Here is a 56,796-nt window from a genome sequence, read left to right on the forward strand (position 1 = left end):
CATCGTCGCGAACCCCGTCCCCGAGGAGGAGCAGCTCGATCCCGCGCTCCACGCGCGCGTGCTGGCCGAAGCGCTGCGCGCGTGCGAGGAGGAGGGTGTGACCGGACAGGCGGTGACACCGTTCCTGCTCGGCTATCTGGTCCGGCACACGGACGGTGCCTCACTCGGCGCCAATCTGGCGGCGGTACGCGGCAACGTGCGCCTCGCGGGGCGGATCGCGGCGGCCTGGGCGGGGGCGTGAGCGACACGGACCGGGTCAGCCTGGGCGACAGCAACGAAACGGCTGATGGAGGCGACCCGGCCGAAGGTGCTCTGCTCGTCGTCGGGGACGTGGTCACGGATGTCGTCGCCCGGCATCGCGGACCGCTGGCGGCCGGTACCGACACGGTCGCCGCCGTCCGCACCGTACCGGGCGGCGCGGGTGCCAACGTCGCGTGCTGGGCGGTGCACGACGGCTGCGCCGACGTGCGGCTCCTCGGCCGGGTGGGCGGCGACTCCGCGGCGTGGCACGAACGCGAACTCGCGGCGAGCGGCGTACGGCCCCTCCTGGTGACCGATCCGCAGACGCCGACCGGCACGGTGATCTGCCTGGTGGACACCGGCGCGTCGGCGGAACGGACGTTCCTCACGGACAGCGGGGCGTCACTGCGGCTCGCACCGGACGACTGGTCGCCCGCATTGCTCGACGGGGTCGCGCGGCTGCATCTGTCGGGCTACCTGTTCTTCTCCGAGCCGAGCCGGGCGCTGGTGTCGGTCGTACTGGAGTCGACACGCACGCGTGGTGTGCCGGTCAGCCTCGACCCGGCGTCGGCGGGGTTCCTCACCGAGCTGGGCGTGAACCGCTTCCTCGACCTCTGCGCGGGCGTGGACGTCCTGCTGCCCAGCCGAGACGAGGCGTGCCTGCTGACCGGGCTGCCCGATCCGGCCGACGCGGCGGCCAAGCTCAGCCGCCATTTCCCTTTGGTCGTCGCCAAGCTGGGGAGGGACGGGGCCCTGGTCGCCCGTTCCGGATCCGTCCGGGCGCATGTCCCGGCGCTGCCCGCGACACCGCGTGACACGACGGGCGCCGGTGACGCCTTCACCGGCGCGTTCCTCGCCGCACTGCTCGTCGGCGCCGGGCCCGAGGAGGCGGCGACGGCGGGGTGCGCGGCGGGGGCGAAGGCCGTGGAACGGGTCGGCGGACGACCGCCCACGGGAAGTCGACGGCGACGCGAAGGAGCGACGCGGGTCCACTGAACGTCTCGACCCCAGGGGGACGTACCCGTGGCACCCGATTCCCGGCTCCCGCCCTGGCTCAGTTCTTGCGCCCCCAGGCCGAGATCATCGGCGCCGTCGCCAGGTCCATGGACCCCGCGGCGACGTTCGCCAGGTGCCGGTCGATCTCCTCCTGGGTGGCCAGGCCCGCGCTGACGAGCTGGTCGCGGATCTGCCGGACCGTCGCGGATTCCAGCGTGTCGCAGGCGGGTGAGGCGACGGGGAAGTACGCGTCGGCCTCCACACCCCGCAGCCCCGCGTCCCGGAGCAGTCGCGGGAGCTTGCGGCCGTAGGCGAGGTCGGCGCCGCGTTCGGCGAGCAGTTTGCGGAAGCCCTGACGCAGCCGGTTCGCCAGCTGCTGCTCGGGGCCGTACTCGTCGGGGCAGAGCAGCGGCTGCAGGGCGGGGTCGGCATCCTCGACGAGGAGCCGGCCGCCGGGCCGCAGGGACTTGATCATCGACCGCAACGCCCTGTCCCGGTCCGGCACATGGACCAGTACGAGCCGGGCGTGCACGAGGTCGAAGCCCTCCCCCGGCGGTTCCTCGGCACCCACGTCGTGGACGCGGACCTCGACCGGCGCGCGGGCTACGGAGGCCGCCCATGACGTGTCGATGTCGGTCGCGACGACCTTCCCCGTCGGACCCACCTTCTTGGCGAGCCAGGACACGACGGACGTGCCGCCCGCCCCGACCTCCCAGCAGCGCCAGCCGGACCCGACGCCGAAGCGTTCCATGTGCCGGAACGTCGTGGGGTCGAAGAGTGTGGCGAGGGCGTCGAAACGCTGTCCCGCCTCCGTCTGCTGGTTGTCGAGGAGATACCCGTCAGCTCGCGTCATGGGGAGATCATCCCAGTTGACCCGCTTGTCGCGAATCGTTGACGCTCCCGTTGTCGGCACCCGCGTCGCCTGAGGGGATTCGCCCGGCGGCACCAGGCGTCGCCGAGGGATGCCGCGTGACGCCAAGCCGTCCGAGGGTTCCGCACCGCGGAACGGAATCTTCCGTTCCCACAGCCTTTTCCGGTGTCCGACCAGGCCTGGCAGACTGGCGCGCCAGGCGCAAAGTGCGGCCCGAGGAGATCCACGCGAGGAGATCCAGATGTCCATGGCAGGGAATTTGCGGAGGGTGACGGCTCTCGGTGCGGTCGACGGCCTCCGCAGAGTGGCACGGATGACACGGCGGCGGCGCCGTGTCGACCTGAGTCACCCCGCCCGTTCGCCGCTGGGCTCCGCGGTGGTGAACTGTGTCGCGTACCAGGACGGCGTCCGGATCCCCGAGGGCCGCGACCTTGTCGACACCGTGCAGCGCATCCGCAAGCGCGACGACGGATTCGTCTGGCTCGGACTGCACGAACCGACCGACCTGGAGTTCGCGGGCATCGCCGAGCTCTTCGACCTGCATCCGCTGGCCGTCGAGGACTCGGTGGAGGCGCATCAGCGTCCGAAGGTGGAGCGGTACGGCGACACCCTCTTCGCGGTGTTCAAAACAGTCTGCTACGTGGAGCACACGGAGTTGACCGCGACCAGTGAAGTGGTGAACACCGGCGAGATCATGGTCTTCGTCGGACCGGACTTCGTCATCACCGTGCGGCACGGACGGCACGGATCCCTGGGCCCGCTGCGCGAGGAGCTGGAGTCCGACGCGAACCAGTTGTCCAAGGGGCCGGCCGCGGTCCTGCACGCGATCGCGGACCATGTGGTCGACGACTATGTGAGCGTCACCGACTCGGTCCAGGGGGACATCGACCAGGTCGAGGCCGATGTGTTCGCCGAGAACGGCGCACGCACGGACGCCGGCCGCATCTACCAGCTCAAGCGTGAACTCCTCGAACTGAAGCGGGCCGTGGTCCCGCTCGCCCGGCCCGTCCAGGAGCTGGCGACCCGGCCGACCCGCGTGGTCGACCCGGAGATACAGGCGTACTTCCGGGACGTCTCCGACCATCTGCTGCGGGCCACCGAGCAGATAGCCGCCTTCGACGAACTCCTCAACTCCATCCTGCAGGCGCATCTCGCGCAGGTGACGGTGGCGCAGAACGAGGACATGCGGAAGATCACGGCATGGGCGGCGGTCATCGCCGTCCCGACCATGGTCTGCGGCGTGTACGGCATGAACTTCGACAACATGCCCGAACTGCACTGGAGGTTCGGCTACCCCATCGTCATCGGCGCCATATCCATCGGCTGTCTCGTCCTCTACCGAGGGTTCAGGCGCAACGGCTGGCTCTGACCCGTCTCTCGCCCGGCGCGGCCGGCCGGACGAGAGAGTACGCCGCGTATCCGGACGAGCGCGCGCCGCGTATTCGACATGGACCGGCGTCGGGTCGCTCGGGACCCGGTCGCTTCGGGTCGGGTCGCTTCGGGACCCGGTCGCTTCGCGCCGCTGTCCAGTCGGGTCGGATCGAGGAGGTCGGCAAGGTCGGGAGATCGACTGGGTCAGCCCGTCGCGCTGCTCGCGCCTCGGGCGTAGACGCTCTCGACCCAGGCGGCGAGCTGTTCGTCGCTGACGTGCCGGGCGAGGTCGGCCTCGCTGATCATGCCGACGAGTCGCTTGTCCTCGATCACCGGAAGTCGGCGGATCTGGTGCCCCTTCATCTCCTGGAGCACTTCGCCGACATCGGCGCCGGCCTCGATCCAACGCGGTGTGCCTTGGGCCATCTCGCCCGCGGTGACCTGTGCCGGGTCGTGGCCCATGGCCACACAGCCGACGACGATATCGCGGTCCGTGAGGATGCCGCAGAGGCGTTCGTTCTGGTCGCTGATGGGCAGGGCGCCCACGTTGAGCTCGCGCATCAGCTGGGCGGCGCGGTCCAGGGTCTCGTGGGCGGGGATCCACTGGGCACCACGGTGCATGATGTCTCCGGCGGTGGTCATGTAGTACCTCCCGGTGCCGGACGGCCGGCGCGGCGCGGAAGACACCGCTAGTCCCGGCGCCCTTTATTCTCGCCGTGCCCCAGGGGCTGCGCACCTGGAAGTACGTGTATCCGGGCGGCCGGCGGACCGAGTCGAGGGCCGTCGGACCGAGGGGACGGGCGAAGGGCCGAGGGGACGAGACGGCCGAGGGCACCGGAGCGGCCGAGGGCACGGGGACGGCCGAGGGGACGGGAGCGGCCGAGGGCACGGGGACGACCGAAGGGACGGGAGCGGCCGAAGGGACGGGAGCGGCCGAAGGGACGGGAGCGGCCGAAGGGACGGGGGCGGACGTCGTGGTCGGCCGTTCCACGCCGGTCAGCCGTTCCACGCCGGGTGGCGGGGGTCGTCGGCTCGCACCAGGACGTCGGCCGTGGTGGCTGGGCCCACCTCGCTCTCGTAGCGGGCGAACGCGGGCAGGGTCCAGTGCTCCGCCTCGGGGGTACGGCGGCGGAGGGCCCCTGGGGAGAGGAGTACGTGGACGCTCAGGTCGAACGGGAACCAGTGGCGCAGAAGGAGGGGGCCATGGAGCAACAGGATTCCGCCGGGCGGGAGTTGGACGTAGGGGCTGCGGGTGGCCCGGTCGGTGGCGGGGTCCCAGAGGTCGGGCAGGACCCTGCCGTCGCCGCCGGGTTCGAGGGGCCCGAAGACCTCGCGCCAGAGCGCGCCGGTGTCGAACCAGCCGTCGTAATAGGCCTCGACGTCCTGGTGACCGTATTCCAGCCGGAGCGAGGCGGGGCGCAGGAAGCCCTCCGCGCCGACGACCAGCGAGGAACGGCCCCGTATGCGCAGCGCCTCGAAGACGCGGTGCGCGAGTTCGCCGGGGCGGGCGGCCGGGGCTCCGTCGAAGGCGATGCGCGGCCAGGGGCTGCCGTCCTCCGGTTTCAGGTCGAGCAGACGGTCGGCGAGGAGGTCGCCGAGCCGTTCCCAGGTGATCGCTTCGAGTCGCACAGGGCCATGATGCCGCGAGCGGGATGGGACCCGGTCGGCGCGGCGGGCCGCGAGCGGGCACGGGAGGCAGGTCGGCCGGGGCGCGGGCTGTGCGGGGTATTGCCCGACGACGTAGATGTGGCGCCGGTCCGGGGAAGGAACCGCCTATGGCACCGATCGCTGATCCCCCGCACCGGAGCGGACTTCTCGTCGTCCAGCCGCTCAAGAAGCGGCGCTGTGTCGAGTGCCGGAGCGGGCCGCTCGCACTGCTGGTGCTGGAGGAGGGGGCGCCCCGGTGTCTGGACTGTGCGGATCTCGGACACCTGGTGTTCCTGCCGCGCGGTGACACCGCGCTGACGCGCAGATCGCGGGAGGGCAGCACATTGTCGGCCGTGGTGGTGCGGTTCAACCGGCGGCGGGGTCGGTACGAGCGACAGGGCGTCATGGTCGAGGAGGCGGCGCTCGCCCTGGCCGAGGAGCGGTGTCTGGCGGACGCGGAGGCACGGCGGCGACGCCGGGCCCGGGACGCCCGGCGCCGGGAGGCGGAGGATGTCCGCTTCATGGACGCGTTCGCGCGGGAGATACGCCGGCTGTTTCCGCACTGTCCGGCCGACCGGGCGCGAGCGATCGCCGCACACGCCTCGGTGCGCGGCAGCGGGCGGGTCGGGCGGAGCTCGGCGGGCCGCGCGCTGTCCGAGGCGGCCGTGACCGCTGCGGTCCGCGCGTCCGTACGGCACACGGAGACCCCGTACGACCAACTGCTGATGAGCGGCGTTTCGCGGTACGAGGCGCGCCGCAGGATCGCGGCCACGGTGGAGACAAGGCTCTGCGAATGGCGTGACGACATCACCGCGCGGGCGTGATGGAGCGCTCACGCAGGTGTGAGCGGACCCTCGGCGGGCGGGAGCGGACGCTCGGCACGTATGAGTGGACGCTCACGCACGGGTACGTGTTGCTCGCCCATCGCAACTGTCGTCGTAGCGGATTTCACTTGTGGTGACGGTCGGCGCTGTGCAGGATCTTGGGTGCGGCCGGTTCGACGCGGGAGTGGACATGATCGATGGACCGTATTTCGTGCTGACGCTGCTGGGGGTGCTCGGCTGCGGGCTGGTGGCCGGTGTGTTCTGCGGGTTCTCGACGTTCGTGATGAGGGCGCTCGCCCAGCTGCCGCCGGCGCAGGGAATCGCGGCGATGAACGCGATCAACGTCGCCGCGGTCCGTCCCCCGTTCATGCTGGTGTTCGCCGGGTCGGCGGTGCTGTGCTCGGTGCTCGCGGTGGTGACCTTCGTGCTGCTGCCGGACAAGGGGACCGTGGAGTTGCTGCTCGGCAGCGCGCTGTATCTGTTCGGGGCGTTCGGGGTGACGATCGCGGCGAACGTCCCACGCAATGACGCGCTGTTGAAACTGGACCCCGGAACACCGCAGGCCGCCGCCTACTGGCCCACGTTTGTGCGCCAGTGGACGATGTGGAACCACGTCCGCACCGCCGCCGCGGCCGCCGCGGCGGTGTCGTACGCCCTCGCCCTCACCTGAGCCGTCCGCGCCTCCCCTCGCCTGAGCCACCCGTCCGTCCGTCCCCACGACTGTGTGCGTCCGCGCCCCCAGCCGTGTGCACGTCCGCCCCTCCCCCAGCCGCCTGCACGTCCGCCCGCGTCGAGCCCTGGACCGAGCCCTGGTCCGAGCCCCCGGTCCGCTGTCGTCCGGGACGGCGGCGTATGCGCAGGCGACGTATCGTGGCGGGAAAGGAGTGTCGCCCGGATTCCGTGGCCGTTGACGGCCGACGGCCGTGCGGTCGCGCATCGGTACGCGTATATGAGGGAGACGGCCATGGCCGATCCCAAGGGTTTCATGACCACACCGCGCCAGGAGTATCCGCGCCGGCCCATCCAGGAGCGGGTGCGGGACTGGAACGAGGTGTACGTTCCCGGAGCCCTGTTGCCGATCATCGAGAAACAGGCCGACCGGTGCATGGACTGCGGCATCCCCTTCTGTCATGACGCGTGCCCACTGGGCAACCTGATCCCCGAGTGGAACGACCTCGTCTCACGGGACGACTGGCGGGCGGCCAGCGACCGGCTGCACGCGACGAACAACTTCCCCGAGTTCACCGGGCGGTTGTGCCCCGCGCCGTGCGAGGCCGGCTGTGTGCTGGCGATCAACCAGCCCGCGGTCACCATAAAGAACGTCGAGGTCGCCATCGCCGACCGTGCCTGGGAGGACGGGTTCACACCGCCGCGTCCGCCGGACCGGCTCTCGGGGCGGACGGTCGCGATCGTCGGATCGGGGCCCAGCGGGCTCGCCGCGGCACAGCAGCTGACGCGGGCCGGGCACACGGTGGCCGTGTACGAACGGGCCGACCGGATCGGCGGCCTGCTGCGGTACGGAATCCCCGCCTTCAAGATGGAGAAGCGGCAGCTGAACCGGCGGCTGGCCCAAATGCGCGCCGAGGGAACCAAGTTCCGCACGTCGACGACGATCGGCACCGACATCGGGGCGACCGAGCTCAAGGCCCGCTACGACGCCGTGATTCTCGCGCTAGGGGCCACGACCTGGCGCGAACTGGACGTACCCGGACGGCAGTTGTCCGGCATCCATCAGGCCATGGAGTATCTTCCGCTGGCCGACCGGGTGTGCGAGGGGGATCTGGAGGTCTCTCCGTTGTCCGCCGCGGGCAGGCATGTGGTGATCGTCGGCGGCGGTGACACCGGAGCCGACTGCCTGGGGACGGCCGTGCGCGAGGGTGCCGCGTCCGTGACCCAGCTCGACATCTATCCGCAGGCGGAGGCCGAGCGCGACGAGGATGCCGAGCCGTGGCCGACGTATCCGAAGATCTACCGGCTCTCCGCCGCGCACGAGGAGGCCGGCGCGCTGGGCACGGCACCCGCCGCGGACGCGGACGCGCGGCTCTTCGCCGCGTCCACGCTCCAGTTCGGCGGAGGTGCGGACGGGCGGGTGCGCTCGCTGCATATCGTCGAGGTCGACGAGCGGCGTAGCCCGATCCCCGGTTCCGGGCGGACCCTGCCCGCCGACCTCGTACTGCTCGCCCTCGGCTTCTTGGGCCCGGACCGGCACGACGGCCTGATCGACCAGCTCGGACTGACACTTGAGCCGCGTGGCACGATCGCGCGCGGCGCCGACTTCGGCACGAACGTTCCCGGGGTGTACGCCGCCGGGGACGCGGCACGCGGCGCGTCGCTCGTCGTGTGGGCGATCGCCGAGGGCCGGGCCGTCGCCGCGGCCGTGGACAGGGCCCTGATCGGTGCGGGCCGCCCGCGCCTGCCGGCCCCGATCGGACCGTACGACCGGCCGATGACGGCGTAGCGCCGCCACATCGCGCCCCGAAAGTCCGCACCCAGCCGCGGGGTCCCCGTGCTCAGGAATACACAGCGGCGGGGTGCGGAACTCCCGTGCAAGACCTACGGTTTGCGTCCCACCGCCCCGTAGCCGGGGATGACCCCGTCGTCCTGTCCCGGCACCGGTGCGCCCAGTTCCGGGTGCCACTCGTGGACCACCGCGACGCCCGGCTCGACCAGGTCGAGGCCGTCGAAGAAGCGGCCGAACTCCTCGCGGGAGCGCAGTGCCAGGGTGACGCCGGCCGCCTTGAGCTTCGCGATCGCCGCCGCCGACTCCTCGGGGGTGAAGTCGGCGGTGGCGTGGGTGACCATCAGGTAGCTGCCGGAGGGCAGTTCGGAGAGCAGGCGGCCGACCAGGGCGTGCGCGCCGTCCGCGTCGGCGACGAAGTGGAGCAGCGCCACGAGGGAGAGCGCCACGGGCCGGCCGAAGTCCAGGACCTTCCTTGCCCCGTCGAGAATGGCGTCCGGGTCCCGCACATCGGCCTGCAGATATTCGGTCATTCCCGCGTCCGAGCTGCGCAGCAGGGCTGCCGCGTGGGCCAGCACGATCGGGTCGTTGTCGCAGTACACGACCCGCGCGTCGGATGCGACGGCCTGGGCGATCTGGTGAAGGTTCGGCTCGGTCGGGATGCCGGTGCCGATGTCGAGGAACTGCCGGACACCGTTCTGGGCCAGCCATCGTGTGGCCCGGTGCATGAAGGCGCGGTTGACCCGGGCCATCACCGGCACCCTCGGATCGAGGGTGAGCATCTGACGGCCCATTTCCTCGTCGACGGGGTAGTTGTCCTTGCCGCCGAGATACCAGTCGTACATCCGCGCGGGATGCGGCTTGCTCGTGTCGATTCCGATGGGGGGCTGCCCGGTCATGACGGTCTCCGTAAGTCCGCGCCGTGGTAGGTGATCAACTCAGAACCAAATTCAGGGAAGTCGGGAAAAGAGAAAGCAAGTCGTTCAGGAAAGAAGGAAGTCCGCCTCTCCCGCTTTCGCACCCTGGATGAAAGCGGTCATCTCGCCGGGCGTATAGATGAGGGCGGGACCGTCCGGGTCGGCCGACTGACGCACGGCGATACGGCCGTCGGCGAGTTTCATCGCCTCCAGGCAGTTGCCGCCGTTTCCGCCGCTCCACGGCTTGTGCCAGCCCTCGCTGCCCAGTTCACGGGCGGGCATTCCGTTGTAGATGCGCACGTTGCCTATTCGCGGGTTGATGCGTTCCGGCGTGATGCGTTCCATTCACAGCTCCTTGCGGAGATCCCGGAGGATCTCCTTCGTGCGATGTGCCGTGGCGGCTTGAGCCGCCATGCGGTCCATGACCTCCAGGTGGGTCGCCACCTCGGAACGCGCGTCCAGGTAGACAGCGCCGGTCAGGTACTCGCTGTAGACCATGTCCGGGAGTTCCGGCATGGCAAATCGGAACAGCACAAAGGGCCCGTACGTGCCGGGGTGCGGACCCGAGGAGAACGGGATCACCTGCAACGTCACATGGGGCAGCTTCGTGGCCTGAAGCAACTTGTCGATCTGGGCACGCATCACCTCGGGGCCGCCGATGGTGCGGCGCAGCACCGTCTCGTCCATCACGGCCCATATCCGGGGTGCGTCCTGACGCGTGAGCAGATCCTGGCGTTGCATGCGCAGCGCCACATGGCGCTCGATGTCCTCGGGCCTGGTCTGCCCGATGGCCCCCGCCTTCAGGACGCCGCGGGCGTAGTCCTCGGTCTGCAACAGGCCGGGAACGAAGTGCGGTTCGTAGGAGCGCAGAAGGGCGGCGGCGCCTTCCAGACTGACGTGCATGGAGAACCAGTCGGGCAGGATGTCGTGGAACCGCTGCCACCAGCCGGGCTTGTTGGCGTCCTCTGCCAGTTGGACAAAGGCCTCGGCCTCCTCGTCGCTGACGCCGTACGACTTCAGCAGGAGCTGGAGGTACGGGATCTTGAGGGAGACCTCGGCCATCTCCATGCGGCGGACCGTCGCGGGGGCGACGCGCAGGATCCGCGCGGCCTCCTCACGCTTGAGACCCGCGCGTTCCCGCAGGTCCAGCAGTCGCCGGCCGAGGACGACCTGGCCGACCGTCGGCGCGGACCGCGGTTCGCTCACGTCCCACCTCCACTGAGTCCGGACAGCCCGGCCGGCGCCGTCCGGGTTCTTCCTCGTCTTCCTCGACGATCCCAACTGGCGCCGCTCGGCTTGCTGTTGCGAGCAGTGTGCCACGCGCCCCCACGGCGTCACACGGCACTCTGCATTTTTCAGAGTGAGTCTTGCCAAGTGTTCGCGGCGAGGCGATAGTGGCAAGCGTGATTCCGTCCGCGCCGTTAGGAACAGACGCCGCCGAAGACCGGTTCGGTCTCCGTGCCGCCATGGGACAGCACCCCGGCGCGGCCGCAGAGCGCCGGTTCCGCTTCGAGCTGGCCGCACACCCGGGCTCCGTGGCTCAGGCGAGACGCCTGACCCGGTCCCGCCTGTCCGGTTGGGCGGTGTGCGAGGACACCTGCGACACGGCGGCCCTCGTGGTCTCGGAGCTGGTCACCAACGCGATCGTGCATGCCGCCGGGCAACGCGTCGTCTGCGAACTGCACGACGCCGAAGACCTGGTGCGCATAGCCGTGTGTGACGAGGGATGCGCTCCGGGCGAGCCGCACCCCTCCCCGCAACGGCCCGATGAGGAGCACGGGAGGGGATTGCTTCTCGTCGCGGCAGTGTCCAGGGCCTGGGGGGCCCAGGACACCGGGCCCGGCCTGCTGGTGTGGGCGGAGATCGCACGCGCGGCAGGCCGGGCCGAAGACACCACGGACACCACCCGGGAGACCTGGCCGAACCCGGGTGACCCGGACGACCGGCATGACCTGGACGAACTGGACCGGCTCGACACCGAATTCGAGGCCGAGTCGGCCGCGGGGCCGACCGGACGGCCCCGCGAAGCCCGGTCCGACCAGGGCCCGCCCGACGCCGACACCGGCCCGCGGGCGGACCTGGGCTGGAGCGCGAAGAAGCCCCCGAACGACCCTCGAGGCACCGGGGCGGAGGGATCCTGGGCGGCGGGAACCGTGGGGAACCCCCAATCGCCCTCCGCCCTGAGCGGAAGTCAGGGTCGGGATCTGCGTCAGGATCGGGATCTGCATCGGGAACGAGATCTACATCTGGATCTCCATCGGGAACGGAATCGGGATCGGGAGAGCCTGTGAGCCGTACGTCGGCGGCGGGGCCTGCGGCGCGGGTCCTGAGCCTGGACACGCTCGTCCGCATGAAGCGCGGACGGCGACAGTCCGGGCCGCCGAGGCGTCTCCCCGTCCCCGAGGGCATGAAGGTGCCGCTGGGCTGCGACGCGGTGTCGGTACCCGCCCACTTCGGGCCTCTGCTGCTGTCGAGGCTGCCGCGCGTGGGCTGCGTCTACGCGGACCCGGCGCACTGGTGGTTGATCGTTCCTTCAGACTCCGATGTCGCGTTGGCGTGGCCGGCGCCCGCCCACTACGTCACGGGTGCGGTCGTGCCGGACTCACCTCGGATTCCCGGGCTCATCCACAAACCGGATAGTACGGTTCCGTATACCCCGCCGATACCTCTGTATCTGGCCCTGTGCCGGGTCACGGGGACGACACCCGCCTGGTCGCGCCCGATCAGCGCGTGAGCGCCGCGGCTCGGGGGCTCACCGGGATCGCCTGACGCTCTCACGGTCGCGTCCGGAGTGCGCCCCGGCCAGCCGGTCACCGGTCGCCAGTCGCCAGTCGCCGCGAAACACCGTCGGCCTGGCCCCGACACGCGGACGGATTCCCTGAGTTGACTCTCTGGGAGATGGTGGCACTGTCCCCATACGTGCGACCTGCCCCAGCCCCGGCCCCTGCCCCTGCTTCTGCCCCTTCTCCTGCTCGCGTTACGGGCGGATCGGTTCACGGTGAAGGTGCTCGCGCCCATGGGCTGCTGGTTCCGCGGCCCTCACTCGACGCCGTCTGCACCGCCCACGACGACCAGGAACGCGTCGGAGGCGAGATCCATGACGACCTCCGCGGCCTGGCCCTCCTGGCGGCGCGCCTGTGCGAACTCCTCCGCGGGCCACGACCCGCGCGGTCCGCCGGCGGGAAAGCGCTCCAGCACCATTCGCCCGTTCACCCTTTACCTCCATGTCGCGCTGCTCTCCAGAGTTAAACGCCTGCCATGGGGTGAACGGCTCGGGAAGTGACGGTACTGAGACGAAGTCGACACCAGGTATCAGGCCCGTCCCGCGACGGGTGCCGCTGGTCCCCGGCGTTCGTCCCCGGAAGTCGTCGGACCTCGTCCCGAACCGCGCCGGACCTCGTCCCGAATCGCGTCAGAACTCGTACTCGTCGTGGTACCGCACCTGCTCGCTGCCCGCAGGTGCCCCCAATGCGGATGCGCGGCCCTTGGGCTCCTCCCACTCCTCCTGCCGTCCCAGCGCGGTGAGATCCAGGAGAGAGGTCGTGGAGCCGAGGCCGTCAAGACCGCGTTCGTATGTGGAGTACGTATGGAAGACGCGGTCGCGGTCACGCAGGAAGCAGCTCATCCCGGGCCGCTCGTAGGGTTCGTGTCCACCGATCGACACCTGGAAGTCGTAGTTGAAGTCACTGTCGTACGACGAGTACCAGGGGACCGTCCAGCCCATCCGAGCCTTGAACGGCAGGATCTTCGTGTACGGCGCCCGGGACACCGCGGCGAACTCGGTTCCGCGGGCCCGCACATGGGCGAGGTGCCCGATCTGGTCGAGGAACGCCGAGCAGCTGCGGCAGCCCGCGTCCCACTCGGGAGCGAACATGAAGTGGTAGAGGACGAGTTGGTCCCGTTTCCGGAAGAGGTCGGGCAACGTCGCCTTCCCGTCCCCGCTCTCGAAGACGTACTCCTTGTCGATCTCGACCATCGGCAGTCCGCGCCGCTCGGCGTTGAGAGCGTCACGCGCACGGGTGGCTGCCTTCTCCTTGACCAGCAGTTCCTCGCGCGCGGCCTGCCACTCCTCACGCGAGACGATCTGCGGAAGCGTCATCTGCTCCTCCTGTGAACGGTGCCTACTCTGTGGTGGACGCCCGGGAGAAGCGGAACTCATCGGCATGGCGCCAAGATTTTCGGGGATCGGGAGCATCCGGCGCGGGCCGAGCAGGCCCGTGCGCGTCGCGCGCCGAAAGACCGTACGAGTGAGCCCCCGTGAGCGTCACACCGCGAGCGGACGCGCGGGCGCTGCCCGGAGTCCCGCCCGCTCGCGTCGCTCGGCCAGTTCGCCGAGCAGTTCGTTGATCCGGTCGGTGTGCCGGGGTGTGAGCCGACCGGTGTCGTCGAGCTGCACGGCACACGCCGTGGTCGTGTCGACGAGCCGTTCAAGGGTCGCCGCGACCTCGTCCGTTCCCTCGGAGTGCCGTGCCAGGGCGGGGAGTTCGGCGGCGGCGAGGTCGATCGCGGCGCGGGCCTCGGCGAGCGCGCGGTAGGCCTCCCGGCGCAGGACCCAGCGGCCCGTACGGTCGCGGGCCGTGCCGTCGCTCAGCACATGGGCAAGATAGACGTCGGCCGCCTCGGTGGCCCGGGTCAGCCTCGCCCGCACGGTCCCGCCGCGCTGTCCGAGCGTCGGCAGATGGCCGACGAGCAGCACGATGGCGCAGGCCAGCAGTGTCTCCACGATCCGGTTCCAGGAGGCCTGCGGCTCGCCTCCGACCATCACGAGGGCGAGGACGAGGACGGTGACGACGGCGGTCTGCGCGGCGAAGTGGCGGGTGGCGACGGGGATGAGGGCGCCGCTGACCGCGACCAGGGCGACGAATCCCTCCGGCCGCGGCAGCAGGAGGGCGAGCCCCGCGAAGGCGACCGCTCCGAGGACGGTTCCCGCCGCCCGGCACAGCACGCGTGAGGCGAGCGGTCCGAGATCGGGCTTGACGAGGAAGACGGCGGTCGCCGGGAGCCAGTACCAGTGCGGGTGGTTGCCGTACCAGCGCGCGTGGTGCAGGGCCTGTGCCACGGCGACGCTCGCGCCGAAGCAGAGGGCGACCCGGATGCCGTACTCGCGCCCCGCGGAACCGAGCACGGTGCGTACGAGCGACACAGCGGTACGCCGCCGGGTGTGCAGGGCGTTCCCGGTGCCCCGGTCGAAGGCCTCGGCGGCTTGCAGCAGGGCGTCGTGGAGGGCGCGCAGCGCGGGTACCACGGATGTTCTCCCGAGCGCGCCGGACCTGGTACCGGGGACGGCGGGCGCCGGCAGCGGACCGGTGGGGGCGCCGGTGCGGACGGCGACGGCGAGCCGCCGGGGGCCCTCCGCAGCCCGTGCGGGCACGGCCTCGCCCGCCCAGACGAGCGCCGTCGCGGCCTCGGCGAGCGGCAGGGCGGCGGCGTACTGCGCGTGCAGTCGACGCTCGGCCGCGGAACTTGCGTATCGCCGCAGCCGGGGCCCGTCGAGCGCGTCCTGCGCGTGGTCGAGGGCCGCGGTCAGCGCGACGCGCCGCCGGGTCGCGTCGGGGCCGCCCGCGGCGAGCAGCAGGTGGGCGATGGCGTCGTAGACACCGCCGACGGCGTCCCGCTCCCCGTCGAAGCGGTAGTCCCCGGTGTTCACCGCGGTCGTCGGCAGTGCGAGCCGCAGGGCGAGCAGCCAGCCGGCCCCGCCGAGAAAGAGGAGCGCGCGCACCCACCCCGCTTCGGGCAACGGCATCCCGGCCCCGATCGCCGAGGCGACCAACAGCTGGGTCCCGGACCCGGAAGCCACGGGTCCGACCGCGCTGACGGCTCCGGCGAACAGGCCGAGCCCGGTGAGGACAAGGGTGAGCGTCACGGCGCCGGTGTGCTGTCCGGTGTACGACCCGATGAGCAGACCGGCGGCCCCGGCGAGAGCCGGCACTCCGAGCCGCTCGACGGCGACCCGCCTGCTGCCCGGCCGGTCGTTGATCCCCGTCAGCATGGCGCCGAGGGCCGCGATCACTCCGAGTGAGGTACGACCACTCAGTACGGCCGCGAGCAACAGCGGACCGGCGGCGAGCGCGCCCCGCAGGACCGCGTTCCAGGGGACCGGTCCGCGCTGCGCGCGCAGGGCATGGGCGAGCCAGGGTGGTACGGCGAGGCGGGTGAGGCGCACGGGGCTCCTGTCGGGCGAGGGCGGGGTGCCTTCGGGCGACGTCGGCCGGGCTCGTGTCGTTACCAGGGTAGTGCGCGTTGCCTGCGGAAAACGAACGCGGGGATTTCCGCGACGTGACACTTCGCGGGAGACGGACGTGACTCTTCGGGAGAGACGGGTGTCGATAGGTTCGTGGGAGACCCATCAGTGGACGTTCGCGGGAGACCCGTGAGGAGACGTTCGTGAGGACGGGTCAGGTGAGGGACGTGGGGACGTGACACCTCGGGGCGGAGGACGAGGAGGAGCGGGTCCGAGGGCGTAGCCGGCCCCCGGACCCTGAGATGCCGCCATGTCGCACGCCGGCACGCTTGAGAACCCAGGTCAGTCGTTATGTCGCCGCGTCCTGCCTTTGGACCACCACGCATCGAGCTGCGCGGGCTGGACTTGAACCAGCATTTCGACGTACTGGGGCCTGGGCCCGGTCGATCCGGCGATCGGCGGCGAATACTGAGTCTGGAGCAATAGTCTGAGATTGATCACGGTCTGCCTCTGCCGAGTTGGGCTACCGCGGCGCGTGGACACTCCATCAGGCCGGAGTGCCGTTTGGTGCCGCGGGGAGGACTCGAACCTCCACTGGAACCGTGCATTCACGACAAGCTTCAGGTTCAGCTTGCGCTCCTCGCGCACCCCGGCCGTGGTGCGTTGTGGCCGGGGAGTTCAGAGGCTACCCCTGTGCGAACAGGTAGCCGAAAACAGCGTCCCCGACGCGCTGGTCGACGACGTCCACGCCGTTCGCCTCCTCGCGGGCGAACTTGACCGCCTGCTGCAACTTCTCGACGCGGTCGAGGAGTTCGTTGACGCGCCGCGCGGGCAGGGCGCCGGAGAACTTGACGGTCGTCCAGTAGCCGACGGGGATGTCCTCGTAGTACACCTCGACCTGGGCCGGGTGCTTCTCGGTGGCCTCGGCCTTGACGTGGTTCCGGGGGACCTTCTTCGTACGAAGCGTCCGCACCGGCTCGGTCTTCCAGGCATCGGTGGACGGATCCCGCACCCAGGACTCGGAGGCGTCGAGGACGGGCAACTTCCTTACGAAGGTGTTGAGATCGGTCAGCTGCTTCTCAAGAAAGAGCAGATAGGACACCGGCACCTCGGCGACAAGCACGCGCCCGTCCACCAACACATCGGCCCTCGCCGTGCAGTTGGCCCAGTCCTTGGTGGCGGTCACATCGAACAGCCGCGTCAGGGTCGCCGCGGTGTCCCGCAGCACGTCCTCGGCCTGCACCTGGACCCGGGTCGACTCGGGCGGCAGTTGCTCGCCCTCCTCGTCCTTCGGCTGATACGTCCGCGAGATACCGGCGAGCAACGCCGGCTTCTGCAGGCCATGATGAGCAGCCGTCAGGTCCTGATGGGACTTGGACTTGATGCCCTTCTCCACTGCGATGATCTGATTGAGTTTCGCCACATCGGTGACCGTAGCAGCGGCGGCCGGGATAGCTCGAAGCAATATTCGCGCCGGACGGTTCCCGCCGGATTCCGAACCGTCCCCAGGGGACAGCGCCCTCAGCTCTGTTGAGGCAACGCGCTCACCCCTGCGGAGGCGACGTCCTCACCCCTGCGGAGGCAGCGCCCTGACCCCCGCGGAGAGAACGCTCTCACTCCCGCGGAGAGAACTGCTCGGACTCCACCGCGGCGGCGAAGAACGCCTCCGCGTCGGAGACGGCGCGGACGAGAGATCGGGAATCCGTGCGCAGACCCACGACGAGGTCGTCCACCCCTCGCAGTCCCGCGCGTTCCAGCAGCCTCTTCTCGTTCGTCACCCACTCCCCGCGCGCCGCCAGTACGGCGTGACCCGTCTGCATGGCGGCTGTCGCCAGGGCTCCCGCCACCTCAGTGAGCCGGCCGGCCGGTGCGTGCTGGGACTTCGCATAGGCGAGGGTGGCCCGCGCGGTGCCGTACCAGCGTGCGGATGCTGAGGCGCGGAGCTCCGGCGGGTAGACGGCTGGGCGCGGTAGGCCGTCGCCGCGCAGGACACGGTTGACGGCGAGTTCGGCGACGATCAAGTAGGTGGGGATTCCCGCGAGATGGAAGAGGAGGGGCTCGACACGAAAGCGGCCGGACTTCGCCTCCGCCATCTCGTGCTCGACGACGTCGAGATCCCGGTAGTGCACGTCGACCCGGCGCTCGTCGATGGTCAGCCAGGCACCGCCGTTGAACACACCGCCGCCCCAGCCGCCGATCTCGGAGACTTCTCCCTGCCAGCCGACCGCTCTGAGGTCCTCGGGGTCGAAGTCGCCCCGGTAGTAGACCGCCAGGTCCCAGTCACTGTCCGGACGATGGGTACCCTGAGCCCGGGAACCGCCGAGGGCCACGGCCCGGACGGCCGGGAGGGCGGCGAGGCGGTCGGCGACGTGCGCGAGGAGCTTCTCGTCGTCCGCGTTCAACGACACAGGCCTCCGTTTCTCCGGGTGCATGCGACGAGGATGCTGCCGGGGTGGCGGCGGCGTCGAGCCGATATCGACGGTAATTCGGATGCGGGCGCAGGCGTCGGAGCCACATCATCGGCAAGTTGTCCGTCACCCCGTCGAGAGCCCCACCCACAGCCCCAGCCACAGGGAGCCCCCCATGGTCCAGCGCGTCACCGTTCCCAGCCTCTTCGCGCCGCCCGTCTACGCTCACGCGTCCCTCGTCGAGGCAGGGACGAAGCTGGCCTTCCTCGCCGGGTCCGTGCCGCTCGACGCCGACGGAACGCTGGTCGGCGCGGGTGATCCCGTACGGCAGGCCGAGCAGGTGCTGGCCAACCTCGACGAGCAACTGCGCGCCGTCGGCAGCGACATGGCCCATGTCGTGTCGACCGATGTGTACGTCGTCAGCAGTGAGACTGCGGTGCTGTCCGCGGTCTGGGACGTCGTCGAGGCATCCGGGCTGAGCATCGGCCCGCACTCCTCGACCCTGCTCGGCGTGGCCTGCCTCGGGTACACCGGGCAGCTCGTGGAGATCACGGCGACCGCCGTCGTCCCCGAGACCGAACCTGCGGCCGAGACCGAGCCCGACTGCGCCTGACCCCCGCGTCCGGGCAGGACCGCATCCGGCTCGACTACCGGTCGACCGTGGGATCGCCGGCCGGCCCTGGACGATCGTCCCGGGGATGCCCTTGAGCAGGAGTGCGTCGCGGATCACGACGCGGGCTCATCGCGCGAGGCCAACCCGGCGGTGGGCTCGTGATCAGCCCCGCCGACTCCGCTGCCGCGCTCAGGACTTGGCGGAGCATCGCGGGCGTGAGCCGCCCGGTGAAGGTGTTCCGCTGGCTGACGTGGAAGCACCCGAAAAGCTCGACCGAAGCGGAAGTAGAAGCGACGGCGGAAGCGGAAGCGGAGGCAGAAGCGGGCTCGGGCGAGGACGCAGACACGGGATCGGAATCAGTGTCGGTGTCGGAATCGGTGTCGGTTTCCGGGTCCGGGGCCGTGTCCGTGGTGCCCGGCTCCGGTCGCCGTTCGAGCGTCACCCGTGCCCCGTGCGCGAACGTCGGCCGTGGCCGGGGCACCGTCCACCCCGCCTGCGCGAAGGAGGGCAGCGCGGCCTGCCAGCCGAAGGCCCCGAGGACGATCACCGCCCGTAGCGTGGGCCGCAACAGCTCCAGCTCCCTGACGAGCCAGGGTCGGCAGGTGTCCCGCTCCTCGGGCGTCGGCTTGTTGGCGGGCGGCGCGCAGTGCACGGGAGAGGTGACGCGTACGCCGTACAGTTCCAGTCCGTCGTCCGCGCTCACCGAGGTCCCCTGCGAGGCGAGACCCACATCGTGCAGCGCCGCGTACAGCACGTCGCCGGACCGGTCACCCGTGAACATCCGACCGGTCCGGTTCCCGCCGTGCGCGGCGGGCGCGAGCCCGACGACGAGGAGCGAGGCGTCGGCAGGCCCGAACCCGGGCACCGGACGCCCCCAGTACGTCTGATCGGCGAAGGCGGCGCGCTTGGTGGCGGCCACCTCTTCGCGCCACGCGACAAGACGCGGACAGGCCCGGCATCCGGCGATCCTCGCGTCCAGCCCCGCGAGATCGGAGGGACTGGCCAGACCTTCCACGGAACCGGGGGAGGCTGCCGGACCCGCAGAGACGTCCGTACCGGCGGAGGCTGCCGAGCGCCCAGAGACTTCCGGACCGACGGAAGCTGCCGAGCGCCCAGAGACTTCCGGACCGACGGAGGCTGCCGGACCGGTTTCATTCGGGTCGCTGTCCACGCCACCAACGTACGACCGGTCCGCCCGCTCCGTTTCCCGCTGCCCCTCCCCACCGGCCTCTAAGTCATCTCCGCCCCGGCCGCCAGGAACCCGCAGATCAGCAGGAAGAGGATGGCGAGGAGGGGCCAGATGAAGCGGAGGTACTTGTCGTAGCCGACCTTGGCGAGGGCGACGCCGCCGATGGTGACGGCGGTGGTGGGGACCCAGAGGTTCATCCAGCCGCTGGCGGACTGCCAGGCGGTGACGACGACGGCACGGGAGACGCCCGCGAAGTCGGCGAGCGGGGCGAGGATCGGCATCGCGAGGGTCGCGTGGCCCGAGGTGGAGGGGATGAGGAAGGCCAGCGGCAGGTTCACGATGAAGACGATGATCGCGAAGAGACTGGAGGAGGTGCCCTCCACGATGCCCTCGATGGAGTGCAGAACCGTGTCGGTGATCTTCGAGTTGTTCATGATCACGGTGACTCCGCGGGCCAGCACGATCACCAGCGCAGGTGACATGAAATCCGCGGCGCCCTGGATGATCGTCGCGCTCAGCTTCTGCTCGCCCATCCGCGCCACCACCCCGACCAGCACCGACGCGCACAGGAACAGCGCCGCCAGCTCGGGGAACGACCAGCCGAGTTCGAACCCGTACGGTCGTGCGTCCGCCTTGCCGGTGAGCGCGCTGGACCACGGTACGACCGAGAAGATCATGAAGGCGAAGACCAGGGTCGTGGTGACGAGGACCGCCTTGTGCAGACCGGTCAGCTCGGGAACCTCGCCGGCCGCTTCCTGGGCGTGCTCGCGGTCCCCCGGCAGGAAGCCGGTGATCGAGCGTTCCGGGTTCTTCTGCACCCGGCGCGCGTACCGGACGACGTACGCGATCGTGACCGCCGTCAAAACGACCCACATCACGAACCGCAGCACGATGCCGTCGCCGAGCGAGATGCCGGCGGCCGATGAGGCCACGCCCGTCGCGAACGGGTTCACCGTCGAGCACAGCACTCCAATGCCGGCGCCGAGAATGATCGTGCCGACCGCGACCATCCGGTCGTAGCCGAGCGCCAGCATCAACGGCACGATCAGCCCGTAGAACCCCAGCGTCTCCTCGGCGAAGCCCTCCACGGTGCCGAGCACCGAGAACACCAGCATGATGCCCGCGATGAGCAGCGCACCGCGCGCCCGCAGCCGGTGCGCGAGGAGGCCGATGCCCCGGTCGAGCGCGCCCGTCGCGAACACCACCGTGATGAACGCTCCGATGGCGAGCACGAAGAGGAAAACGCCCGCGCTGCCGTACAGCTCACCGGCGAACTCCGGGCCGACCTGCGCGGTCTTCTCGTCCAGGATTCCGTAGAGGCCGTTGACGGGCGAGAGGAAGAGGTCGTTGAGGCGGTCCACGAAGCTCTGACCGGAGTCGACGCGGTGGTAGGTGCCCTGGATCGGCCTGCCCTCGGGCGTGCGGTCGTACTGCCCTGCAGGGACAAGGAACGCCAGCGCCCACACGGCGATCGTCACGATCGCGAGGACGGTCAGGGCACTCGGGAACGTGAACTTGCGCTGGTGCGGCGGCTCTTCGGTGTCGGGCGCCTCGGTATCGGTCGGAGTGGTCACCGGGCCCCGGCCTCCCGAGTGCCGCCGCCGACAAGGACGGCATGGGGCGCAGGGCCGCCCGTGAGGCAACCGGCGGCCCCGATGATCATGAGACCGCCCCGGAAGAGGACGGTGACATCGGCTGTCACCATGCCGCCCGCACGAGGAAGCCTGTGATCCCTGCGCTCATGAGGCCGCGCACGCTCCCGCTCCCGCTCCCGTGCGGAAGTCGGCCGCATACTCCCGCGCGAAGGCGCAGATCGCCACCACCGTGTTGCGCAGCTCCGAGAAGAGGACGCGCGCGGAGGCCGTCCGTCAACGCGCCGACCTTCGCTGCTGTCTCCACCCTCGGTCCCCTCTGCCGTCCCGGACAGCGTCGCCCCTGCTCCCCGGGCGCCTTCACTGCTGTTCCCCGGGCGGCTTCACTGCCCTTTCCCGGGCGGCTTCACTGCCGCTTCCCGGACTGCCTCACTCGACAGCCTCGGCGCACTGGGGGGACGACGCATCCGGTGTGGTCCGTGCGACGGAAAAGGCATGCGGTATGCCGGACTGCGGGCATTAGAGTCGAGCTATGGCTTCTCAGGGTGCTGACGGGGAGATGAAGGGCGCGGCTGCCGACGGTGCGCGCGGCGCGGGCGGCGCGAATGCCGTCACGGCCGACTCCGGGGCCGACTCCACGACGACTTCCACGACCGCTGCCGCCGTCAAGGCCGCCGCCGCTGCCGGGCCTGCCGGCGGCGAGAGCGTGCGGGTCGACGCCTGGATCTGGTCCGTCCGTCTCGTCAAGACACGCTCGATGGGTGCCGCTGCCTGCAAGGGTGGCCATGTTCGGGTCAATGGTGAGCGCGTCAAGCCCGCGTACTCGGTTCGCGTGGGCGACGAGGTACGCCTGCGGCAAGAAGGCCGGGAGCGGATCGTCGTCGTGAAGCGCGTGATCCGCAAGCGGGTCGGCGCGCCCGTCGCCGTCGAGTGCTACGTCGACAACAGCCCGCCGCCTCCGCCGCGTGAGGCCGTGGCTCCGGCGGGCATCCGGGACAGGGGCACGGGACGCCCGACCAAGCGGGACCGCCGCGAGACGGAACGCCTGCGGGGGATGCAGACGGGCTCGTCCGGCCCCGTCAGAACCTCCGTCCCGTCCACCGGCTCGACCGGGTCCGCTGGCTCTTCCCGCCGCTCGGCCGGTCCCCGCTGGACCGGTCCCCCGTGGGCCGGCCCCCGCTCGTCGGGTTCGTCGGATTCTCCCGGCCCCTCGCCCTCCTGAACGCCCGGAAAAGCGACCTGAACGCCCTGAAAGGCGACGTGCCGTCGTACGACGTCGAGGGCTCCCCCGGGACCGGGGAGCCCTCCGTCCTTGCTCCGTCGTCAGACTCGGCGTCCCACCCGTCGGCGTACCAGGCGGAGCAGCTCGGTTGTGTGGCCGCGCCTGGCCCAGGCGATCAGGGCGAGCGGCAGCAGCAGGATGAGCGGCGTCGCCACGTACGGGCCGTGGATGACCGTGACGTTGACGATGAACGCGCCGACCATCAGCGCGCCGAGCGCCGTCGCAGCCAGCGAGTCCAACAGCGGGATCAACAGGGCCAGGCCTCCGGCGAGTTCGAGCGCGCCGATGATGTACATGCCCGTGTGCCCCCAGCCCAGCTTGTCGAACGACTCTGTAGCCGAGGGGTGGGCGATCAGCTTGGGAAGAGCACTCGCGAACGCGTAGAAGAGGCCGAGGACGACCTGCAGGGCGGTCAGGGAGATGCGGGCGACGCGGGAACGGGGAGTCGCGGCGGCCTGGGCGGTGGTGGCGAGGGGAAGGGTGGTCTCCGACACGGTGGTCTCCTGTGGGAAGCGGGGCTGCTGCTTTCACGGAGATAGACCTGAGGACTGTCGGGAACTCATCGGCGCGGAACGGGGTTTGTTCCACCCATCGACCCACCCATCGACCCGCAGCCCCCCTTCCCACCCTCTCCCCCTCCCCCGCCCCGCCCCGCCCCCAAGCATGCCTAGACATGGCCCCGGGGACGGGCATCCCCCCGGACGTGCCCAGGCTGTGCCCAGGCCTGCCCCGGCCGCGCCCCCCTACAGTCCCGCTCCCCCTCCCCCGGCGCTGATTCGCTCGTTCACCCCTTCACGGCCCTCACCCACACCCTGTCGTCCGTCAGGTACCGGTCCACCTTCAGGCCCGCCTCCGCCAGGGCCTCCTCGAATTCGTCCTTCGTCAAAGGGCGGGACAGAAACGTCTGGGTCCAGGTGGCGTCCGGAAACGTGTATTCCGCGCGCACCGAGTTGACCCCGTCCCCGACGGGCTCGGCGGACACGATGCGTGCGACGAATCCGGACGGGTCGGTGCGCTCGCGGGGCACGTCGGTGTGCCAGTCCTCGCCCTCGCGCTGGATCAACACGCAGCCGTCGTCAGCCACATGGCGGACGCAGGTGTCCAGGAGGGCCCGCCGCACCCGGACATCCCCGGCGTGTATGAGGAACGACGCCAGCAGAACGACGTCGAACGTCTCTCCGAGGTCGAGGTCCTCGATGCTGCTGCGTATCCTGCGCGCCCCACGGACGTGCTCCAGCATTTCGGCGGACTCGTCCACCGCCGTGACCGCGAACCCCAGCTCCAGGAGCGGGTGGGTCATCCGTCCGACCCCGCTGCCCAGTTCCAGAATGTGCGCGGCGGCGGGCACAGCGGCGGTGATGATGTCCGGTTCTGTTCCGACGGGCAGGCGGGTGTAGAGCTCGACCGCGCAGCCGTCCGGTGTGATGGCACCGCGCCCAGTGCCCTCGTATCCCTGACGCTTCTCGATCCTCATACCCGTCCAACGGACGGGTTCCGCGGGGCCGTTCCCTCCCTCCATCACTCATTCGGGTGACATGTTCGAGGGACACCTGTCCGAGCCGGACCCCAGACCGGGTCTGGCGGACCCCAGACCGGGTCTGCCGGACCCCAGACCGGGTCTGCCGGACCCCGGACCGAGTCTGCCGAACCGCAGACCAGGGCTACGGCGGACGGACTACAACGCGAACCAGCCCCGCCCCCCGTACCAATGCCCACCACCGCGCAGGTGGTCCACCACCGCGCGCTCGACGCTGTTGCGCCGCGGCAGTTCGTCGAGCGGAAGCTCCGGGTCGCCGAAGACGAAGCCGATCGGCACCGTGTCGTCCGGCGTCGGCTCCTCGCACTCGAGGTGGAAGCGGTCCTGGAAGCGAATGATGTTGGAGTCGGCCGGCAGATACCGCTTGAGCTGCGGGTCGAGCAGCCAGGAGTTGCAGACGGCGACCTCGTGGCGCTCGTCGGGGTAGTGGCGGGCGAAGAACTCCCGGGCCAGGGCGAGTGAACGATCGCACGCGGCCGGGGAGAGAGGGCCGCGGAAGTCGGTGATGTGCAGGCTCACGCACGGGTCGCCGGGGCTCAGGTCCAGACCCGCCGCCGCGACGGCAGCGGCCGTACGCCGCCCCAGCAGCACCCGCTGGAACTGGAGCCGGCCCAGCTGGAACAGCTCGCCGTGGAAGTGCAGGGCTATCCACCAGGGGAACAGCAGTCCTGGGCCGCCGGCCCTTCTGTGGTGCACGGACACATGACGGCCAAGGTCGGCGAGCGTGCGCCGGGAGACGTCCTCGGGGACACCGCGCTCGCGGTGATGGGCGCGGACGTACGGAAGTGCCGCTATGAAGACGTACAGATGGAAACAGCGTCCGAGAGGTCCCGTCGTCACGGGGAACGCGGGCGGCTCCCAGCCCTTTCCTATCTCTCCCATGTCCCGTACGAAGCGGGTGACGCAGCGCGTGAGGAGGGCCATGGCTTCCGGGTCGGCGGCCAACCGGGCGCGCAGCGCGACGAGTTCGTTGATGTGCTCATGGGGAACGGACAGGTCGAGCAGGATGTCGGGCAACGCGTCGGCGTCCGGGAGTGACACTTCCCCCAGGGCAGAACTTTCGCTCTCCAGGTCTCTCAGCCACTCGGCGAGCCTCGCGTCCGCCCGCAGCGCCTTCAGCAGCACCGTTGCCTCCCCCGGCGGCCGTCGTCCGGACCGCTCTCCCTTGGTGAACGTGCACCACGAAGAGTACGTTTCCTCGTAGGAGTAGTGATCCTCATGCGTACGGGCAGTGAACCGATGACAGCGCGCAGTGCTCTGCGGATGCGCTTCTGGCTGAGCGTCTGGGGCCTGATCTGGGCCATCTTCGGGACGGTCGCGTTCGCCCTGGTGGGGCGGCCGGGATGGGCGGCCGCCTGCGGTCTGCTCTGGGTGATCGTCACCGTCGACATGACCATGATCCTGCGGCACATCAGGCAGGGCCCGCACTATCAACCGGGCCGTGACGTCCCGCCGTACGAACCCGTGGACGACCGGTCCCGGTACCGGCCTCCGGAGCGGCGCCGTCCGTCGAGGCCGTCGCACCCCTGAAGCGGCCGGGCGTCGGTCGCCCCTGTCTTACGGCGTGGTGCGCAGGGAGCCGTGCAGGCCCCTGCCGGATGCCGCCGGCGCGAGGTGCCGGGGGCAGAGAGCGCGGGATGCCGGCAGGCCGTGTACGCCCTTGCCGCTGCCTCGCGCGGTACCGCTACGAGTCGAATCGTGCAGCTTTCAGGTACTGCGGCTTCGGGTCGAGTGCCGCCGCCAGTCTGAAATGCCGCTTCGCCTGCTCGGGGCGTCGCTGGCGCTCGTAGGTCCGGGCGAGTGCGAAGTGCGCGAACGCGTTGTCCGGCTCGCGCTCCAGGACGATCGTGAACTCGAGCTCGGCGGGGCGCAGTTGCGCGGCGGCGAAGAAGGCACGCGCGCGCAGCAGCCGGGCCGCGGTGTTCTCCGGATGAGCGGCGATGACAGGGTCGAGCAGCTTCACCGCACCCCGCGGGTCGCGCGCGGCGAGCAGTTGCTCGGCGGCGCGGAAGTCGATGACGTGCGTCTCCGGAGTACGTCCGGTCGATCCGCTGGTCTCGGGCACGGCAGAGTCCTTCCCTCGCTGCAGGGGTTCAACGCCCCTCCCGAGGGGCGCTATTCCTGGGGCTGCCGGGCTCTGCGCACCAGATCGGCCCATACGTCCCGCACCCGCCGCTCCAGTTCCTCCAGCGGTACGTCGTTGTCGATGACGATGTCCGCGATCGCCAGGCGCTTGTCGCGCGAGGCCTGGGCGGCCATGCGGGCGCGGGCGTCCTCCTCGGTCATGCCACGCAGGCGGACGAGGCGGTCGAGCTGGGTCTCGGGGCGGGCGTCGACGACGATCACGAGGTCGTACAGCGCGGCCAGACCGTTCTCCGCGAGCAGCGGCACGTCGTGGACGACGACGGCGTCCTCGGGAGCGGCGTCCTCCAGTGCGCGCGAGCGGGCGCCGACCAGCGGGTGCACGATCGAGTTCAGGACGGCGAGCCTCTGCGGGTCGGCGAAGACGATCGAGCCGAGCTTCGGCCGGTCCAGGCTGCCGTCCGGGGCGAGCACGTCCCCGCCGAAGGCGTCGACCACCGCCGCCAGCCCGGGAGTCCCGGGCGCGACGACCTCTCGCGCGATCCTGTCCGCGTCGATCAGCACCGCGCCGTGCTCGACGAGCAGCCGCGACACTTCGCTCTTGCCGGCGCCGATACCACCGGTCAAACCCACCTTCAGCATGCCTCGCAGCTTAGGGCCTGCCACTGACAGACCCTCCGCCCGGGAGCCGGGAGGAGGGGTCAGGCGTCGCCTTCGCGCTCCGCCAGGAATCGCTCGAACTCCTGGCCGATCTCGTCCGCCGAGGGGATGTCCACCGGTTCCGCGAGCATGTTGCCGCGGGTTTCGGCACCCGCGGCGGCGTCGTACTGGTGCTCGAGGCCCTGGACCAGCGCGACGAGTTCCTCGTCGCCCTCCTGGATCTGCCGGTCGATCTCGGTCTGGGTGCGGTGCGCCTCGGTCCGCAGGGCGTGCGCTATCCCGGGAAGCACCAGTCCGGTCCCGGCCGTGATGGACTCAAGGACGGTCAGTGCCGCGTCCGGGTACGGGGAGCGCGCGATGTAGTGGGGCACGTGGGCGGCGACACCGAGCACGTCGTGGCCGGCCTCCATGAGGCGGTACTCCACGAGGGACTCGGCGCTTCCGGGGACCTGCGCCTCGTCGAAGGGGCTGCGGTGGCCGGGCACCAGGTCGGTGCGGTTGCCGTGCGGGGTGAGGCCCACGGGGCGCGTGTGCGGGACGCCCATGGGGATGCCGTGGAAGTTCACGCAGAGGCGGACGCCGAGCCGTTCCACGATCTGCTGGACGGCGGCGGCGAAGCGCTCCCACTCGGTGTCCGGTTCGGGTCCCGAGAGCAGCAGGAAGGGCGCGCCGGTGGCGTCCTGCACGAGCCGTACCTCAAGGGTCGGCTCCTCGTACTCGGTCCAGCGGTCACGCTTGAACGTCAGCAGCGGACGTCGGGCACGGTAGTCCACGAGCCGGTCGTGGTCGAAGCGGGCCACGACCTGGTGGGGCAGCGAGTCGAGCACCCGGTCGACGATCTGGTCACCGGTCTCGCCCGCGTCGATGTATCCGTCGAAGTGGTAGAGCATGACAAGACCGGCCGACTCCTGGGCGAGTGCCATGTCGACCACGGCCAGGCCCTTCGGCTCCCATGCGTACAAACCCTGCGGATCAAGCACTGTGACCGCTCCTCCTCGTGTTCGTACTGCACAACGTGGCACGGAGCACGGACATTCCCGTCCCGTGCTCCGCACCACTGTCCCGTGCCTTGTCAGCCTGCACGAGGGGCCGGCAGGAGTTCCGCGGCTGGTGACGGCACCGTCGGCGGGCCGCCACTAGCACAGCACACGTGTGTTACGAGGACAGCACGCGCGCGTGGAGCGCGGTGACGGCGTTGCGGGCGGACGTGAAGGCGCCGTGCTGCCAAGCGTCGGCGTAGCTCAGCCAGTCGCCCGCGAAGTAGACCCGCCCGGTGGGCCGGTTCAGCGGCTTGTAGCGGGGGTCGTCGGGTCCGCCGGGGGTGTTGTGCCAGGCGGCTTCCAGATGTGGCGTCTGACGCCAGTGCTGGGAGAAGGACGAGTCGAGTTCGGTGCGGTACTTCTCGCCGTAGATCTTCACGCCGACGGCCACCGCGCGCCGCTCGCGCTCCTCGGGAGTGAGTTTCGCGTACGCGTCGGCGTCGGAGCCGTAGTTGTAGTAGCCGATCATGACCCCCCGCCGGCCGTGGAAGCCGTACGAGGGATGCCAGATGTGGGTGACGTCCTGGTCGGTCTCGGTGATGCCGCCGTAGATCCGGTGATCGAGCTCCCACCAGCGCGACCGGTATTCGAGGCCGATCTTGCCGGCGGACTGCGGGGTGATCGCCTCCAGGGCGCTCTGGACGCCGGAGCCGAGGTTGTGCGGGATCCTGGCGAGGATGTTGGGCGGCAGGGCTCCGATGCAGAAGTCGGCGTCCAGGGTCCTGGTGCGCCCGCCCTGGGTGTACAAGACGGTGACGCCGCTCCCCTTGTCGGTGATCCGGGTGACCGCCGCTCCGGTACGGATGCGGTGGGCCCCGATCGCCCTGGTGAGCGCCTTGGGTATCTGGTCCATGCCGCCCACCGGCTGGAACATCAGCATCGCCTGGTCGAACTCGAACTCGAAGGAGAAGTAGCGGCCGACGCCGGAGGCGAAGACCTCGGAGGCGCTCGGAACGTCGCCGAGAAGCACGCCCGGGGTTCCGGCGGCGGCGGGGACGGTGGTGTAGCCGCGGCGCGGACCGCCCTCATAGGTGAGCTTGTCGCCGAGTTCGCCGAAGTCCTTGAGGAACTCGATGAGCCTCTCCTGGTCGACGGCGGTCAGTTCCTTGTCCAGGGCGCCCTTGTCAGTGGCCTTGGCCAGCAACTCGGAGACGTATCCGTAGACATCGGCCTTCGCGGTCCGATGGCGCATCGGCTTGGTCATGCCGGCCGACTCGTTGTACATGTATGCGTCCGCGTTCGTGTTCGTGAACACTTCGACGGGGACGCCGAGTTCCCTGCAGTAGTCGAGGGTGACCATCCACTGCGGGAGGCGGGCCGGACCGGCGTTCATGTACTGGCCCTCGCTGAACCGGGCCGTCTGCGTGTTGCCGTACAGGTCGGTGGTCGAATCACCGCCGCGTACCGTGAAGTTGCGGCCGCCGGTCCGGTCTCTGGCCTCCAGGACCGTACAGTCGTAGCCCGCCTTGCCGAGCTCGTACGCGGAGGCGAGACCCGCGATGCCGCCGCCTACGATCACGACCTTCGCGGCACCCCTCCCGGTGAGCGTGAAATCGCCCGACTTCGGTGCGCGGAAGGACTGTTCACGCTGGGCGGCCTGCGCGGTGGGCGCGAGGCCGAGGGCCCCCATGGTGGCGAACATCGCGCCCGCGCCGCCGGTCAGACCGACCGTCCGCAAGAACGCCCGCCGGCTCGCCGCTGTCGATCGCTCGTGTGCTGCCATGCCTTCGACTCCCCTCACGATCTTGATTGACCCGGGGATCCTGGCAACGGCCCGTTACAGCCTCACAGCTACTCGTGTATCCACCACGTTTCCCTCCCCGCACACCGGCCCGGCCCGGACCCCGACGCGGAACCGCGACCTCCAACGTTCACATGGGAACCCGAAGTTCATGTACAAGAACATTTTCTTGCGAACCGGCGGCACGGCACTCACCAACATCGCGGTGCCTCCCTGACCTGCCCCACGAAGCGGCGGCTCCCTGACCCTCCCCAGGAAAGGACCCCACACGAAAGTGGGCCCGCACCGAATCGGTGCGGGCCCACTTCTTTCAGCTACTTGCTAGCGGTGAGCTTTCAGCTCTGGCCGCCGGCGAGCTTCTCGCGGAGGGCGGCGAGCGCCTCGTCCGACGCCAGGGCGCCGGAGTTGTCGTCCGACTCCGAGGAGTAGGAACCGCCACCGGAGGCGGCCGGAGCCGCGCTCGTGGAGGTGGCACCCTCGGCCTCGGCCTGCGCGTCGGCCTCGCGGGACTTGATGACCTGAGCCTGGTGCTGCTCGAAGCGCTGCTGCGCCTCGGCGTACTGGTGCTCCCACGCCTCGCGCTGGGTCTCGTAGCCCTCGAGCCAGTCGTTGGTCTCGGGGTCGAAGCCCTCGGGGTAGATGTAGTTCCCCTGGTCGTCGTACGACGCGGCCATGCCGTACAGCGTCGGGTCGAACTCGACCGAGGCCGGGTCGGCACCGAAGGACTCGTTGGCCTGCTTCAGCGAGAGGCTGATGCGGCGGCGCTCGAGGTCGATGTCGATGACCTTGACGAAGATCTCGTCGTTGACCTGGACAACCTGCTCCGGGATCTCCACGTGGCGCTCGGCCAGCTCGGAGATGTGGACCAGACCCTCGATGCCCTCGTCCACACGGACGAACGCACCGAACGGAACGAGCTTCGTGACCTTACCCGGGACGACCTGACCGATCTGGTGCGTACGGGCGAACTGCTGCCACGGGTCTTCCTGCGTCGCCTTGAGCGACAGGGAGACGCGCTCGCGGTCCATGTCGACGTCGAGGACCTCGACGGTGACTTCCTGGCCGACCTCGACAACCTCGGAGGGGTGGTCGATGTGCTTCCAGGAGAGCTCGGAGACGTGCACCAGACCGTCGACGCCACCCAGGTCCACGAAGGCACCGAAGTTGACGATCGAGGAGACGACGCCGGAGCGGACCTGACCCTTCTGGAGGGTGGTGAGGAACGTCTGGCGAACCTCGGACTGGGTCTGCTCCAGCCAGGCGCGGCGGGACAGGACCACGTTGTTGCGGTTCTTGTCCAGCTCGATGATCTTGGCCTCGAGCTCCTTGCCCACGTAGGGCTGGAGGTCGCGGACACGGCGCATCTCGACGAGAGAAGCCGGCAGGAAGCCACGGAGGCCGATGTCGAGGATGAGACCACCCTTGACGACCTCGATGACGGTGCCGGTGACGATGCCGTCCTCTTCCTTGATCTTCTCGATGGTGCCCCAGGCGCGCTCGTACTGGGCACGCTTCTTCGAGAGGATCAGGCGGCCTTCCTTGTCCTCCTTCTGGAGAACAAGGGCTTCGATCTCGTCGCCGACCTTGACGACCTCGTTCGGGTCGACGTCGTGCTTGATCGAGAGCTCGCGGCTCGGGATGACACCTTCGGTCTTGTAACCGATGTCGAGCAGGACCTCGTCCCGGTCGACCTTCACGATGACGCCGTCGACGATGTCGCCGTCGTTGAAGTACTTGATCGTCTCGTCGATCGCGGCGAGGAATGCTTCCTCGTTACCGATGTCGTTGACCGCTACCTGCGGCGTGGTAGAGGTGGTCTCGGTGCTGCTCGTCATGTGGGAAAGGGCTCCGGTACGGACAGTGAGTCGTAGGTACTGCTTACGCCGGGAGCCCGTTTCGCTCTGTAGAAGGCCGGACAGCCAAGGAAGCGCCCCGACAAAAGCCGGAGGCGCCTCGAAAACCGAGGGGACATACATACAGATGCGAGCGCAGCCTGCTACGTCTGAGGAGCGCAGGCCCGCAGCGCAACTTGTAGCATACGGGGGCAGCCGGGCAGGGTCAATGCGCGAAGGCGCACACCCGGGGCGGATCGCCGCAATCCCGGCACAAGACCTGTCTCACAAGGCCACGCGGGCAGTAGAACGCCTCTTTCGTGACACGCCCGAGACGGGTTGGACGGAAGAGTACGACGAGGGAGCCGATCATCCAAGAGCCCGAACCCATCGAACCGGAAGCCACCCGACGTGATGCGGACCTCATCGAGAGTTCCCGGGCGAATCGGGGCTGGTGGGACCGGAACGCGGACGAGTACCAGATCGAACACGGCACGTTCCTCGGCGACGACCGATTCGTGTGGTGCCCCGAGGGCCTCGACGAGGTGGAGGCCGAGCTGCTCGGCCCTCCGGAGGACCTCAAGGACAAGGACGTCCTGGAGATCGGCGCCGGCGCGGCACAGTGCTCGCGCTGGCTGGCCGGGCAGGGCGCGCGTCCGGTGGCCCTGGACCTCTCCCACCGCCAGCTCCAGCACGCCCTGCGCATCGGGGGCGCCGTGCCCCTGGTGGAGGCGGACGCGAGCGCGCTGCCGTTCGCTGACGGCTCCTTCGACCTCGCGTGCTCGGCGTACGGCGCGCTGCCGTTCATCGCCGACCCGGTGCTGGTGCTGCGGGAGGTGCACCGGGTGCTGCGTCCGGGCGGCCGTTTCGTCTTCTCCGTCACGCACCCGGTCCGCTGGGCCTTCCCGGACGAGCCGGGCCCCGAGGGCCTGACGGTGTCCGCGTCCTACTTCGACCGCACCCCGTACGTGGAGCAGGACGAAGACGGCCGCGCGGTCTACGTCGAGCACCACAGGACGGTCGGCGACCGGGTGCGCGACGTGGTGGCGGGCGGCTTCCGCCTGGTCGACATCGTCGAGCCGGAGTGGCCCGCCTGGAACACCCAGGAGTGGGGCGGCTGGTCCCCGCTGCGCGGGAACCTCATTCCGGGCACGGCGATCTTCGTGTGCGAACGGGACTGACGTACGGGACACGCAAGATCAAGGTGCGCGTTGCACGCGCGTGCAGGTTGCGCACGAAGGGGAGCCGAACCGGCTCCCCTTCGTGCGTCTTGGTGCGTCCTCGTGTGTCGCGGTGTGTCCCACGCGCGTGGAGGCTGTGCCGGACTTCGTACGCGGCCGGTTCGGCGCTCGTACGAGACTGGGGGCGTGATCCGTTACGAAGCCCTGGACGTACTGCCCGTACGTGGCGCCCTGCCCGCTGTGGACGATGCCCTGGAGGGGCACGGCAGCGCGGTGCTGGTGGCTCCGCCCGGCACCGGCAAGACGACGCTGGTGCCGCTGGCCCTGGCGGGTCTCCTGGACGACGGGCGCCCGGCACGCCGGGTGGTGGTGGCCGAGCCGCGGCGGATCGCGGCCCGGGCGGCCGCCCGGCGGATGGCGTGGCTCCTCGGCGAGCAGGTCGGCCGGAACGTCGGATTCACGGTGCGCGGGGAGCGGGTGGTCGGCCCCCGCGCGCGCGTGGAGGTCGTCACGACCGGGGTCCTGCTCCAGCGGTTGCAGCGGGACCAGGAGCTGACGGGCGTCGACGTGGTCGTGCTCGACGAATGTCACGAGCGGCATCTGGACGCCGACACGGTGGCCGCGTTCCTGCTGGACGTGCGGGCCGCGCTCCGTCCCGAGCTGAGGCTGGTCGCCGCGTCCGCGACGACGGACGCCGGAGGCTGGGCGCGGCTGCTGGGCGACGCGCCGGTCGTCGAGGCGGAGGGTGTCTCGTATCCGGTCGAGACGGTGTGGGCGCCGCCCGCGCGCCCCGTACGGCCGCCGCACGGGATGCGGGTGGACCCGGCGCTGCTCACGCATGTGGCGTCCACGGTGCGGCGGGCGCTGGCCGAGCGCTCGGGTGATGTCCTGTGCTTCCTTCCCGGGGTCGGGGAGATCGCGCGGGTCGCCGGGCAGCTGGGCGGTCTCGGGGACATCGATGTGCTGCAGGTGCACGGGCGGGCTCCGGCAGCCGTGCAGGACGCGGTGCTCACGGCCGGCGTGCGGCGCCGGGTGGTCCTCGCGACCTCGGTGGCCGAGTCGTCGCTGACGGTTCCGGGGGTGCGGGTGGTCGTGGACTCCGGGCTGGCGCGGGAGCCGCGGGTGGACCACGCGCGCGGGCTGAGCGCGCTGGCGACCGTACGGGCCTCGCAGGCGGCCGGACGGCAGCGGGCGGGGCGGGCCGGGCGTGAGGCGCCGGGCGCGGTGTACCGGTGCTGGGCGGAGGCGGAGGACGGCCGTCTGACGCGGTTCCCGGCCCCCGAGATCAAAGTGGCCGACCTGACGGCGTTCGCCCTCCAGGCGGCGTGCTGGGGCGATCCGGAGGCGACGGGGCTGGCTCTGCTGGATCCGCCGCCGGGCGGGGCGATGGCGGCGGCGCGGGCCGTCCTGTCGGCCGTGGGCGCGGTCGACGGCTCGGGGCGGGCCACGGAACGCGGTGTGCGCATGTCCCGTCTGGGCCTGCACCCGAGGCTGGCGCGGGCGCTGCTGGACGCGACCCCGGTGGTGGGCGTGGCGCGGGCCGCCGACGTGGTCGCGCTGCTGAGCGAGGAGCCCCCGCGCGAGTACGGCGACGACCTGGCCGCCGCCTGGCGCACCGCCCGGCGCGGGGGCGACGCCTACGCGGCCCGCTGGCGCACCGAGTCCCGCCGGCTGCGTTCCGCGGCGGCCGGCGCCGGGCCCGCGCCCGGCGACGCGTCCTCCCCCGGTTCTCCCTCCGCTCCGGAGGCGCGCGACGAGGGGCCGGGTCATCACCGGGGCGACCGTGACGGCACCCCCGCCGACAACGGGGCGCGGGCGGAGCCCGGGGACGACCGGGTCGTCGGGCTCGTCGCCGCGCTGGCGTTCCCCGAGCGGGTCGCGCACGTGCAGGGCGGCTCCCACCTCATGGTCAACGGGACCCGCGCGGACGCCGGTGAGGGCTCCGTCCTGCGCGGTGCTCCCTGGCTCGCGGTCGCCGTCGCGGATCGTCCAGTCGGCAGGGGGCACGCGCGCGTGAGGCTCGCGGCGGTGATCGACGAGCGGACGGCACGGCGGGCCGCCGCCGGCCTGTACTCCGAGGGCGACGAGGTCCACTGGGCCGAGGGCGATGTCGTGGCGCGGCGGGTGGAGCGGCTGGGGGCGGTGGAGCTGGCCGTGCGGCCGTTGCGGAACGCGGACCCCGGGCTCGTCAGGGAAGCGCTGCTCGAAGGGCTGCGGGAGGAGGGCTTCGGTCTGCTGCGGTGGTCGCCGGACGCGGGGGTGCTGCGGCAGCGGCTCGCGTTCCTGCACCGGCGGCTCGGAGACCCGTGGCCGGACGTCTCAGACGAAGTGCTGCACGCGCGTGTGGCGGAGTGGCTGGAGCCGGAGCTGAGCCGGGCCCGGCGGCGGGCGGACCTGGCGCGGATCGAGGCCGGGCAGGCGCTGAACCGGCTGCGGCCCTGGGCGACGGGGGAGGCAGCCCGGCTCGACGAGCTCGCGCCCGAGCGGATCGAGGTGCCGAGCGGGTCGAGGATCCGCGTCGACTACGCCGACCCCGCGCAGCCGGTGCTCGCCGTGAAGCTGCAGGAGATGTTCGGGCTGCACGCCTCGCCCGCGGTCGCCGGTGTGCCCGTACTCGTGCATCTCCTCTCCCCGGCCGGGCGGCCGGCCGCGGTCACCGCCGATCTCGCGTCCTTCTGGAAGGACGGCTACAAGGGCGTACGGGCCGAGCTGCGCGGCCGGTACCCCAAGCATCCGTGGCCCGAGGACCCGGCGACCGCCGAGCCGACGCGGTACACGAACGCGCGGCTCAGGCGTTGACGGGCTCGGGGTCGGCCGCCGGGGCGGGTGCGGGATCGCCCGGCCTGCGGCCGCGGGCCTCCAGGTACAGCGAGAGGGACAGCAGGGCCGCGCCCAGGAGCAGGAAGCCCCAGGGGAGGTAGGAGGTCATCATCAGGACGAGGGTGCGGTTCGACTTGACGAGGTCGACGGTGTGCCTGATGTAGTCCTCGCGCATCTTCACGTGCCCGGAGAAGGCGGTCACCTTGTCCCGGTCGCCCAGGAGTGTCCCGCCGCGGAGTTCCTCCTTGTGGATCTCCTCGCCGTAGACGGGTGCTCCGGTGACCGGTTCGACCCAGAACTTGCGGACGGTGGTGTACCAGCGGGTGGTGCCGGTCTTGGCGAGGGACTCCGGGGTGACGCCCTGGACGGGCATGACCTTGGGGAACTTCACCTTCGTCCAGGGGATGGTCTGCTCGAAGTAGTAGACCTTGACACCCCGGAAGGTCCGGGTGCCCCGGTAGTGGATGGGCGCCGAGGTGCGGGTCTGCGCGTCGAAGTACTCGTAGTCCCGTTTCTCGGTCCGGAAGGGCCATTTGAACTCGATGCCCCCGCGGTTGACGGGGTCGCCGTCGACGGACTCGCCGGTGGCGTGGACGGGTTCCTGGCTGTGGGCGTCGAAGATGTAGCGCTCGGGGAGCTTGGAGACCATCTTCCCGTCGGGGCCCTGGACATAGGAGAGGGAGTCCCAGACGACGACGTCACGGCCCGCGGTCCGCTCGATCCGGTCGGAGGCCTCGACGTTGCCCTTCAGGGTCTGCACGATGGTGACCTTGGAGACCTTCTTGGCCTTCATGGTGCCGTAGTCGAGGAGGGTCGCGTCCTTCGCCTCCAGAACCATGTCCTGGTACTGGTCGGCGGGGATCTTGGCCAGGCGCGGGAAGGCGTACCAGCGCAGCAGCGGGGACAGCGCCGCGAAGAACACGGCGAGCGCGAGCAGGATCAGGCTTGCCTTGCGGCGCATCTCGACGGCCCTCCCGGTGCGTGCGTCAGGGGTGCTTGGGGACGGTGGTGAGCATCGGCTTCGGCGAGGTGTGTCCGGCCGGCGAGCCCATCGCCGTGATGGTCAGGACCAGCGCGAGTGCCACGGCGAGACCGGTCGCGGCGGCGATGAGGGCACGCATGCGGGCCTCCCGAGGGCCAGGAGCTGATACATCGTCAGGTCCGGCACCGTAGCAACGGCGAGGCGAGATGAGAACACGTCGCACACACAACGGATCAGGGCGCCCCCGCGGCGTGAGCCGGGAGGGCGCCCTGGAGGCGAGCTGTGCCGCGCGGTGGCGGCTCCGTTCTAGGAGGCGGTGGGAGAGGCCGTGGGAGTGGCGGTGTCAGGAGCGGCGGCGACCGTCAGTTCGATGGTGAGGGTGGCTCCGCCGATGGTGGTGATGCGGAGCAGGAAGGTGCCGGTGGTGTCGTCGGCGTACAGCTTCGGCAGCTTGAGCAGGCCGTCGGCGTCGGTGGTCAGGGCGGTGAGGGTGCGTACGGTCTTGCCGTCCGCGTCCTTGAAGTAGGGGCCCTTGTCGTTCTCGCCTGTGTCGTCGGCGGACTTGATCAGGGTCGCGGTGGCGGCGACCTTGCCCGCGGCGGCGCCCTGGTAGGTGGCCTTCACCTCGATCTGGTCGGCGAACTCGCCGCCCGGCACGCAGGTCGGCGCGGTGTCGGTGGTGCGGGCCAGGGTGTCGGCCTGGCGGGCGGTGACGGTCGCCGTGTAGTCGAGGCCGGCCATGACGCGGCCCACGACGGTGACGCGGACCGTGAAGTCGCCCGTCTTCTCACCCGCCACGAGCGCGGGCGCGGTGGCCGTGCCGAGCCCGTTGGTGAGCTGTGTGGCGACGCTCTCGCCGCCGGTGAAGGTGGCGTCGGTGTCGCCGACGATGGTGAACCGCACCCGGACCTTCGCCACGGCCTTGCCGGCCTTGTCCTCGGTCCGTACCGCGATCTTCTGCGTGAACGTGTCGCCGGCTGTCGCCGTGGGGTGCCCGGCGCCCATGTTCGTCAGGTGGTCCACCGTCTGGGTGGGCGTCGGCGTGGTGGTGGGCGGGCTCGTCGGCGGCGTGACGGGCGGGGTCGGGGTGGCGGGCGGCTTCGGGGCGGGGCTCGTCGGACCGCCGCCCGGGCGGGGGCTGCTCGGCGGGGACGGCTGCGGCGGGGTGGGAGTGGGGCTCGGCGAGGCGGGTTCGTCGCTGTGGTGCGAGGGCAGCGTGCCCGTGCCGTCCGGTACCTCGTGCGTGCCCTTGCGGTAGTACTCCAGCCACGACAGGACGGTGTTGAGGTACGCCGTCGAGTTGTTGTAGCTGAGGATCGCGGCGTTCATCTGCGCCTGGACCGACATGTCGTGGCCGAAGCGGCACAGGTAGTGCCCGGCGGCCAGCGCCGCGTCGTAGACGTTGTTGGGGTCCTTCTTGCCGTCGCCGTTGCCGTCGCGGCCCGCCCACGCCCAGGTGGAGGGGATGAACTGCATGGGACCGACCGCCCGGTCGTAGGTGCTGTCGCCGTCGAACGCGCCGTTGTCGGTGTCCGTGATGCTGGCGAAGCCGTTGCCGTTCAGGACCGGGCCGAGGATCGGCGAGAGGGTGGTGCCGCTCGCGTCGACGCGGCCGCCGCGTGCCTGGCCCGACTCGACCTTGCCGATCGCGGCCAGGAGCTGCCAGGGCAGGTTGCAGGTGGGCTTGGACTCGTGCAGCGACGCCTCGGCCTGCTTGTAGGCGGCCAGCACGGTCGCCGGGATGCCCGCCTCGGCGGCGCCCGTGGCGGCGGGCGTGCCGCCTCCCGCGCTCGCGCTCGGTTCGGGGTTCGGGCTCTGCAGCGGCGGAAGGTCCGTGTAGTAGCGCGAGTTGCCGGTCGCGGTGCCGTCGCCGCCCGCGTCGTTCGCGCCCTGGCCGACGTCGGCGCCCGCCGACTGTCTGCCGTGGTCGTCGGTCGTCACTCCCGGGGCCTGGGAGGCGGACAGAGCCGCGACCGCGGCCGCGGCCACAGCGGTGGTTGCCGCGCTCTTGCGCAGCCTCCTGCCGAATTGCGCCGCCATTGAGTGAACCCCTCCCACGGACGACCGGCCCAGCCTGCCGTCTCTCAGAACCCTGTGCGCTTCCGCCGTTTCCGGCCGTGCTCCCCAGCACGGCGACCCAGGTGACCCTACGACAACTTCCGTTGCCCGGGGAGCCGTTCGCGCCCGATATTCACCAGTTGGCCATGTGACGTCGTCCCGCATACTGGCCGTCAGTGATCAACAGGCCGGACATAGCCGGTCACCAGTAGCCGCAGGGGGACGTTTTGCCCTTCACCCTCAGTCACGCGGCCGCCGTCCTGCCCGCCGTACGCGGGGACGGAAGCGGTCGCGGCCGATTGATTCCCGCCGTTCTCGTGGCGGGTTCCTTCGCTCCCGACATGACCTACTACGCGGCGAGCGTAGTGCCCGGGGCGATGGAGTTCGGCACCTTCACCCACTCGTTCGCCGGGGTGTTCACCGTCGATGTGCTTATCGCATGGATATTGGTGGGCGCCTGGCTGATGCTGCGCGAACCGCTGGTGGCGCTGGTGCCCGCGGCACGACAGGGGCGCACGGCGCGGCTCTTGCGCTGCGGAGCCGCGCGCGAGCCGGTGCGCGCGCCGGTGGTCCTGTGGTGGTACGTCTCCGCGGTGCTCGGCGCGCTGACGCATGTGGTGTGGGACGCGTTCACCCATCACGACCGGTGGGGGGTGCGACTCTTCCCCGTCCTCGGGCGGAACCTCGCGGGCTCGCCGCTCTACTGGTATGTCCAGTACGGCAGTTCGGCGGTGGCGGCCGTCGTGATCGTCGCCTTCGTGGTGCTCGCCCTGCGCCGCACGCCCTACGGTCCGGCCGTCGGGGTGCCCGTCCTGTCCACCGCCGACCGGTGGCTGGCCGCCGCGGTGATCGGCGGCCTCGCCCTGGCCGCAGCGGTGCAGCGGGCGGTGCGCTGGTGGGCGTACTGGGGATCCATCGCGAAGCCGTGGGAACTCATTCCGTCGCTGTGCTTCGGCGGGGGCGCGGGCCTGGTCCTCGGCCTCGGCCTGTATGTCACGGCGGTCAGGCTGTGGCGTCCCGCTCCGGCTCGTCCAGGCCCGGCTCGTCCCGGCCCGGCGGCGGCCCGTACGGAGCCGAGCCGCCCGGCGCCTCGCTGACCGCGGTACCGGTGGCAAGGCTCCGGAGCAGGCAGCGTCCGTGGCCGAGGCCCCGGTGCACCGCTCGGGCGACTCGTTCGACGACGCGGGCGGCGTACGGCATCGTCGGATGGTCGTACGACAGGACGATGACGCGGTAGCTGCGGGCGGGGCCGGTGAAGGCGCCGATCCAGTGGACGCGCCCGCCGTTCGCGGCCCGGGGCAGCCGGCCGGTCGAGATGTGCGCCTTCACACCGCGCGGCGGGGCGGAGGGCACGGGCCGCCGCCGGTCGCCGCGGACCCCGGTGAGCAGCCGCAGGCCGTGCGCACGGGTCCTCAGGAACGCGTGGGCGCCGGTGAGCACCGCCGGCAGCCGCATCCGGTCGCCGGCCGTGGTGCGGGTCGGGCGGCCTGTCCTGTTGTCGCGCACCGCCATCAGGCCGGTGCCGCCGCGTGCCGAGAGCGCCGCCTCCAGGTCGTGGGACATCCGGGCCGCGAGGTCCTCGTCGGGGGAGGAACGGCAGGGCTCGGGCAGCTGGGCGGTGCCCGCTTCGGCGGCGACGGCGGGTATCGGCGCGAGCAGCACCGGGACGACGGCTGCGGTCACCGTCACGGTCGCGACCACGACGGTCGTGGCCATGACCGTACGGCAGTGGAGCGTGCGTATACCCATGCCCGCATCCTTACGGCACCTTCCGGCCCCCGGCGCTCTGTGAGAGCCACGCGAGTGACAGCCCTCCGGGCATGGGTGGACCCCGCCGAATCCGCGGAATCCGCGGGGAACAGCGGGGGGCAACGGGCCCGCGAAGCCCGCAGGAAGCGCGGGGCGCAGATCCGACGCGCCCGAAGACGTCAAGCGTGCGGCCAGAGTCACCCCGGAGTCGCTCGGCGCCGTCCGGCATGGCCCCGGCGGGTGCCCGAAGTCGCCCGTCATGCGGCCGACGCGCGCCGGAGTCACCCAGATACGGCCGGGCTGGGCCCGAAGTCGCCCGGCAACAGCCGGAGTCGTCCGGCGTACGGGCCCGCCGCGGCCGGAGTCACCTGCACACGGCCGGCGTGGGCCCGGAGTCGCCCGGTGCGCGGGCGTCGTCCGGCACGCGCCCGCAGTCCTCCGGTGTGCGGGCCCGGTACCTCGTGGTGCTGGGCCCGCGTTCCTCGGCCGAAAGCGGCCCCGGTGCTAGTGCGCCGCCGACTCCCAGTCCGGGCCCGAGCCGACGGAGACGTCCAGCGGGACCTGGAGCTGGACGGCGGACGTCATCTCGTGGCGCAGCAGTTCCTCGGTCCTGGCGTGCTCGCCCGGGGCGATCTCCAGGACGATTTCGTCATGGACCTGGAGAAGCATGCGGGAGCTGAGGTTCGCCTCGCGCAGCGCCCGGTCCACGTTGAGCATCGCGATCTTGACGATGTCGGCGGCCGTGCCCTGGATGGGCGCGTTGAGGGCCATGCGCTCGGCCGCCTCGCGGCGCTGCCGGTTGTCGCTGTTGAGGTCCGGCAGATAGCGGCGGCGTCCGAAGAGCGTCGCGGTGTAGCCCGTGGCCCGGGCCTCGTCGACCGCCCGGCGCAGATAGTCCCGCACCCCGCCGAAGCGCTCGAAATACGTGTCCATCAGCGCACGGGCCTCGCCCGCCTCGATGTTCAGCTGCTGGGAGAGACCGAACGCCGACAGCCCGTAGGCGAGGCCGTACGACATCGCCTTGATCTTGCGGCGCATCTCGGCGTCGACCGCGGACCGCTCCACGGAGAACACCTGGGAGGCGACGGTGGTGTGCAGGTCCTCGCCGGAGGTGAACGCCTCCAACAGGCCCTCGTCCTCGGACAGATGGGCCATCACCCGCAGCTCGATCTGGCTGTAGTCCGCGGTCATGAGGGACTCGAAGCCCTCACCGACCACGAAGCCACGGCGGATCGCGCGTCCCTCGTCGGTACGGACCGGGATGTTCTGCAGGTTCGGATCGGTCGACGACAGCCGGCCCGTCGCCGCCACCGTCTGGTTGTAAGTGGTGTGGATACGGCCGTCCGCGGCGATCGACTTGATCAGGCCCTCGACCGTGACGCGCAGCTTCGCCTGCTCACGGTGGCGGAGCATGATCACGGGCAGTTCGTTCTCGGTCTGCGCCGCCAGCCAGGCCAAGGCGTCCGCGTCCGTCGTGTAGCCCGTCTTGGTCTTCTTCGTCTTCGGCAGGGCAAGCTCACCGAAGAGGACTTCCTGGAGCTGCTTGGGCGAGCCGAGGTTGAACTCGTGCCCGGCGGCCGCGTGCGCCTCCTTCACGGCCTGCTGCACAGCCCCGGCGAACATCTGCTCCATGGCCTCCAGATGCGCCCGCTCCGCCGCGATGCCGTGCCGCTCCAGGCGGGCCAGCAGACTGGACGTGGGCAGCTCCATGTCGCGCAGCAGATCCGCCGCGCCGACCTCCTGGAGCTTCTCCCCGAACGCCTCGCCCAGGTCGAGGATCGTGCGGGCCTGCGCCATCAGCGCGTCGGCCTCGGCCTGCTCGTCCGTACCGAAGGCGAGCTGGCCGTCGGCCGCGGCGGCGGGTCCGAGCTCCCGGCCGAGGTACTCCAGCGAGAGCGCGTCCAGCGCGAAGGAGCGGCGGCCCGGCTTGACCAGGTAGGCGGCGAGCGCGGTGTCCATGCTCACACCCTCGATGGTCCAGCCGTGCTCGGCGAAGACCCGCATCGCACCCTTGGCGTTGTGCATGACCTTGGGCTTCCCGGGGTCGGCGAGCCACGCGGCGAACGCGTTCTCGTCGGACTCGTCCAGCTGGGACGGGTCGAACCAGCCGGCCGCCCCCGCACCGGCCGCGAGCGCCACCTCGGCGACGGACCCCGTGCCCAGCGCCCACGAGTCGACCGTGGACATGCCCAGAACCGCCGTGCCGTGCTCGGCGAGCCACGGCTTCAGCTCGCCCGCGCCCAGCACCACGCCGTCGATCTCGACGCCCTCGACGACGGGCCGCGCCTCCTCGGCCTCCCCCGCCCCCGGATCCACGGCCAGAAGCCGCTCCCGCAGCGAGGGGTTACGGATCTCCAGAGTGTCCAGGACCATCGCGAGGGCCGTACGGTCGTACGCGGCGCGCTCCAGGTCGGCCACCGTCCGGGGCAGCTCGACGTCCTTGACCATCTCCGTGAGACGGCGGTTGAGCTTCACCGCCTCCAGGTGGTCGCGCAGGTTCTGCCCGGCCTTGCCCTTGACCTCGTCGACCCGCTCGACCAGCTCCGCGAACGAACCGAACTGGTTGATCCACTTCGCGGCCGTCTTCTCGCCGACACCGGGAATGCCCGGCAGGTTGTCCGACGGGTCACCGCGCAGCGCCGCGAAATCGGGGTACTGCGCCGGCGTCAGCCCGTACTTCTCGAAGACTTTCTCCGGAGTGAACCGGGTCAGCTCGGAGACACCCTTCGTCGGGTACAGCACCGTCGTGTGCTCGGACACCAGCTGGAAGGAGTCACGGTCGCCCGTGACGATCAGCACCTCGAAGCCCTCGGCCTCGGCCTGTGTGGCGAGCGTCGCGATGATGTCGTCGGCCTCGAAACCGTCCACCGCGAACCGCTGCGCGTGCATCGCGTCCAGCACCTCGCCGATCAGCTCGACCTGCCCCTTGAACTCGTCCGGGGTCTTCGACCTGTTCGCCTTGTACTCGGTGAACTCCTCGGAACGCCACGTCTTGCGCGAGACGTCGAACGCCACCGCGAAATGCGTGGGCGACTCGTCACGCAGCGTGTTCGCCAGCATCGACGCGAAACCATAGATGGCGTTCGTCGGCTGACCCGTCGCGGTGGTGAAGTTCTCCGCGGGCAGCGCGAAGAACGCGCGGTAGGCCAACGAGTGCCCGTCCATGAGCATCAGGCGCGGGCGACCCGTACCTGCGGTCTTCTCGGTCTTCTTCGATGCTGTGTCTGCCACGCCCCCGATCCTGCCACGGCCCACTGACATCGAGAGCCGTCCCGGCCCGCCAGGCACCTCCCCCGCCCGGATTCCCACAACCCGCGACCGTCGCGGTCGGCCACGCGTGCGAGGATCCAAGCGGTCCAAACACACGCACACCGACGTGCGCACGCGAAGGGGTTCAGCGATGGCCAGCAAGCCGCCGAAAAGCGATCCGGTCCAGGACGCGCCGCAGGTAGCCGAACCCAAGCGCGCGGCGGCCGGGCTCCCGGCCATCGGACACACCCTGCGCATCGCCCAGCGTCAGATGGGCGTGCGCCGCACCGCGCTCACCCTCCTGCGTGTCAACCAGAAGGACGGCTTCGACTGCCCGGGCTGCGCCTGGCCCGAACCGGAGCACCGGCACGCCGCGGAGTTCTGCGAGAACGGCGCCAAGGCGGTCGCCGAGGAGGCCACCCTGCGACGGGTGACCCCGGACTTCTTCGCCGCGCACTCCGTCTCCGACCTCGCCGGCCGCAGCGGCTACTGGCTCGGCCAGCAGGGCCGCCTCACCCACCCCATGTACCTCCCCGAGGGCGCCGACCACTACGAGCCCATCGCCTGGGAGCGCGCCTTCGACATCGTCGCCGAGGAGCTCGCCGCGCTCGGCTCCCCCGACGAGGCCCTCTTCTACACCTCGGGCCGCACCAGCAACGAGGCCGCGTTCCTCTACCAGCTCTTCGCCCGCGAGCTCGGCACGAACAACCTGCCGGACTGCTCGAACATGTGCCACGAGTCGTCGGGCTCCGCCCTCTCCGAGACCATCGGCATCGGCAAGGGCAGCGTCCTGCTCGACGACCTCTACCAGGCGGACCTGATCATCGTCGCCGGGCAGAACCCCGGCACGAACCACCCCCGCATGCTCTCCGCCCTGGAGAAGGCCAAGGCCAACGGTGCGAAGATCATCACCGTCAACCCGCTGCCCGAAGCGGGCATGGAACGCTTCAAGAACCCGCAGACCCCCCAGGGCATGGTCAAGGGCGCCGCGCTCACCGACCTCTTCCTGCAGATCCGCCTCGGCGGCGACCAGGCACTCTTCCGCCTCCTGAACAAGCTGATCCTCGCCACCGAAGGCGCCGTCGACGAAGCCTTCATCGCCGAACACACCCACGGATTCGAGGAGTTCGCCCGGGCCGCGAGCTCCGCCGACTGGGACGAGACCCTCACCGCGACCGGCCTCACCCGCGACAAGATCGACGAGGCCCTGAACATGATCCTCGCCTCCCAGCGCACCATCGTGTGCTGGGCGATGGGCCTCACCCAGCACAAGCACTCCGTCCCCACGATCCGCGAAGTCGTCAACTTCCTGCTGCTGCGCGGCAACATCGGCCGCACCGGTGCGGGCGTCTGCCCGGTCCGCGGCCACTCGAACGTCCAGGGCGACCGCACCATGGGCATCTTCGAGCGCCCCGCCCCCGCCTTCCTCGACGCCCTGGAGAAGGAGTTCGGCTTCAAGCCGCCCCGCGAACACGGCTACGACGTCGTACGGGCCATCCGCGCACTGCGCGACGGCGACGCGAAGGTCTTCTTCGCCATGGGCGGCAACTTCGTCTCCGCCTCCCCCGACACCGAGGTCACCGAGGCGGCCATGCGGCGCGCCCGGCTCACCGTGCACGTCTCCACCAAGCTGAACCGCTCGCACGCCGTCACGGGCGCGCGTGCCCTCATCCTGCCCACCCTGGGACGCACCGAGCGCGACCTCCAGGGCAGCGGCGAACAGTTCGTGACCGTCGAGGACTCCATGGGCATGGTGCACGCCTCACGGGGCCGCCTGGATCCCGCGAGCCCCCACCTGCTGTCCGAGCCCGCCATCGTGGCCCGCCTCGCCCGCAGGGCCCTCGGCGAGCGCAGCACCACACCCTGGGAGGAGTTCGAGAAGGACTACGCGAGCATCCGCGACCGCATCGCCCGCGTGATCCCCGGCTTCCAGGACTTCAACGCGCGCGTGGCCGACCCGGCCGGTTTCACCCTCCCGCACGCCCCCCGCGACGAGCGCCGCTTCCCCACGGCCACCGGCAAGGCCAACTTCACCGCCGCACCCGTCGAGTACCCCGAGCTTCCCGCGGGCCGCCTGCTGCTGCAGACCCTGCGCTCGCACGACCAGTACAACACCACCATCTACGGACTCGACGACCGATACCGGGGCATCAGGAACGGCCGCCGGGTCGTCCTCGTCAACCCCGAGGACGCCCGCGCACTGAACGTCGCGGACGGCTCGTACGTCGACCTGGTCGGCGAATGGAAGGACGGCGTGGAACGGCGCGCCCCCGGCTTCCGCGTCGTGCACTACCCCACCGCCCGGGGCTGCGCGGCCGCCTACTACCCGGAGACCAACGTCCTGGTCCCCCTCGACGCCACCGCCGACACCAGCAACACCCCTGCCAGCAAGTCCGTGGTAGTCCGTCTGGAACAATCGACTGCCGACTGAGCGTTCGCTCAGCGAGGCGAAACCACGACGAAGTGGTCCACGACGAACGGAGCCGGGCCCCATGGGCGAACAGCACATCCCGAAGTTCCCGCAAGGGGTCATCGACGAGTACGCCGCACTGGGCGTCGACCTGCCCGCGCTCTTCTCCGCGGGCCACCTCGGCAACCGTATGGGTGTCCAGATCGTCGAGGCCTCCTCGGACCGCGTGGTGGGCACCATGCCGGTGGAGGGCAACACCCAGCCCTACGGCCTGCTGCACGGAGGAGCCTCCGCCGTCCTCGCCGAGACCATCGGCTCGGTCGGCGCCATGCTCCACGGAGGCATCACCAAGATCGCCGTCGGCGTCGACCTGAACTGCACCCACCACCGCGGCGTCCGCTCCGGCCTCGTCACCGGTGTGGCCACACCCGTCCACCGCGGACGCACCTCGGCGACGTACGAGATCGTCATCACCGACGAGGACGGCAAGCGCGTCTGCAGCGCCCGGCTCACCTGCATCCTCAAGGACGCACCCCAGAGCTGACGCCGCCCGCCGGGACCGCGCGCTCCCTCCGGGGCCTTCCGGAGCCCTCAGGAGGCTCCCCAGGGCCCCCGGGAGCCCTCCCCGGTCGACGAGAACGCCGTAGGGCCCGCCCGGGAGCATCCGTCACCCGGGCGAGCCCTACGGATGTCCCGCCCCGGAGGATCCGGCCCGGGGGGGGCGGCCGCGGGACGTCCCACTTCGGGAGGACCGAGAGCCGACCTCGGGAGGGCCCACCCCGGGCAGCTCGGCCCCGGAAGGTTCGACCTCGGGTTGCCCCACGCCGGGAGGGCCGACCCCAGGAACGCCCACCCCAGGGGGCCGTCCCCGGGACTACGAACCCGGGACTACGGACCCGGGACACCCACCCCGGGAGGGCCCACGCCCGGAGACCGACCCCGGAAGATCCGGCCCCGGGACAGCCCGCCACGCCCACCACGTGAAGGCCGCCCCCGGGACACCTGGCCGGGCACCCAACTCACCGCCCCGCACCACCCCTTGGCGGAGCCGCGCCCTCCGGCCCAGCATGAGACATGACCGGCATCGGGCCCGTCGAGCCCTACCACCCCGACGAAGCCGACGGCCCCCACCAGGACGCACCCACCGAACTCCTGAGATCCGGCCCTCCGCAGTTCGGCACCCGCTGGGCCGCGCTCCCGCTCCCGCGCCGGCGGCTCATCCAGGCCGTAGTCGTCATCGCGACCGCAACCGGCACCCTCTTCGCCCTGCACCCCGCGCCGCACACCCGAGCCGACCCGAACCCGTACCCGTACCCATGGCCCGCCAGTGTCACCACCCTCCACTACAAGGGCCGTGGCACCACACCCACTTCGTTCCGCTTCGAGGTCGAAGTCACCCGCGGCGCCCCCGTCACCGTCCGCCAAGTAGGCGCCGGACTGCCCGACTTGAGTGCCACCACCGCACCCCGGCTGCCACTGACAGTGAAGGCCGGAAATCCCCGCCTGATCACCGTGCGCATCTCCGTATACGACTGCGCCTCCCTGCCGCCCGCCATCGTTCTGCCCCACCTCGACCTGCTCATCAGCAACGAGACAGCACAGCAACAGCAAAGCTTTCTCTTCGGCGGCACCTACCCGCACGACCTGTGGACCGGCCTGCGCGCCGTCTGCTTCCCCAACAGGCCCTACCCCACACCCACTTCACCCGGCCAGAACACCCACGACCGCCTCACACGGCAGTAACAGTCGGTTACCTCTGCTGTAACGAAGCAATCCCCGAGCCGCGAGGCACACCGCACCACGCCCCCCGCGGCACCCCGACCCGCCACCGCACGACCGGCTTCCGCTCTCCGCCACGAACCCGGATCAGGGCGTTCTCACCATGCGAACACACAACCGCCTCCCACCAGCACACCGAAATGCTCCGAACGTCCGCCCCACGCCCGCGAGGCACCCCCCGCATAACAAGAGCGTCACAGCCTTCCCCACGCTCCTCCACACTCCCCCTACCTGCGCTTATAGTCACGGCCAGTCACCGCGCCGCCGGGCGCGTCACTGCACGGCCCTGCTTCAACCAGTACGGCCCGGCGAGACACACGGCCCCCACCCTGGGGTGCCGCGCCAGGGAGAGGATTCAACGTGCGACAGCGTTCTATGGTCATACTCACCGCCGTGCTCACTACGGGAGCACTCACGCTGACCGCCTGCGGCTCGCGCGACAACAGCGGCGACAGCAAGGGCGACAAGAAGACCGAGATCATCATCGGCGTGGACGCGCCGCTGACCGGTCAGAACTCCGCCACGGGCCTCGGCATCCAGGGCGGCGTCCAGATCGCCGTCGACGACGCCAACAAGAACAACACCGTGCCCGGCGTGACGTTCAAGGTCCAGGCGCTCGACGACAAGGCCATCCCGGCCTCCGGTCAGCAGAACGCCACCCAGCTCGTCCAGAACGACAAGGTTCTCGGCGTGGTCGGCCCGCTGAACTCCGGCGTCGCCACCCAGATGCAGCAGGTCTTCGACACCGCCAACCTGGTCGAGATCTCCCCGTCCAACACCGCCCCCGAGCTCACCCAGGGCAAGAACTGGCAGACCGCCAAGTCCCGCCCGTTCAAGACGTACTTCCGCACCGCCACCACCGACGCCCTCCAGGGCGGCTTCGCGGCCGACTACGCGTACAACACCCTGAAGAAGCGCAAGGTGTTCGTGGTCGACGACAAGCAGACCTACGGCGCCGGCCTGGCCAAGCTCTTCAAGGCCGGCTTCACCAAGTCCGGCGGCAAGGTCGCGGGCGAGGACCACGTCAACACCGGCGACACGGACTTCTCGGCCCTCGTCACCAAGATCAAGAACGCCAAGGCCGACATCGTCTACTACGGCGGCCAGTACGACGAGTCCGAGAAGCTCACCAAGCAGCTCAAGGACGGCGGAGTCAAGATCCCGCTGTTCGGCGGTGACGGCATGTTCACCCCGACCTACATCGAGACCGCCGGCAAGACCTCCGAGGGCGACCTCGTCACCTCGGTCGGCCAGCCCGTCGACTCCCTGGCGTCCGCCGCCGACTTCATCAAGAAGTACAAGGCCTCCGGCCTCAAGGGCGACTACGGCACGTACGGTGGCTACTCCTACGACGCCGCCACGGCCATCATCAAGGCCATCGGCGCTGTCGTGAAGGACGGCAAGATCCCGGACGGCGCCCGCGCCAAGATCGTCTCCGAGGTCCAGAAGACCAAGTTCGACGGCATCGCCGGCCCCGTCTCCTTCGACGAGTTCGGTGACACCACCAACAAGCAGCTCACCGTCTACCAGGTCGTCGACGGTAAGTGGAAGGCCGTCAAGAGCGGTACGTTCAACGGCTGATCCGCACCACCCGGGCCACTCCGGCGGATCGGTCCGACTCCAGGCCACGGTGCCCGAAACGGCACCGTGAGCCCGGTCCGATCCACCGGACAGGCCCTCAGCACAACCTCAGGGCCGCGCGGCCACGACCACACGTCACCGCGCGGCCCGCTTCATACGCCCTGCTCAACTCTCCCCACCACATGGAGGCCATGCGGTGAACACCCTGCCGCAGCAGCTGGCCAACGGGCTGTTCCTCGGCTCGATGTACGGGCTGATCGCCATCGGCTACACGATGGTGTACGGCATCGTCCAGCTCATCAACTTCGCCCACGGCGAGATCTTCATGACCGGCGGCTTCGGCGCACTCTCGGTCTACCTCTACGTTCTGCCAAATGGCACATCCATGTGGATAGCCCTCCCAGCGATGCTGATAGGCGGCGGAATCGTCTCCGTCCTCATCGCCGTCGGGGCCGAACGCTTCGCCTACCGACCACTGCGCGGAGCACCACGCCTCGCCCCCCTCATCACCGCCATCGGTCTGTCCCTGGCCCTCCAGCAGATCGTCTTCAACACGTACCCGAACGCCAAGACCGACCTGAAGTTCCCCCAACTTCCCTTCGGCCCCTGGCACATCGGCTCCGTCAGCATCCAGAGCGGCTCCGTCTTCGTCATCGTCGCCGCCCCGCTGTGCATGGCCGCCCTCGCGCTGTTCGTAAGCCTCTCCCGCACCGGCCGCGCCATGCAGGCCACCGCGCAGGACCCTGACACCGCGCAGCTCATGGGCATCGACACCAACCGCATCATCGTCATCGCCTTCGCCATCGGCGGCTTCTTCGCCGCCGTCGCAGCCGTCGCCTACGGCCTGCGCTACGGCACGGTGAAGTACGACATGGGCTTCCAGATGGGCCTCAAAGCCTTCACCGCCGCCGTCCTCGGCGGCATCGGCAACATCTACGGCGCCATGGTCGGCGGCCTCGTCCTCGGCCTCGCCGAGACCATGGCCACCAGCTACATCGACGGCATCCCGGGCATGCAGCAGCTCGGCGGCGGCGGCTGGTCCTCCGTCTGGGCCTTCGTACTCCTCATCCTCGTACTGCTGTTCAGGCCACAAGGCCTAGTCGGCGAACGCGTCGCGGACAGGGCGTGAGCACCATGGCAACCACCGAGACCACCACCCCCGAGCGCGGCCTGATCGCACTCCCCGAGAGCGCCGCCCGCGTCCTCATCGCCATCGGCGCCGTCGCCACCATCGCCAGCACCTTCATGTCCTGGACCTACACGTCCGACTTCCCCGGGGACCTCACCTACTACGGCTCCCCGGCCGGACTCCAGGTCCTCGACATCGTCGCCGGCGTCCTCACCCTCCTCTTCGCCCTGACCCTCTGGAACGTCCGCGGCCTCGGCTGGCTCAACCCGGCGGGCGCCACCCAGCCCGTCGTCCTCGCCGCCGCCTCCGCGTTCGCCGTCAGCTGGTTCAGCGCGATCGCCATCGCCGTCGACCTCAAGGGCCTCGTCGCACTCGACCCCGGCGCCTACATCGCCGCCGTCGGCTCCCTGATCGCCCTCCTCGGCACCCTGGCACTCCCCAAGCCCGGTGACACCTTCAAGGACTACGTCACCAAGCCCGAACTCATCCCGCCGGCCGCCAAACTGCCCGGCTGGGGCGAACGCCTCGTCATCACCGCCGCCACCGCCGTCGCACTGATCGTCTTCAACTACGGCATCGGCGTCGACCCCGACGCAAGCGAAACGTTCCTGGGCTACCTGCTCCTCGTCGTCTTCGGCACCTGGGCCCTGCACAGCGCCGGACTCTTCGACCGCTTCGCCCAGCTGAACGCCCGCCACAAGGGATTCGCCACCACCATGGCCTTCCTGGCCGCGGCGATCTTCCCCTTCGTCGCGAACAACGAGCACAACTCCAACCTCGGTGTGAACATCCTCGTCGTCGGCACCGTCGCCCTCGGCCTCAACATCGTCGTCGGCCTCACCGGACTCCTCGACCTCGGATACGTCGCCTTCCTCGGCGTCGGCGCCTACGCCGCGGCCCTCGTCTCCGGCTCCGAGTTCTCCCGCTTCTCCGGCGTCCAGTTCCCCTTCTGGGCCGCCATGCTCACCGGCATGGCCGCATCGCTCGTCTTCGGCGTCCTCATCGGCGCCCCCACCCTGCGACTGCGCGGCGACTACCTCGCCATCGTGACCCTGGGCTTCGGAGAGATCTTCCGCATCGCCGTCAACAACATGGACGGCACCTCCGGCCCCAACCTCACCAACGGCCCCAACGGCATCTCCATGATCCCGGACCTCAACATCCTCGGGTTCAACTTCGGCGCCGAGCACAACATCCTCGGCTTCGCCCTCGGCCGCTTCGCGAACTACTTCCTGCTGATGCTGCTCATCACCGGACTCGTCGTCGTCGTGTTCAACCGCGCCGCCGACTCCCGGATCGGCCGCTCCTGGATCGCCATCCGCGAGGACGAGACCGCCGCCACCGCCATGGGCATCAACGGCTTCCGCGTCAAGCTCATCGCCTTCGCCCTCGGCGCCTCCCTCGCCGGCCTCGCCGGCACGGTCAGCGCCCACGTCGGCTACAGCGTCAACCCGGCCCCGTACCAGTTCGCCGGCTCCGTCCCCCCGAACTCCGCCTTCCTCCTCGCGGCGGTCGTTCTCGGCGGCATGGGCACCGTCAACGGACCCATCCTCGGCGCCACCCTGCTCTACCTCCTCCCCGAGAAGCTCAGCTTCCTCAAGGAGTACCAGCTCCTCGCCTTCGGCATCGCGCTCGTCGTCCTCATGCGCTTCCGCCCCGAAGGCATCATCGCCAACCGTCGCCGCCAGCTCGAATTCCACGAGAGCGACGAAACCGTCCACATCCCCGAACAAGGCCTGCCCGACTCCACCGTCGGCGTCACCAAGGCAGGGGCGTAACCAACATGACCACCACCACAGCCCCCAGCCCCGTCCTCGAAGCCACCGGCGTCACCATGCGCTTCGGCGGCCTCACCGCCGTACGCAACGTCGACCTCACCGTCAACAGCGGCGAGATCGTCGGCCTCATCGGCCCCAACGGCGCGGGCAAGACCACCTTCTTCAACTGCCTCACCGGTCTGTACGTCCCCACCGAGGGCAAGGTCGCCTACAAGGGAACGGTGCTGCCCCCGAAGCCGCACCTCGTCACCAGCGCCGGCATCGCCCGCACCTTCCAGAACATCCGGCTCTTCGCCAACATGACCGTCCTGGAAAACGTGCTCGTCGGACGCCACACCCGCACCAAGGAAGGCCTCTGGTCCGCCCTCCTCCGCGGCCCCGGCTTCCGCAAGGCCGAAGCCACCTCCCGCGAACGCGCCATGGAACTGCTGGAGTTCATCGGCCTCGACCACAAGGCCGACCACCTCTCCCGCAACCTCCCCTACGGCGAGCAGCGCAAGCTCGAGATCGCCCGCGCCATGGCCAGCGAGCCCGGCCTGCTCCTCCTGGACGAGCCCACCGCGGGCATGAACCCCCAGGAGACCCGCGCGACCGAAGACCTCGTCTTCGCCATCCGCGACCGCGGCATCGCCGTCCTCGTCATCGAGCACGACATGCGCTTCATCTTCAACCTGTCCGACCGCGTGGCCTGCCTCGTCCAGGGCGAAAAGCTCGTCGAGGGAACGTCCGAGGTCGTCCAGGGCGACGAGCGCGTCATCGCCGCCTACCTCGGCACGCCCTTCGAGGGCGCCCCCGGCCAGGAAGAACTCGCCGAGGTCGAAGCCGCGGAAGCGGCCGGAGCGGCGACAGCCACCGAGGCCGACGAAGCCGTCGAGGCCCCGGCAGCGACCGACGCCGAGGACGCGGCGGAAGCCACCGCGACCGAGGAAGCGGAAGCCGAAGCCGGAGAGACCGCGGAGGCCGAAGCGGCCGCCGAGCCTGAGGATGCCTCAGAGGCCACCGAAGCCCCCGTGGCCGACGAAGCCGAGGAAGCCGCCGAGGCCGAAGGAACGTCCGACGCCCCCGAAGCGTCCGACGACTCCGACGCGCAGAGCAGCACCAGCAAGGAAGGAACCGCCCAGTGACCGCACTGCTCGAGGTCGAAGACCTCAAGGTCGCCTACGGCAAGATCGAAGCCGTCAAGGGCATCTCCTTCACCGTCGAAGCCGGCCAGATCGTCACCCTCATCGGCACCAACGGCGCCGGCAAGACGACGACCCTGCGCACCCTCTCCGGGCTCCTCAAGCCCAGCGGAGGCCGCATCCTCTTCGACGGCCAGCCCCTCGCCAACGTACCCGCCCACAAGATCGTCGCCCTCGGACTCGCTCACTCCCCCGAGGGACGCCACATCTTCCCCCGCCTCAGCATCGCGGAGAACCTCCAGCTCGGAGCGTTCCTCCGCAGCGACAAGGCGGGCATCGAGAAGGACATCCAGCGCGCCTACGACCTCTTCCCCATCCTGGGAGAGCGCCGCAAGCAGGCCGCAGGCACCCTCTCGGGCGGCGAACAGCAGATGCTCGCCATGGGACGCGCCCTGATGTCCCAGCCCAAACTGCTCATGCTCGACGAGCCCTCCATGGGCCTCTCGCCGATCATGATGCAGAAGATCCTCGCGACCATCGCCGAACTCAAGGCGGCCGGTACGACGATCCTCCTCGTCGAGCAGAACGCCCAGGCGGCGCTCTCCCTCGCCGACCAGGCCCACGTCATGGAGGTCGGCAACATCGTCCTCTCCGGCACCGGCCAGGACCTGCTCCACGACGAGTCCGTCCGCAAGGCGTACCTCGGCGAGGACTGATCCCCCGCGACACCTCCGGTCGCACGAAGAGGCCCGCACCTCCGTCAGGGGTGCGGGCCTCTTCCGTCCGCTCTCATCCGCGAACACGACGCGGATGCGAGCTCCTCAACACTCTCTCCGACAGGGCGCGGAACTAGCCCTTCGACGCCTTCTTCTCCTCGGCGTCCTCGATGACCGCCTCGGCGACCTGCTGCATCGACATACGACGGTCCATCGACGTCTTCTGGATCCACCGGAACGCCGCCGGCTCCGTCAGGCCGTACTCCGTCTGCAGAACCGACTTCGCGCGGTCCACCAGCTTCCGCGTCTCCAGACGCAGCGTGAGGTCCGCGATCTCCTGCTCCAGCGCCTTCAGCTCCGCGAACCGGGACACGGCCATCTCGATCGCCGGCACCACGTCGCTCTTGCTGAACGGCTTCACCAGGTACGCCATCGCGCCCGCGTCACGGGCACGCTCGACGAGGTCGCGCTGCGAGAACGCGGTGAGCATCAGGACCGGGGCGATGGACTCCTCGGCGATCTTCTCGGCCGCGGAGATGCCGTCCAGCTTCGGCATCTTCACGTCGAGGATCACGAGGTCCGGCTTGTGCTCCCGGGCCAGCTCGATGGCCTGCTCGCCGTCACCCGCCTCACCTACGACGGTGTAGCCCTCTTCCTCGAGCATCTCTTTGAGGTCGAGACGGATCAGCGCCTCGTCCTCGGCGATGACGACACGGGTCGTCAGCGGAGGCACGTGCGACTTGTCGTCGTCGGGCGCGTCTACGGGCTGGGGCGACTCGGGGGCGGTCACGGGGGCTCCTCGTTCAGGCCGGGTACTGCTCCCAAGAGCCTACCTAGCTGCGGTATGGTGGTCGGGCAGCGGGTCGGGGTTAACCTTCGATTCAGCGGGCCCCGGTAGCCCAATTGGCAGCAGGCAATGGATTCAAAACCCATACAGTGTCGGTTCGAGTCCGACCCGGGGCACTTTTCCTTGGATTCCAAGGTCTCCACCCAGAAGCGGATGTTCCCATTCTAGTGAACATCCGCTTTTTGCTGCGTGTCGCAAGTTCCCCGTGCACACAGTGGCCATATGTACGACACGGGTACACGTAAGCGGACTCTTGCCCTGGTGAACCAGGGGCGCAGCCTGAACTCAGTGAGCAAAGAAACCGGGATCTCCCGAGCCGCGATCCGTTCATGGCAGATACGCATCGAGCCCCTCGACGGCAACCGCTCGAAGCCCTGTCCAAGGTGCCGCGCTATCCCAGGGGAGCCTGACGAGCCCGCCGCGTACGCCTATTTGCTGGGTCTCTATCTCGGCGACGGCTGCGTCAGCCTCCTGAGAAGGGGCGTCCACTTTCTTCGCATCGCGTGCGCCGACGCCTGGCCGGGTCTGATCGATACCTGCGCGGCAGCGATGCAGCTGATTCGCCCCGACAACAAGGTGTTCCGCGTCCCAAGCGCGGGCTGCCAGTACGTCACCTGCTGCAGCAAGCACTGGCCCTGCCTGTTTCCCCAACATGGCCCCGGCAAGAAGCACGACCGCAAGATCGCTCTCGAACCCTGGCAGCGGCGAATCGTCGATGCCCACCCCTGGGAATTCATCCGAGGGCTCATCCACTCGGACGGCTGCCGTATCACCAACTGGACGACGCGCCTCGTTGCCGGGGAATCGAAGCGCTACGAGTACCCCAGGTACTTCTTCACCAACAAGTCGTCCGACATCATGCGCCTCTTCACCGACACCCTCGACGCGGTCGGCGTCGACTGGAAGCAGCCGAACTGCCGCAACATCTCCATCGCCCGCAAAGCCTCAGTAGCCCTCATGGACACCCACGTCGGCCCCAAATACTGACCGGCGACGGAGAAGGCCCCTCTTCCGGTTACTTGGGGCTGTCGTCCTCGCCGATGTGGTGGACGCGGACCAGGTTGGTGGAGCCGGTGACTCCGGGCGGGGAGCCCGCGGTGATCACGACGATGTCGCCCTTGGCGCAGCGGCCGTATTTGAGGAGGAGTTCGTCGACCTGGTCGACCATGGCGTCGGTGGAGTCGACGTGAGGGCCGAGGAAGGTCTCGACGCCCCAGGTGAGGTTGAGTTGGGAGCGGGTGGCGGGGGTGGGGGTGAAGGCGAGGAGGGGGATCGGGGAGCGGTAGCGGGAGAGCCGGCGGACGGTGTCGCCGGACTGGGTGAAGGCGACGAGGAACTTCGCGCCGAGGAAGTCGCCCATTTCGGCTGCGGCGCGGGCGACGGCGCCGCCCTGGGTGCGGGGTTTGTTGCGTTCGGTGAGGGGCGGGAGGCCCTTGGCGAGGATGTCCTCTTCCGCCGCTTCGACGATGCGGGACATCGTCCGGACGGTCTCCACGGGGTATTTGCCGACGCTGGTCTCGCCGGAGAGCATGACGGCGTCGGTGCCGTCGATGACGGCGTTGGCGACGTCGGAGGCTTCGGCGCGGGTGGGGCGGGAGTTCTCGATCATCGAGTCGAGCATCTGGGTGGCGACGATGACCGGCTTGGCGTTGCGTTTGGCGAGTTTGATGGCGCGCTTCTGGACGATCGGGACCTGCTCCAGAGGCATTTCGACGCCGAGGTCGCCGCGGGCGACCATGATGCCGTCGAAGGCGGCGACGATGTCGTCGATGTTGTCGACGGCCTGGGGTTTTTCGACTTTGGCGATGACGGGGAGGCGGCGGCCTTCTTCGTCCATGATGCGGTGGACGTCCTGGATGTCCTTGCCGCTCCTGACGAAGGAGAGGGCGATGACGTCGAACCCGGTTCGCAGGGC

Annotated in this window: 51 protein-coding genes and 1 tRNA gene (2 of these 52 only partly in view); 24 read left to right on the forward strand and 28 right to left on the reverse strand. The window is 70.2% G+C overall.

All coding sequences use genetic code 11. The features are described from left to right. Both ACZ4N5_RS16610 and ACZ4N5_RS16615 read left to right on the forward strand, forming a co-directional pair. On the forward strand, positions 1 to 241 hold the 3' portion of the coding sequence (locus tag ACZ4N5_RS16610) for a pseudouridine-5'-phosphate glycosidase (RefSeq protein ID WP_467757795.1). Its footprint begins 665 nt before the window's first position; 241 of the gene's 906 nt are visible here — the last part of the coding sequence; its start codon lies off the left edge, out of view; the stop codon is at positions 239 to 241. A gap of 20 nt (positions 242 to 261) precedes the next feature. Continuing rightward, positions 262 to 1,236, forward strand: coding sequence for a carbohydrate kinase family protein (locus tag ACZ4N5_RS16615; protein WP_467757979.1), 975 nt, complete (start codon positions 262 to 264; stop codon positions 1,234 to 1,236). Positions 1,237 to 1,294: 58 nt separating this feature from the next. Here ACZ4N5_RS16615 and ACZ4N5_RS16620 read toward each other — a convergent pair whose 3' ends face one another. Further along, the gene (locus ACZ4N5_RS16620; RefSeq protein WP_467757796.1) at positions 1,295 to 2,089 is read right to left on the reverse strand and encodes a methyltransferase domain-containing protein; all 795 of its coding nucleotides are present in this window, start codon (positions 2,087 to 2,089) and stop codon (positions 1,295 to 1,297) included. Between the two features lie 259 nt (positions 2,090 to 2,348). Between ACZ4N5_RS16620 and ACZ4N5_RS16625 the strand changes: the two genes are divergently transcribed. Next, positions 2,349 to 3,476, forward strand: a complete 1,128-nt coding sequence (locus ACZ4N5_RS16625; RefSeq protein WP_467757797.1) for a magnesium and cobalt transport protein CorA — start codon at positions 2,349 to 2,351, stop codon at positions 3,474 to 3,476. Positions 3,477 to 3,682: 206 nt separating this feature from the next. Here the strand turns inward: ACZ4N5_RS16625 and ACZ4N5_RS16630 are convergent, their stop codons facing one another. Continuing rightward, positions 3,683 to 4,120: a CBS domain-containing protein gene (locus ACZ4N5_RS16630; protein WP_467757798.1), complete on the reverse strand. Its 438-nt coding sequence runs from the start codon at positions 4,118 to 4,120 to the stop codon at positions 3,683 to 3,685. A gap of 354 nt (positions 4,121 to 4,474) precedes the next feature. Beyond that, entirely contained in the window at positions 4,475 to 5,107 is a 633-nt protein-coding gene (locus ACZ4N5_RS16635) for a nucleoside/nucleotide kinase family protein (RefSeq protein WP_467757799.1), read from the reverse strand. 146 nt (positions 5,108 to 5,253) lie between these two features. On the opposite strand from ACZ4N5_RS16635, the gene ACZ4N5_RS16640 reads away from it, so the two are divergent. The 3 genes from ACZ4N5_RS16640 to ACZ4N5_RS16650 all read left to right on the forward strand — a co-directional run bounded on the left by ACZ4N5_RS16640 (position 5,254) and on the right by ACZ4N5_RS16650 (position 8,407). Further along, positions 5,254 to 5,949, forward strand: a complete 696-nt coding sequence (locus tag ACZ4N5_RS16640) for a DUF2293 domain-containing protein (protein ID WP_467757800.1) — start codon at positions 5,254 to 5,256, stop codon at positions 5,947 to 5,949. A gap of 190 nt (positions 5,950 to 6,139) precedes the next feature. After that, positions 6,140 to 6,619 carry an anthrone oxygenase family protein gene (locus ACZ4N5_RS16645; RefSeq protein ID WP_467757801.1) on the forward strand — a complete coding sequence of 160 codons (480 nt, stop codon included), beginning with the start codon at positions 6,140 to 6,142 and terminating at the stop codon, positions 6,617 to 6,619. Between the two features lie 294 nt (positions 6,620 to 6,913). After that, a complete protein-coding gene (locus ACZ4N5_RS16650) occupies positions 6,914 to 8,407 on the forward strand; it encodes a glutamate synthase subunit beta (protein ID WP_467757802.1) in 1,494 nt (497 codons plus the stop codon). A gap of 95 nt (positions 8,408 to 8,502) precedes the next feature. On the opposite strand, the gene ACZ4N5_RS16655 is transcribed toward ACZ4N5_RS16650, so the two are convergent. The 3 genes from ACZ4N5_RS16655 to ACZ4N5_RS16665 form a co-directional block, all read right to left on the reverse strand. Beyond that, positions 8,503 to 9,306: an SAM-dependent methyltransferase gene (locus tag ACZ4N5_RS16655; RefSeq protein WP_467757803.1), complete on the reverse strand. Its 804-nt coding sequence runs from the start codon at positions 9,304 to 9,306 to the stop codon at positions 8,503 to 8,505. 84 nt (positions 9,307 to 9,390) lie between these two features. Next, on the reverse strand, positions 9,391 to 9,669 hold the full coding sequence (locus ACZ4N5_RS16660) for a DUF397 domain-containing protein (RefSeq protein WP_261703428.1): 279 nt from the start codon (positions 9,667 to 9,669) through the stop codon (positions 9,391 to 9,393). Continuing rightward, positions 9,670 to 10,530, reverse strand: a complete 861-nt coding sequence (locus tag ACZ4N5_RS16665) for a helix-turn-helix domain-containing protein (RefSeq protein WP_355855375.1) — start codon at positions 10,528 to 10,530, stop codon at positions 9,670 to 9,672. A gap of 260 nt (positions 10,531 to 10,790) precedes the next feature. On the opposite strand from ACZ4N5_RS16665, the gene ACZ4N5_RS16670 reads away from it, so the two are divergent. Together ACZ4N5_RS16670 and ACZ4N5_RS16675 are read left to right on the forward strand one after the other, a co-directional pair. Beyond that, positions 10,791 to 11,615: an ATP-binding protein gene (locus ACZ4N5_RS16670; RefSeq protein WP_467757804.1), complete on the forward strand. Its 825-nt coding sequence runs from the start codon at positions 10,791 to 10,793 to the stop codon at positions 11,613 to 11,615. Between the two features lie 59 nt (positions 11,616 to 11,674). Beyond that, the gene (locus ACZ4N5_RS16675) at positions 11,675 to 12,058 is read left to right on the forward strand and encodes a hypothetical protein (protein WP_467757980.1); all 384 of its coding nucleotides are present in this window, start codon (positions 11,675 to 11,677) and stop codon (positions 12,056 to 12,058) included. Between the two features lie 305 nt (positions 12,059 to 12,363). On the opposite strand, the gene ACZ4N5_RS16680 is transcribed toward ACZ4N5_RS16675, so the two are convergent. The 5 genes from ACZ4N5_RS16680 to ACZ4N5_RS16700 form a co-directional block, all read right to left on the reverse strand. After that, positions 12,364 to 12,537, reverse strand: a complete 174-nt coding sequence (locus ACZ4N5_RS16680; protein ID WP_261703432.1) for a hypothetical protein — start codon at positions 12,535 to 12,537, stop codon at positions 12,364 to 12,366. Between the two features lie 199 nt (positions 12,538 to 12,736). Further along, positions 12,737 to 13,423: a DUF899 domain-containing protein gene (locus ACZ4N5_RS16685; RefSeq protein WP_467757805.1), complete on the reverse strand. Its 687-nt coding sequence runs from the start codon at positions 13,421 to 13,423 to the stop codon at positions 12,737 to 12,739. 165 nt (positions 13,424 to 13,588) lie between these two features. Next, positions 13,589 to 15,487: an FUSC family protein gene (locus tag ACZ4N5_RS16690; RefSeq protein WP_467757806.1), complete on the reverse strand. Its 1,899-nt coding sequence runs from the start codon at positions 15,485 to 15,487 to the stop codon at positions 13,589 to 13,591. Between the two features lie 703 nt (positions 15,488 to 16,190). Further along, positions 16,191 to 16,928: a DUF7873 family protein gene (locus ACZ4N5_RS16695; protein WP_453281271.1), complete on the reverse strand. Its 738-nt coding sequence runs from the start codon at positions 16,926 to 16,928 to the stop codon at positions 16,191 to 16,193. A 190-nt stretch (positions 16,929 to 17,118) separates the two neighbouring features. Beyond that, positions 17,119 to 17,913 (reverse strand): nucleotidyltransferase domain-containing protein, encoded by a 795-nt coding sequence (locus ACZ4N5_RS16700; RefSeq protein ID WP_467757807.1) that lies wholly within the window; start codon positions 17,911 to 17,913, stop codon positions 17,119 to 17,121. 175 nt (positions 17,914 to 18,088) lie between these two features. On the opposite strand from ACZ4N5_RS16700, the gene ACZ4N5_RS16705 reads away from it, so the two are divergent. Continuing rightward, positions 18,089 to 18,526 carry a RidA family protein gene (locus ACZ4N5_RS16705; protein ID WP_467757808.1) on the forward strand — a complete coding sequence of 146 codons (438 nt, stop codon included), beginning with the start codon at positions 18,089 to 18,091 and terminating at the stop codon, positions 18,524 to 18,526. A 34-nt stretch (positions 18,527 to 18,560) separates the two neighbouring features. On the opposite strand, the gene ACZ4N5_RS16710 is transcribed toward ACZ4N5_RS16705, so the two are convergent. Beyond that, positions 18,561 to 19,541, reverse strand: coding sequence for a uracil-DNA glycosylase (locus tag ACZ4N5_RS16710; protein WP_467757809.1), 981 nt, complete (start codon positions 19,539 to 19,541; stop codon positions 18,561 to 18,563). A gap of 215 nt (positions 19,542 to 19,756) precedes the next feature. Continuing rightward, positions 19,757 to 21,289, reverse strand: coding sequence for a YfcC family protein (locus ACZ4N5_RS16715; RefSeq protein WP_467757810.1), 1,533 nt, complete (start codon positions 21,287 to 21,289; stop codon positions 19,757 to 19,759). 550 nt (positions 21,290 to 21,839) lie between these two features. Between ACZ4N5_RS16715 and ACZ4N5_RS16720 the strand changes: the two genes are divergently transcribed. Then, a complete protein-coding gene (locus ACZ4N5_RS16720) occupies positions 21,840 to 22,529 on the forward strand; it encodes an RNA-binding S4 domain-containing protein (protein ID WP_467757811.1) in 690 nt (229 codons plus the stop codon). Positions 22,530 to 22,630: 101 nt separating this feature from the next. Here the strand turns inward: ACZ4N5_RS16720 and ACZ4N5_RS16725 are convergent, their stop codons facing one another. The 3 genes from ACZ4N5_RS16725 to ACZ4N5_RS16735 form a co-directional block, all read right to left on the reverse strand. After that, complete coding sequence (locus tag ACZ4N5_RS16725) at positions 22,631 to 23,083, reverse strand: DoxX family protein (RefSeq protein ID WP_467757812.1); 453 nt, start codon at positions 23,081 to 23,083, stop codon at positions 22,631 to 22,633. Between the two features lie 290 nt (positions 23,084 to 23,373). Next, on the reverse strand, positions 23,374 to 24,063 hold the full coding sequence (locus ACZ4N5_RS16730) for a class I SAM-dependent methyltransferase (RefSeq protein WP_467757813.1): 690 nt from the start codon (positions 24,061 to 24,063) through the stop codon (positions 23,374 to 23,376). A 201-nt stretch (positions 24,064 to 24,264) separates the two neighbouring features. Beyond that, on the reverse strand, positions 24,265 to 25,251 hold the full coding sequence (locus ACZ4N5_RS16735; protein WP_467757814.1) for an acyltransferase domain-containing protein: 987 nt from the start codon (positions 25,249 to 25,251) through the stop codon (positions 24,265 to 24,267). A gap of 93 nt (positions 25,252 to 25,344) precedes the next feature. On the opposite strand from ACZ4N5_RS16735, the gene ACZ4N5_RS16740 reads away from it, so the two are divergent. Continuing rightward, complete coding sequence (locus ACZ4N5_RS16740; RefSeq protein ID WP_467757815.1) at positions 25,345 to 25,656, forward strand: DUF6343 family protein; 312 nt, start codon at positions 25,345 to 25,347, stop codon at positions 25,654 to 25,656. A 154-nt stretch (positions 25,657 to 25,810) separates the two neighbouring features. On the opposite strand, the gene ACZ4N5_RS16745 is transcribed toward ACZ4N5_RS16740, so the two are convergent. The 5 genes from ACZ4N5_RS16745 to rpsA form a co-directional block, all read right to left on the reverse strand. Then, positions 25,811 to 26,191, reverse strand: coding sequence for a tetratricopeptide repeat protein (locus ACZ4N5_RS16745; RefSeq protein ID WP_467757816.1), 381 nt, complete (start codon positions 26,189 to 26,191; stop codon positions 25,811 to 25,813). A gap of 50 nt (positions 26,192 to 26,241) precedes the next feature. Then, positions 26,242 to 26,850 (reverse strand): dephospho-CoA kinase, encoded by a 609-nt coding sequence (gene coaE / locus ACZ4N5_RS16750; protein ID WP_467757817.1) that lies wholly within the window; start codon positions 26,848 to 26,850, stop codon positions 26,242 to 26,244. Between the two features lie 59 nt (positions 26,851 to 26,909). Then, a complete protein-coding gene (locus ACZ4N5_RS16755) occupies positions 26,910 to 27,848 on the reverse strand; it encodes a PAC2 family protein (RefSeq protein WP_355855544.1) in 939 nt (312 codons plus the stop codon). Between the two features lie 175 nt (positions 27,849 to 28,023). Further along, positions 28,024 to 29,550, reverse strand: coding sequence for a flavin monoamine oxidase family protein (locus tag ACZ4N5_RS16760; protein ID WP_467757981.1), 1,527 nt, complete (start codon positions 29,548 to 29,550; stop codon positions 28,024 to 28,026). Between the two features lie 434 nt (positions 29,551 to 29,984). Continuing rightward, positions 29,985 to 31,484, reverse strand: a complete 1,500-nt coding sequence (rpsA, locus tag ACZ4N5_RS16765; RefSeq protein WP_467757818.1) for a 30S ribosomal protein S1 — start codon at positions 31,482 to 31,484, stop codon at positions 29,985 to 29,987. 317 nt (positions 31,485 to 31,801) lie between these two features. Between rpsA and ACZ4N5_RS16770 the strand changes: the two genes are divergently transcribed. Further along, positions 31,802 to 32,662, forward strand: a complete 861-nt coding sequence (locus tag ACZ4N5_RS16770) for a class I SAM-dependent methyltransferase (RefSeq protein WP_467757819.1) — start codon at positions 31,802 to 31,804, stop codon at positions 32,660 to 32,662. A gap of 186 nt (positions 32,663 to 32,848) precedes the next feature. Next, a complete protein-coding gene (locus ACZ4N5_RS16775; protein WP_467757820.1) occupies positions 32,849 to 35,461 on the forward strand; it encodes an ATP-dependent RNA helicase in 2,613 nt (870 codons plus the stop codon). Here ACZ4N5_RS16775 and pgfA read toward each other — a convergent pair. From pgfA to ACZ4N5_RS16790, 3 genes are all read right to left on the reverse strand, one after another. Then, complete coding sequence (pgfA, locus tag ACZ4N5_RS16780; protein ID WP_467757821.1) at positions 35,451 to 36,443, reverse strand: cell envelope lipid trafficking protein PgfA; 993 nt, start codon at positions 36,441 to 36,443, stop codon at positions 35,451 to 35,453. The genes ACZ4N5_RS16775 and pgfA overlap by 11 nt on opposite strands. A 25-nt stretch (positions 36,444 to 36,468) precedes the next feature. Beyond that, positions 36,469 to 36,603 carry an SPW_0924 family protein gene (locus ACZ4N5_RS16785; protein ID WP_266757582.1) on the reverse strand — a complete coding sequence of 45 codons (135 nt, stop codon included), beginning with the start codon at positions 36,601 to 36,603 and terminating at the stop codon, positions 36,469 to 36,471. A gap of 167 nt (positions 36,604 to 36,770) precedes the next feature. Continuing rightward, the gene (locus ACZ4N5_RS16790; RefSeq protein ID WP_467757822.1) at positions 36,771 to 38,504 is read right to left on the reverse strand and encodes a lytic transglycosylase domain-containing protein; all 1,734 of its coding nucleotides are present in this window, start codon (positions 38,502 to 38,504) and stop codon (positions 36,771 to 36,773) included. A 245-nt stretch (positions 38,505 to 38,749) separates the two neighbouring features. Between ACZ4N5_RS16790 and ACZ4N5_RS16795 the strand changes: the two genes are divergently transcribed. Continuing rightward, positions 38,750 to 39,619 (forward strand): DUF4184 family protein, encoded by an 870-nt coding sequence (locus tag ACZ4N5_RS16795; RefSeq protein ID WP_467757823.1) that lies wholly within the window; start codon positions 38,750 to 38,752, stop codon positions 39,617 to 39,619. Here ACZ4N5_RS16795 and ACZ4N5_RS16800 read toward each other — a convergent pair. Together ACZ4N5_RS16800 and polA are read right to left on the reverse strand one after the other, a co-directional pair. Further along, positions 39,525 to 40,271 (reverse strand): hypothetical protein, encoded by a 747-nt coding sequence (locus ACZ4N5_RS16800; protein ID WP_467757824.1) that lies wholly within the window; start codon positions 40,269 to 40,271, stop codon positions 39,525 to 39,527. The genes ACZ4N5_RS16795 and ACZ4N5_RS16800 overlap by 95 nt on opposite strands. Before the next feature lie 504 nt (positions 40,272 to 40,775). Next, positions 40,776 to 43,502: a DNA polymerase I gene (gene polA / locus ACZ4N5_RS16805; RefSeq protein WP_467757825.1), complete on the reverse strand. Its 2,727-nt coding sequence runs from the start codon at positions 43,500 to 43,502 to the stop codon at positions 40,776 to 40,778. A gap of 169 nt (positions 43,503 to 43,671) precedes the next feature. On the opposite strand from polA, the gene ACZ4N5_RS16810 reads away from it, so the two are divergent. The 8 genes from ACZ4N5_RS16810 to ACZ4N5_RS16845 all read left to right on the forward strand — a co-directional run bounded on the left by ACZ4N5_RS16810 (position 43,672) and on the right by ACZ4N5_RS16845 (position 54,034). Then, positions 43,672 to 45,951: an FdhF/YdeP family oxidoreductase gene (locus tag ACZ4N5_RS16810; RefSeq protein WP_467757826.1), complete on the forward strand. Its 2,280-nt coding sequence runs from the start codon at positions 43,672 to 43,674 to the stop codon at positions 45,949 to 45,951. Between the two features lie 61 nt (positions 45,952 to 46,012). Then, the gene (locus ACZ4N5_RS16815) at positions 46,013 to 46,474 is read left to right on the forward strand and encodes a PaaI family thioesterase (protein ID WP_467757827.1); all 462 of its coding nucleotides are present in this window, start codon (positions 46,013 to 46,015) and stop codon (positions 46,472 to 46,474) included. A gap of 530 nt (positions 46,475 to 47,004) precedes the next feature. Beyond that, complete coding sequence (locus ACZ4N5_RS16820; protein WP_467757828.1) at positions 47,005 to 47,673, forward strand: hypothetical protein; 669 nt, start codon at positions 47,005 to 47,007, stop codon at positions 47,671 to 47,673. Positions 47,674 to 48,084: 411 nt separating this feature from the next. Next, entirely contained in the window at positions 48,085 to 49,290 is a 1,206-nt protein-coding gene (locus tag ACZ4N5_RS16825) for a branched-chain amino acid ABC transporter substrate-binding protein (protein WP_467757982.1), read from the forward strand. 196 nt (positions 49,291 to 49,486) lie between these two features. Continuing rightward, complete coding sequence (locus tag ACZ4N5_RS16830) at positions 49,487 to 50,419, forward strand: branched-chain amino acid ABC transporter permease (RefSeq protein WP_467757829.1); 933 nt, start codon at positions 49,487 to 49,489, stop codon at positions 50,417 to 50,419. A 5-nt stretch (positions 50,420 to 50,424) separates the two neighbouring features. Next, complete coding sequence (locus tag ACZ4N5_RS16835; RefSeq protein ID WP_467757983.1) at positions 50,425 to 52,197, forward strand: branched-chain amino acid ABC transporter permease; 1,773 nt, start codon at positions 50,425 to 50,427, stop codon at positions 52,195 to 52,197. A 5-nt stretch (positions 52,198 to 52,202) separates the two neighbouring features. Continuing rightward, positions 52,203 to 53,321: an ABC transporter ATP-binding protein gene (locus ACZ4N5_RS16840; protein ID WP_467757830.1), complete on the forward strand. Its 1,119-nt coding sequence runs from the start codon at positions 52,203 to 52,205 to the stop codon at positions 53,319 to 53,321. Continuing rightward, positions 53,318 to 54,034, forward strand: coding sequence for an ABC transporter ATP-binding protein (locus ACZ4N5_RS16845; protein ID WP_467757831.1), 717 nt, complete (start codon positions 53,318 to 53,320; stop codon positions 54,032 to 54,034). Before ACZ4N5_RS16840 ends, ACZ4N5_RS16845 begins: the two co-directional genes overlap by 4 nt. A 133-nt stretch (positions 54,035 to 54,167) precedes the next feature. Here the strand turns inward: ACZ4N5_RS16845 and ACZ4N5_RS16850 are convergent, their stop codons facing one another. Further along, positions 54,168 to 54,824: an ANTAR domain-containing response regulator gene (locus tag ACZ4N5_RS16850; RefSeq protein WP_351550767.1), complete on the reverse strand. Its 657-nt coding sequence runs from the start codon at positions 54,822 to 54,824 to the stop codon at positions 54,168 to 54,170. Positions 54,825 to 54,922: 98 nt separating this feature from the next. On the opposite strand from ACZ4N5_RS16850, the gene ACZ4N5_RS16855 reads away from it, so the two are divergent. Then, positions 54,923 to 54,997: transfer RNA gene (locus tag ACZ4N5_RS16855), tRNA-Leu, on the forward strand. Between the two features lie 106 nt (positions 54,998 to 55,103). Next, positions 55,104 to 55,868: a transcriptional regulator gene (locus ACZ4N5_RS16860; protein ID WP_467757832.1), complete on the forward strand. Its 765-nt coding sequence runs from the start codon at positions 55,104 to 55,106 to the stop codon at positions 55,866 to 55,868. Positions 55,869 to 55,896: 28 nt separating this feature from the next. Here ACZ4N5_RS16860 and pyk read toward each other — a convergent pair whose 3' ends face one another. Next, positions 55,897 to 56,796 carry the 3' portion of a pyruvate kinase gene (gene pyk / locus ACZ4N5_RS16865; protein WP_467757833.1) on the reverse strand. 537 nt of this gene lie beyond the right edge of the window, so the window shows 900 of its 1,437 coding nt (coding positions 538-1,437); its start codon lies off the right edge, out of view; the stop codon is at positions 55,897 to 55,899.

It is taken from the genome of Streptomyces sp. NPDC026500 (assembly GCF_055567635.1).

Coding starts and splice junctions, on each gene's coding strand:
- ACZ4N5_RS16740 (WP_467757815.1), top strand. CDS start 25,345: ATGCGTACGGGCAGTGAACCGATGACAGCGCGCAGTGCTCTGCGGATG.
- ACZ4N5_RS16685 (WP_467757805.1), bottom strand. CDS start 13,423: ATGACGCTTCCGCAGATCGTCTCGCGTGAGGAGTGGCAGGCCGCGCGC.
- ACZ4N5_RS16645 (WP_467757801.1), top strand. CDS start 6,140: ATGATCGATGGACCGTATTTCGTGCTGACGCTGCTGGGGGTGCTCGGC.
- ACZ4N5_RS16860 (WP_467757832.1), top strand. CDS start 55,104: ATGTACGACACGGGTACACGTAAGCGGACTCTTGCCCTGGTGAACCAG.
- ACZ4N5_RS16785 (WP_266757582.1), bottom strand. CDS start 36,603: ATGCGTGCCCTCATCGCCGCCGCGACCGGTCTCGCCGTGGCACTCGCG.
- ACZ4N5_RS16675 (WP_467757980.1), top strand. CDS start 11,675: ATGAAGCGCGGACGGCGACAGTCCGGGCCGCCGAGGCGTCTCCCCGTC.
- ACZ4N5_RS16720 (WP_467757811.1), top strand. CDS start 21,840: ATGGCTTCTCAGGGTGCTGACGGGGAGATGAAGGGCGCGGCTGCCGAC.
- ACZ4N5_RS16640 (WP_467757800.1), top strand. CDS start 5,254: ATGGCACCGATCGCTGATCCCCCGCACCGGAGCGGACTTCTCGTCGTC.
- ACZ4N5_RS16705 (WP_467757808.1), top strand. CDS start 18,089: ATGGTCCAGCGCGTCACCGTTCCCAGCCTCTTCGCGCCGCCCGTCTAC.
- ACZ4N5_RS16630 (WP_467757798.1), bottom strand. CDS start 4,120: ATGACCACCGCCGGAGACATCATGCACCGTGGTGCCCAGTGGATCCCC.
- ACZ4N5_RS16810 (WP_467757826.1), top strand. CDS start 43,672: ATGGCCAGCAAGCCGCCGAAAAGCGATCCGGTCCAGGACGCGCCGCAG.
- ACZ4N5_RS16660 (WP_261703428.1), bottom strand. CDS start 9,669: ATGGAACGCATCACGCCGGAACGCATCAACCCGCGAATAGGCAACGTG.
- ACZ4N5_RS16790 (WP_467757822.1), bottom strand. CDS start 38,504: ATGGCGGCGCAATTCGGCAGGAGGCTGCGCAAGAGCGCGGCAACCACC.
- ACZ4N5_RS16730 (WP_467757813.1), bottom strand. CDS start 24,063: ATGAGGATCGAGAAGCGTCAGGGATACGAGGGCACTGGGCGCGGTGCC.
- ACZ4N5_RS16820 (WP_467757828.1), top strand. CDS start 47,005: ATGACCGGCATCGGGCCCGTCGAGCCCTACCACCCCGACGAAGCCGAC.
- ACZ4N5_RS16620 (WP_467757796.1), bottom strand. CDS start 2,089: ATGACGCGAGCTGACGGGTATCTCCTCGACAACCAGCAGACGGAGGCG.
- ACZ4N5_RS16625 (WP_467757797.1), top strand. CDS start 2,349: ATGTCCATGGCAGGGAATTTGCGGAGGGTGACGGCTCTCGGTGCGGTC.
- coaE (WP_467757817.1), bottom strand. CDS start 26,850: ATGCTGAAGGTGGGTTTGACCGGTGGTATCGGCGCCGGCAAGAGCGAA.
- ACZ4N5_RS16760 (WP_467757981.1), bottom strand. CDS start 29,550: ATGTTCGCCACCATGGGGGCCCTCGGCCTCGCGCCCACCGCGCAGGCC.
- ACZ4N5_RS16835 (WP_467757983.1), top strand. CDS start 50,425: ATGGCAACCACCGAGACCACCACCCCCGAGCGCGGCCTGATCGCACTC.
- ACZ4N5_RS16670 (WP_467757804.1), top strand. CDS start 10,791: ATGGGACAGCACCCCGGCGCGGCCGCAGAGCGCCGGTTCCGCTTCGAG.
- ACZ4N5_RS16655 (WP_467757803.1), bottom strand. CDS start 9,306: ATGACCGGGCAGCCCCCCATCGGAATCGACACGAGCAAGCCGCATCCC.
- ACZ4N5_RS16650 (WP_467757802.1), top strand. CDS start 6,914: ATGGCCGATCCCAAGGGTTTCATGACCACACCGCGCCAGGAGTATCCG.
- ACZ4N5_RS16840 (WP_467757830.1), top strand. CDS start 52,203: ATGACCACCACCACAGCCCCCAGCCCCGTCCTCGAAGCCACCGGCGTC.
- ACZ4N5_RS16825 (WP_467757982.1), top strand. CDS start 48,085: ATGGTCATACTCACCGCCGTGCTCACTACGGGAGCACTCACGCTGACC.
- ACZ4N5_RS16800 (WP_467757824.1), bottom strand. CDS start 40,271: ATGGGTATACGCACGCTCCACTGCCGTACGGTCATGGCCACGACCGTC.
- pgfA (WP_467757821.1), bottom strand. CDS start 36,443: ATGCGCCGCAAGGCAAGCCTGATCCTGCTCGCGCTCGCCGTGTTCTTC.
- rpsA (WP_467757818.1), bottom strand. CDS start 31,484: ATGACGAGCAGCACCGAGACCACCTCTACCACGCCGCAGGTAGCGGTC.
- ACZ4N5_RS16815 (WP_467757827.1), top strand. CDS start 46,013: ATGGGCGAACAGCACATCCCGAAGTTCCCGCAAGGGGTCATCGACGAG.